The sequence below is a fragment of the Vibrio sp. 2130-1 genome (assembly GCF_033339515.1).
On record NZ_JAWOUT010000009.1, the window covers coordinates 171,770 to 216,697 of the forward strand.

48 protein-coding genes, 1 rRNA gene and 1 riboswitch (1 of these 50 running past the window's edge) are annotated in these 44,928 nt (G+C 46.8%); of the genes, 21 read left to right on the plus strand and 28 right to left on the minus strand.

Annotated elements, in window-relative coordinates; genetic code table 11:
* Window positions 1–880, minus strand: the 5' portion of a protein-coding gene (locus R7Q09_RS15385) for an S-(hydroxymethyl)glutathione dehydrogenase/class III alcohol dehydrogenase (protein ID WP_017821027.1). The gene continues 269 nt to the left of window position 1, outside the view; 880 of the gene's 1,149 nt are visible here — the first part of the coding sequence; it begins with the start codon at window positions 878–880; its stop codon lies off the left edge, out of view.
* A 293-nt stretch (window positions 881–1,173) separates the two neighbouring features.
* Between R7Q09_RS15385 and R7Q09_RS15390 the strand changes: the two genes are divergently transcribed.
* Both R7Q09_RS15390 and R7Q09_RS15395 read left to right on the plus strand, forming a co-directional pair.
* Entirely contained in the window at window positions 1,174–1,980 is an 807-nt protein-coding gene (locus R7Q09_RS15390; RefSeq protein ID WP_318070965.1) for an arylamine N-acetyltransferase, read from the plus strand.
* 80 nt (window positions 1,981–2,060) lie between these two features.
* The gene (locus R7Q09_RS15395) at window positions 2,061–2,933 is read left to right on the plus strand and encodes a LysR family transcriptional regulator (protein WP_017633836.1); all 873 of its coding nucleotides are present in this window, start codon (window positions 2,061–2,063) and stop codon (window positions 2,931–2,933) included.
* 99 nt (window positions 2,934–3,032) lie between these two features.
* On the opposite strand, the gene R7Q09_RS15400 is transcribed toward R7Q09_RS15395, so the two are convergent.
* Complete coding sequence (locus R7Q09_RS15400) at window positions 3,033–3,806, minus strand: siderophore-interacting protein (RefSeq protein WP_213889933.1); 774 nt, start codon at window positions 3,804–3,806, stop codon at window positions 3,033–3,035.
* Between the two features lie 179 nt (window positions 3,807–3,985).
* Window positions 3,986–4,570 carry a LysE family translocator gene (locus tag R7Q09_RS15405; protein WP_213987566.1) on the minus strand — a complete coding sequence of 195 codons (585 nt, stop codon included), beginning with the start codon at window positions 4,568–4,570 and terminating at the stop codon, window positions 3,986–3,988.
* A gap of 114 nt (window positions 4,571–4,684) precedes the next feature.
* Here R7Q09_RS15405 and R7Q09_RS15410 point away from each other — a divergent pair, with 114 nt between their 5' ends.
* Together R7Q09_RS15410 and R7Q09_RS15415 are read left to right on the plus strand one after the other, a co-directional pair.
* Window positions 4,685–5,125 carry an Lrp/AsnC family transcriptional regulator gene (locus tag R7Q09_RS15410; RefSeq protein WP_031780811.1) on the plus strand — a complete coding sequence of 147 codons (441 nt, stop codon included), beginning with the start codon at window positions 4,685–4,687 and terminating at the stop codon, window positions 5,123–5,125.
* Between the two features lie 214 nt (window positions 5,126–5,339).
* On the plus strand, window positions 5,340–6,518 hold the full coding sequence (locus tag R7Q09_RS15415) for a lytic polysaccharide monooxygenase (RefSeq protein ID WP_213867374.1): 1,179 nt from the start codon (window positions 5,340–5,342) through the stop codon (window positions 6,516–6,518).
* Window positions 6,519–6,634: 116 nt separating this feature from the next.
* On the opposite strand, the gene R7Q09_RS15420 is transcribed toward R7Q09_RS15415, so the two are convergent.
* The 3 genes from R7Q09_RS15420 to R7Q09_RS15430 are packed head-to-tail and all read right to left on the minus strand — an operon-like array spanning window position 6,635 to window position 8,265.
* Window positions 6,635–7,255: an HAD-IB family hydrolase gene (locus R7Q09_RS15420; protein WP_171345008.1), complete on the minus strand. Its 621-nt coding sequence runs from the start codon at window positions 7,253–7,255 to the stop codon at window positions 6,635–6,637.
* 38 nt (window positions 7,256–7,293) lie between these two features.
* Entirely contained in the window at window positions 7,294–7,605 is a 312-nt protein-coding gene (locus R7Q09_RS15425) for a cupin domain-containing protein (protein ID WP_005383281.1), read from the minus strand.
* A gap of 9 nt (window positions 7,606–7,614) precedes the next feature.
* Window positions 7,615–8,265, minus strand: coding sequence for a Qnr family pentapeptide repeat protein (locus R7Q09_RS15430; RefSeq protein WP_005383283.1), 651 nt, complete (start codon window positions 8,263–8,265; stop codon window positions 7,615–7,617).
* A gap of 495 nt (window positions 8,266–8,760) precedes the next feature.
* Here R7Q09_RS15430 and ompW point away from each other — a divergent pair, with 495 nt between their 5' ends.
* From ompW to R7Q09_RS15445, 3 genes are all read left to right on the plus strand, one after another.
* Window positions 8,761–9,405, plus strand: coding sequence for an outer membrane protein OmpW (gene ompW, locus R7Q09_RS15435; protein WP_064354457.1), 645 nt, complete (start codon window positions 8,761–8,763; stop codon window positions 9,403–9,405).
* Window positions 9,406–9,619: 214 nt separating this feature from the next.
* A complete protein-coding gene (locus R7Q09_RS15440; RefSeq protein WP_054575254.1) occupies window positions 9,620–10,645 on the plus strand; it encodes an HlyD family secretion protein in 1,026 nt (341 codons plus the stop codon).
* Window positions 10,642–12,132: an MDR family MFS transporter gene (locus R7Q09_RS15445; RefSeq protein ID WP_213961333.1), complete on the plus strand. Its 1,491-nt coding sequence runs from the start codon at window positions 10,642–10,644 to the stop codon at window positions 12,130–12,132. Before R7Q09_RS15440 ends, R7Q09_RS15445 begins: the two co-directional genes overlap by 4 nt.
* A 96-nt stretch (window positions 12,133–12,228) precedes the next feature.
* On the opposite strand, the gene R7Q09_RS15450 is transcribed toward R7Q09_RS15445, so the two are convergent.
* A complete protein-coding gene (locus R7Q09_RS15450) occupies window positions 12,229–12,474 on the minus strand; it encodes a Rho-binding antiterminator (protein WP_005460845.1) in 246 nt (81 codons plus the stop codon).
* A gap of 180 nt (window positions 12,475–12,654) precedes the next feature.
* Between R7Q09_RS15450 and R7Q09_RS15455 the strand changes: the two genes are divergently transcribed.
* Window positions 12,655–13,791, plus strand: a complete 1,137-nt coding sequence (locus R7Q09_RS15455; protein ID WP_213966478.1) for an MBL fold metallo-hydrolase — start codon at window positions 12,655–12,657, stop codon at window positions 13,789–13,791.
* Window positions 13,792–13,868: 77 nt separating this feature from the next.
* Here the strand turns inward: R7Q09_RS15455 and R7Q09_RS15460 are convergent, their stop codons facing one another.
* The 5 genes from R7Q09_RS15460 to R7Q09_RS15480 form a co-directional block, all read right to left on the minus strand.
* On the minus strand, window positions 13,869–14,294 hold the full coding sequence (locus R7Q09_RS15460; protein WP_017634369.1) for a VOC family protein: 426 nt from the start codon (window positions 14,292–14,294) through the stop codon (window positions 13,869–13,871).
* Between the two features lie 174 nt (window positions 14,295–14,468).
* Window positions 14,469–14,954 carry a VOC family protein gene (locus R7Q09_RS15465; protein ID WP_005374344.1) on the minus strand — a complete coding sequence of 162 codons (486 nt, stop codon included), beginning with the start codon at window positions 14,952–14,954 and terminating at the stop codon, window positions 14,469–14,471.
* Window positions 14,955–15,093: 139 nt separating this feature from the next.
* Window positions 15,094–15,423: a DUF4144 domain-containing protein gene (locus R7Q09_RS15470; protein WP_213906615.1), complete on the minus strand. Its 330-nt coding sequence runs from the start codon at window positions 15,421–15,423 to the stop codon at window positions 15,094–15,096.
* 24 nt (window positions 15,424–15,447) lie between these two features.
* The gene (locus R7Q09_RS15475; protein ID WP_017821016.1) at window positions 15,448–15,984 is read right to left on the minus strand and encodes a DUF924 family protein; all 537 of its coding nucleotides are present in this window, start codon (window positions 15,982–15,984) and stop codon (window positions 15,448–15,450) included.
* A gap of 69 nt (window positions 15,985–16,053) precedes the next feature.
* Window positions 16,054–17,901 carry a M3 family metallopeptidase gene (locus R7Q09_RS15480; protein WP_318070966.1) on the minus strand — a complete coding sequence of 616 codons (1,848 nt, stop codon included), beginning with the start codon at window positions 17,899–17,901 and terminating at the stop codon, window positions 16,054–16,056.
* 276 nt (window positions 17,902–18,177) lie between these two features.
* Between R7Q09_RS15480 and R7Q09_RS15485 the strand changes: the two genes are divergently transcribed.
* Window positions 18,178–18,540 (plus strand): hypothetical protein, encoded by a 363-nt coding sequence (locus R7Q09_RS15485; protein ID WP_017634365.1) that lies wholly within the window; start codon window positions 18,178–18,180, stop codon window positions 18,538–18,540.
* 70 nt (window positions 18,541–18,610) lie between these two features.
* On the opposite strand, the gene R7Q09_RS15490 is transcribed toward R7Q09_RS15485, so the two are convergent.
* A complete protein-coding gene (locus R7Q09_RS15490) occupies window positions 18,611–18,784 on the minus strand; it encodes a hypothetical protein (protein ID WP_005374332.1) in 174 nt (57 codons plus the stop codon).
* A gap of 234 nt (window positions 18,785–19,018) precedes the next feature.
* Here R7Q09_RS15490 and R7Q09_RS15495 point away from each other — a divergent pair, with 234 nt between their 5' ends.
* The 3 genes from R7Q09_RS15495 to R7Q09_RS15505 all read left to right on the plus strand — a co-directional run bounded on the left by R7Q09_RS15495 (window position 19,019) and on the right by R7Q09_RS15505 (window position 22,825).
* Window positions 19,019–20,161 (plus strand): sugar diacid recognition domain-containing protein, encoded by a 1,143-nt coding sequence (locus tag R7Q09_RS15495; RefSeq protein WP_005374330.1) that lies wholly within the window; start codon window positions 19,019–19,021, stop codon window positions 20,159–20,161.
* Between the two features lie 158 nt (window positions 20,162–20,319).
* Window positions 20,320–21,672 (plus strand): GntP family permease, encoded by a 1,353-nt coding sequence (locus R7Q09_RS15500; RefSeq protein WP_005383302.1) that lies wholly within the window; start codon window positions 20,320–20,322, stop codon window positions 21,670–21,672.
* Between the two features lie 16 nt (window positions 21,673–21,688).
* Window positions 21,689–22,825: a glycerate kinase gene (locus tag R7Q09_RS15505; protein WP_062730852.1), complete on the plus strand. Its 1,137-nt coding sequence runs from the start codon at window positions 21,689–21,691 to the stop codon at window positions 22,823–22,825.
* A gap of 96 nt (window positions 22,826–22,921) precedes the next feature.
* Here the strand turns inward: R7Q09_RS15505 and R7Q09_RS15510 are convergent, their stop codons facing one another.
* Window positions 22,922–24,358, minus strand: coding sequence for a PLP-dependent aminotransferase family protein (locus R7Q09_RS15510; protein WP_318070967.1), 1,437 nt, complete (start codon window positions 24,356–24,358; stop codon window positions 22,922–22,924).
* A gap of 92 nt (window positions 24,359–24,450) precedes the next feature.
* On the opposite strand from R7Q09_RS15510, the gene R7Q09_RS15515 reads away from it, so the two are divergent.
* The 3 genes from R7Q09_RS15515 to R7Q09_RS15525 all read left to right on the plus strand — a co-directional run bounded on the left by R7Q09_RS15515 (window position 24,451) and on the right by R7Q09_RS15525 (window position 26,448).
* Complete coding sequence (locus R7Q09_RS15515) at window positions 24,451–25,350, plus strand: DMT family transporter (protein WP_318070968.1); 900 nt, start codon at window positions 24,451–24,453, stop codon at window positions 25,348–25,350.
* Window positions 25,351–25,416: 66 nt separating this feature from the next.
* The gene (locus R7Q09_RS15520) at window positions 25,417–25,704 is read left to right on the plus strand and encodes a hypothetical protein (protein ID WP_005374318.1); all 288 of its coding nucleotides are present in this window, start codon (window positions 25,417–25,419) and stop codon (window positions 25,702–25,704) included.
* A gap of 153 nt (window positions 25,705–25,857) precedes the next feature.
* The gene (locus tag R7Q09_RS15525) at window positions 25,858–26,448 is read left to right on the plus strand and encodes a prepilin-type N-terminal cleavage/methylation domain-containing protein (RefSeq protein WP_318070969.1); all 591 of its coding nucleotides are present in this window, start codon (window positions 25,858–25,860) and stop codon (window positions 26,446–26,448) included.
* 37 nt (window positions 26,449–26,485) lie between these two features.
* On the opposite strand, the gene R7Q09_RS15530 is transcribed toward R7Q09_RS15525, so the two are convergent.
* The 5 genes from R7Q09_RS15530 to R7Q09_RS15550 form a co-directional block, all read right to left on the minus strand.
* Window positions 26,486–27,013 carry a GNAT family N-acetyltransferase gene (locus R7Q09_RS15530; RefSeq protein ID WP_064369517.1) on the minus strand — a complete coding sequence of 176 codons (528 nt, stop codon included), beginning with the start codon at window positions 27,011–27,013 and terminating at the stop codon, window positions 26,486–26,488.
* A 33-nt stretch (window positions 27,014–27,046) separates the two neighbouring features.
* Window positions 27,047–27,514, minus strand: coding sequence for an HAD family hydrolase (locus tag R7Q09_RS15535; protein ID WP_213893166.1), 468 nt, complete (start codon window positions 27,512–27,514; stop codon window positions 27,047–27,049).
* A 118-nt stretch (window positions 27,515–27,632) separates the two neighbouring features.
* Window positions 27,633–28,103, minus strand: coding sequence for a GNAT family N-acetyltransferase (locus R7Q09_RS15540; protein ID WP_025768770.1), 471 nt, complete (start codon window positions 28,101–28,103; stop codon window positions 27,633–27,635).
* Window position 28,104: 1 nt separating this feature from the next.
* Complete coding sequence (locus R7Q09_RS15545; protein ID WP_005383319.1) at window positions 28,105–28,836, minus strand: glucose 1-dehydrogenase; 732 nt, start codon at window positions 28,834–28,836, stop codon at window positions 28,105–28,107.
* Window positions 28,837–28,845: 9 nt separating this feature from the next.
* Window positions 28,846–29,361 (minus strand): GNAT family N-acetyltransferase, encoded by a 516-nt coding sequence (locus tag R7Q09_RS15550; RefSeq protein ID WP_318070970.1) that lies wholly within the window; start codon window positions 29,359–29,361, stop codon window positions 28,846–28,848.
* Between the two features lie 270 nt (window positions 29,362–29,631).
* On the opposite strand from R7Q09_RS15550, the gene R7Q09_RS15555 reads away from it, so the two are divergent.
* Together R7Q09_RS15555 and R7Q09_RS15560 are read left to right on the plus strand one after the other, a co-directional pair.
* Window positions 29,632–30,726 carry a NapC/NirT family cytochrome c gene (locus tag R7Q09_RS15555; protein WP_171342378.1) on the plus strand — a complete coding sequence of 365 codons (1,095 nt, stop codon included), beginning with the start codon at window positions 29,632–29,634 and terminating at the stop codon, window positions 30,724–30,726.
* A gap of 22 nt (window positions 30,727–30,748) precedes the next feature.
* Window positions 30,749–33,196, plus strand: a complete 2,448-nt coding sequence (locus R7Q09_RS15560) for a trimethylamine-N-oxide reductase 2 (RefSeq protein ID WP_318070971.1) — start codon at window positions 30,749–30,751, stop codon at window positions 33,194–33,196.
* Between the two features lie 70 nt (window positions 33,197–33,266).
* On the opposite strand, the gene R7Q09_RS15565 is transcribed toward R7Q09_RS15560, so the two are convergent.
* The 8 genes from R7Q09_RS15565 to thiD form a co-directional block, all read right to left on the minus strand.
* Complete coding sequence (locus R7Q09_RS15565) at window positions 33,267–33,992, minus strand: phosphatase PAP2 family protein (RefSeq protein WP_005374297.1); 726 nt, start codon at window positions 33,990–33,992, stop codon at window positions 33,267–33,269.
* Window positions 33,993–34,174: 182 nt separating this feature from the next.
* Window positions 34,175–34,789: a thiamine phosphate synthase gene (gene thiE / locus R7Q09_RS15570; RefSeq protein ID WP_170893879.1), complete on the minus strand. Its 615-nt coding sequence runs from the start codon at window positions 34,787–34,789 to the stop codon at window positions 34,175–34,177.
* A gap of 60 nt (window positions 34,790–34,849) precedes the next feature.
* Window positions 34,850–35,641 carry a hydroxyethylthiazole kinase gene (thiM, locus tag R7Q09_RS15575; protein WP_318070972.1) on the minus strand — a complete coding sequence of 264 codons (792 nt, stop codon included), beginning with the start codon at window positions 35,639–35,641 and terminating at the stop codon, window positions 34,850–34,852.
* Window positions 35,642–35,653: 12 nt separating this feature from the next.
* On the minus strand, window positions 35,654–36,322 hold the full coding sequence (gene tenA / locus R7Q09_RS15580) for a thiaminase II (protein WP_020195160.1): 669 nt from the start codon (window positions 36,320–36,322) through the stop codon (window positions 35,654–35,656).
* A gap of 54 nt (window positions 36,323–36,376) precedes the next feature.
* A complete protein-coding gene (locus R7Q09_RS15585) occupies window positions 36,377–37,327 on the minus strand; it encodes an ABC transporter substrate-binding protein (protein ID WP_086047575.1) in 951 nt (316 codons plus the stop codon).
* Between the two features lie 47 nt (window positions 37,328–37,374).
* Entirely contained in the window at window positions 37,375–38,175 is an 801-nt protein-coding gene (locus R7Q09_RS15590; RefSeq protein WP_050918773.1) for an ABC transporter permease, read from the minus strand.
* A complete protein-coding gene (locus tag R7Q09_RS15595) occupies window positions 38,168–38,923 on the minus strand; it encodes an ABC transporter ATP-binding protein (RefSeq protein WP_318070973.1) in 756 nt (251 codons plus the stop codon). The genes R7Q09_RS15590 and R7Q09_RS15595 overlap by 8 nt, the downstream gene beginning before the upstream one ends.
* On the minus strand, window positions 38,913–39,770 hold the full coding sequence (gene thiD, locus R7Q09_RS15600) for a bifunctional hydroxymethylpyrimidine kinase/phosphomethylpyrimidine kinase (RefSeq protein WP_318070974.1): 858 nt from the start codon (window positions 39,768–39,770) through the stop codon (window positions 38,913–38,915). Before thiD ends, R7Q09_RS15595 begins: the two co-directional genes overlap by 11 nt.
* A gap of 97 nt (window positions 39,771–39,867) precedes the next feature.
* Window positions 39,868–39,975: riboswitch (TPP riboswitch) on the minus strand.
* A gap of 311 nt (window positions 39,976–40,286) precedes the next feature.
* On the opposite strand from thiD, the gene R7Q09_RS15605 reads away from it, so the two are divergent.
* Together R7Q09_RS15605 and R7Q09_RS15610 are read left to right on the plus strand one after the other, a co-directional pair.
* The gene (locus R7Q09_RS15605) at window positions 40,287–41,672 is read left to right on the plus strand and encodes a TldD/PmbA family protein (RefSeq protein ID WP_170889897.1); all 1,386 of its coding nucleotides are present in this window, start codon (window positions 40,287–40,289) and stop codon (window positions 41,670–41,672) included.
* The gene (locus R7Q09_RS15610; RefSeq protein WP_318070975.1) at window positions 41,672–43,015 is read left to right on the plus strand and encodes a TldD/PmbA family protein; all 1,344 of its coding nucleotides are present in this window, start codon (window positions 41,672–41,674) and stop codon (window positions 43,013–43,015) included. The genes R7Q09_RS15605 and R7Q09_RS15610 overlap by 1 nt, the downstream gene beginning before the upstream one ends.
* Window positions 43,016–43,092: 77 nt before the next feature.
* Here the strand turns inward: R7Q09_RS15610 and trmY are convergent, their stop codons facing one another.
* Window positions 43,093–43,692 carry a tRNA (pseudouridine(54)-N(1))-methyltransferase TrmY gene (gene trmY / locus R7Q09_RS15615; RefSeq protein ID WP_017634347.1) on the minus strand — a complete coding sequence of 200 codons (600 nt, stop codon included), beginning with the start codon at window positions 43,690–43,692 and terminating at the stop codon, window positions 43,093–43,095.
* Between the two features lie 160 nt (window positions 43,693–43,852).
* On the opposite strand from trmY, the gene R7Q09_RS15620 reads away from it, so the two are divergent.
* Both R7Q09_RS15620 and R7Q09_RS15625 read left to right on the plus strand, forming a co-directional pair.
* On the plus strand, window positions 43,853–44,377 hold the full coding sequence (locus R7Q09_RS15620) for a DUF3087 domain-containing protein (protein ID WP_047102521.1): 525 nt from the start codon (window positions 43,853–43,855) through the stop codon (window positions 44,375–44,377).
* A 484-nt stretch (window positions 44,378–44,861) separates the two neighbouring features.
* Window positions 44,862–44,928, plus strand: a 16S ribosomal RNA gene (locus R7Q09_RS15625); the annotation flags it as partial.

Sequence of the window (44,928 nt, forward strand, 5' to 3'; positions counted from 1 at the left end):
CACCCCAACCTTTGTGACAGCACTCAAGTGCTTGGCGCATCACGTTTACGTTACCGATACATTCGAATGAGTAGTCAACACCACCGTCTGTCATTTCAACAATCACTTCTTGAATTGGCTTGTCGAATTTTTGTGGGTTGATGCAATCAGTTGCACCAAGTTGTTTCGCTAGGTCGAATTTGCTTTCGTTGATGTCTACACCGATGATGCGGCTGGCACCAGCCATGCGAGCACCGATGATTGCAGAAAGACCGATACCCCCTAGACCAAAGATTGCCACTGTGTCGCCTTTTTCAACTTTAGCTGTGTTTAATACCGCACCCATACCAGTGGTTACGCCACAACCTAGAAGACAAACTTCTTCAAGTGGTGCTTCTTTGTTTACTTTCGCTAGTGAGATTTCTGGAAGAACCGTGTACTCAGAGAAAGTAGAACAACCCATGTAGTGGAAGATAGTTTCGCCGTTGATAGAGAATCGGCTTGTGCCATCTGGCATTAGGCCTTTACCTTGAGTTTCACGAACGGCCTGACATAGGTTCGTTTTGCCAGATTTACAGAACTTACACTCACCACATTCAGCAGTGTAAAGTGGGATAACGTGGTCGCCAACTTCAACGCTTGTTACGCCTTCGCCAACCATTTCAACGATACCGCCACCTTCGTGACCAAGGATTGAAGGGAAGATACCTTCTGGATCGTCACCTGATAGTGTGAATGCGTCAGTGTGACAAACCCCAGTTGCTACGATGCGTACTAGCACTTCGCCGGCTTTTGGAAGTTGTACATCAACTTCTTCCATTTTAAGCGGCTCACCTGCAGCCCAAGCGACCATTGCTTTTGATTTTATGTGAGTTTGACCAGGTTTGATTTCAAGCGACATTGGATGTTTCCTTTATATTTTCAGTATATGGAGTGACGTAATAAGCGTAGTTAAGGTTTGCTTACCGCGCTGCGTCGTTTTGTTGGTGCTCATTTTAGGTGTTTCAGTAAAAATGATAATCCGTCCATTTTGAAAATGATTTTTACATATGCGTAATAATGATAAGGTGAGCGTGTAAAAAGAGTGCGATGCCTTCTTAAAGCGGAAGGGAAATGGAAAAGGTGATTGACCTGAAGTTAGATAGAGGGGCTAAAGTAGAAAACAGTCAAACCATCAGCTAAGTAAGAGTGATTATGAATAAGACGGATCTGAGTGCCTATTTAACCAAGCTAGGCTTGCCTAGTGAATTGCCCGCCGATTTGGAGTCATTGCACAGAGTTCACGTGGCGCAGCATCGTTGCCTGCCGTTTGAGAATTTTGACATCGCATTGCAGCGAGGCGTCTCTGTTGAGATTGAAGATATTATTCAAAAAACCGTGTACCACTCTCGCGGTGGTTACTGCTTTGAATTAAATGGTTTAATGCTTGATGTGCTCAACACTCTTGGGTTTGAAGCACGAAGTTTGCTAGGGCGTGTACATGTGTCTGGTACACCAACAGGTCGTAGTCATCAAATCACGTTAGTGACGTTAGAGGAACAAACATGGATTGTCGATGTGGGTTTTGGCTCCAATACCCCTCGAGCGCCATTGCCATTTATCCTTGACCAAGTGATTCAGACGGATTTACAAACCTTCCGTTTTGTCAAAGATGCTCAGTTTGGTTATTTCCTCCAAGTGCTTTCAACCGATGGAACGGACACGTGGAACAATCTATACAGCTTTGACCTAGAGTTTGTGTTTGCTGGTGACATTGCATGTAGCAACTTCTTTACCTCGACTTCGCCTAATTCGCGTTTTACTAGCGCAAGGGTCGCTGCTAGAGCGACAGAAAGTGGGTTGGTGACGCTGCTTAACTACACACTCAGATGCGCCAATCATGAAGCGCTAACAGAAATAGAGCTAGAGCCAGGTCAAACCTACCTGGATGCGTTGAAAGAATATTTTGGCATTGAGCTTGATGCGCAATACGACGAACTTCGTCCGTTACCTGACGCGTAAAGTTTTCCCGTTTTCAAAGCGTAGCGCGACGAGAACAATGTAATCACTATTTGTCTAGAAGAGGTCGACAGGAATACAGCATGGCGAATTGGGAAGGAGTCAGCGAGTTTGTTGCCGTAGCGGAAACTAACAGCTTTACAGCTGCCGCGGCTAAACTGAAAACGTCAGTGGCACAAATCAGTCGCCGCGTATCGGCACTTGAAGAGCGCCTTGCGGTTAAGTTACTGCATCGCACGACGCGAAAAGTTTCTCTGTCTGAAGCTGGACAGCTTTATTATCAGCAGTGCAAACACTTGGTCGAAGGGCTAGAACTAGCTGAGCTTGCTGTAACGCAAATGCAAACCGAACCGCGAGGTTTGCTGCGTGTGACAGCGCCTGTGACCTATGGGGAAATGAACCTCGCACCGCTCTTGCATCAGTTTTTGGAGAAGTACCCGCGTGTGGACCTCGATTTAGTTCTGACCAATCAAAAACTGGATTTGATAGAGCAAGGGGTAGACGTGGCGATTCGTCTTGGCCGCCTGCAAGATTCCAGCATGATCGCAAAGCGTCTTTCGTCGCGTCAAAATTACGTGTGTGCTAGCCCTATGTATTTGGAGCGATTTGGCGAGCCTCACACATTATCCGAACTGGCTCGACATCAGTGCCTAGTTGGTTCGGTCGATTATTGGCATTTTAAGGAAAATAAACGCGATAAGTCTTTGCGCGTATCGGGGAGGATTAAATGCAATAGTGGTTTTGCGCTAATGGGCGCCGCCAAACGTGGTTTGGGTTTAGTGCAGTTGCCGGACTATTACGTTCAAGAAGCCCTAGATAACGGTGAGCTAGTCGAGGTGCTGACCGATTACCGAGACGACCGTGAAGGCATTTGGGCACTGTATCCACAAAGCCGAAATTTATCGCCCAAAGTGAGGTTGTTGATCGACTTTTTAGCGCAGGAACTAGCGGATTAGAGTTTTCATGAACTTTAATACAACTGAAGTTGCTAAAACGCCCGGTGATGCCGGGCGTTTTTATTAGGATGAGAGCTGGAATCGAAAAGACATGAATCACTATTGGTTGGATTCCGCGTCTTCACGTTTAATCACTTTGTGCCCATCTTCAGACACGCCTTTTTTCCAATAGCTGCTGATGTAGATATTCTCGCGATCGACTTCTTTCTCATTGCGGAAATATTGGCGCAGCGCGCGCATTGAATCGAACTCACACGCACACCATACCGAAGCGTTACCATCTAACCACTCGAGTTCGCGAACGCTATCAGCCAAGGCTTGCCCTTCGGTTAACCAAATCAACTCCATGCCTGCTGGCGCGTGTAGGGGTTGGATGTCGTCTGGAGACATCACGCTGATCACAGCGTAGCCTTTGGCCTCTTCTGGCAGCGTACGAATTTTCGCAGAAAGTGCTGGAAGTGCCGTCATATCGGCAGCCATGAAGAACCAATCCGCCTCAGTATTTAAGTTGGAGATGCTACCTGGCCCAACAATGCTGATCGTGTCGCCTTTTTGCGCGGCCATTGCCCAACGCGCTGCAAATCCGCATTGCAGATCTTGCGTTACGTGTCGGACGAAATCCACTTCGATTGAACTGGTTTCTGGATGAAAGCGTCGAATAGTGTAGGTGCGCATGATTGGTCGGTCGTCTTCTGACAGGATGCTCAGATCCGAGCCACCCATATCGTTAAACAGTAATTTGATGTAACTGCCTTCGCAGTCACGAGGAAAGTGGCTCAGCGCCTCACCTTGCAAGGTAATGCGCTGCATGTTTGGAGTGATGGTTTCTGTGTCTGTGACAACAAGCGTTTTAGGTTGAGGCTTCTTTTTCATTGTTACTTTACTCGATAATTATTCTCTTTCTCATTTAAAGATTATCAAGTTCCCTAACAAGAGGGTAGCGTCTTTAAACAAATTTACACTGTGAATTAACGCCAAAGCCTCAAGAAAAATATTACCTCTATCCTTTCTCTAACCACGTAAAGTGAGTCGTTTTTTAACCATAAATGGACTTATATCATTGGAATCGTAGACAAAAGCAACAGAGCGGCCATGCTGTAGTTGAACCCCTTAATGCGTTTATCGGTGGTCAACCAACGCTGCAATTGCATACCTGCCGCCGTCCAAAATGTCACCGATGGCAAGTTGGCTAAACAGAAGATACCGGCGATAAAAGTCAGTTCGAGCCAAGAACCGCCACTGCTGTATACCGTAATGGCCGTCAACGCCATCGACCAACCTTTTGGGTTCACCCATTGGAATGCCACCGCCCCTAAAAAAGACATTGGGCGAAAATCGTGTTTTGCTTCGGTTTTGTCGCTGGTGGCGATTTTGTACGTCAAGTACAGCAAATAACTCAAGCTCAACACTTTCAAAATGGAGTGTGTAATTGGATATGCGTGGAACAGGCTCATCAAGCCAATGCCCACCAAAACTAGCATGGCACCAAAGCCGAAGGTAATGCCCAACATGTGTGGGATAGTGCGTTTAAAGCCGACATTTGCCCCTGAGGTCATCAACATAATGTTATTGGGACCCGGCGTAAAAGTGGAGACAAAAGCGAACAACGCCAAAGCGCCCAGTTGATGATATTCCATAGATTGTTCCTTGAATCAGTTCTCGATAAGTTGAGAACAACTATAAGTAGAACTGAGGTCAATATTGTGCTTTTATTTGATGATTAGAAACTAAATAAGCAATGAAACATCATGATGGATAGATTTGACGAAAGAATATTGCAAGTGCTCAAACGAGACGGAAGAATCTCCAATGTGGAGCTGTCGGAACGCGTTGGTTTATCTCCGTCTGCAACCTTACGCCGAGTGCAAGATTTAGAGCGTAAAGGCGTGATCAAAGGCTACCGAGCAGTACTGGATAATCAGCAACTTGGCGTGGGTTTTGTCGCTTATGTGTCGATTGGTTTGGCCTCGCACTCTAAGCAGGCACAGCTGGGTTTCGAAGAGCATGTGCGTTTTGTAAACGAGGTGGTGGAATGTCACAACATTACGGGATCTAACGAATATCTCATACGCGTAGAGACGCAAAATCTCGCCGCTTATAAAGCGTTCCATGCTGATGTGTTGGGTGAGTGCGAACACGTCAAGTCGATCACAACCATGGTGGTGATGGACACACCAAAAGACGAGCGATAGCCAAACGAGGGTGACAGTTTTTGTGGCACATGAATTTGAAGTGACTCGAAAGAGTCAGTCGAGTATGAGAATGGTTCACAACAAATGCTGGAAAGCAGATGGCACTCTTACAATTTCCATATTTATTCTCACCTTCTAAATAATCCCATCCTGCTAGTTTTGCTTAAACCGCTTGTGTTTCAGAGCGGCGAGTCAGCAAAATTAAGGATGAACGATGAAATCACATGTAACACTTCCTCTTTTGAGCTTAAGCGCTGTTGCCGCATTGAGCTCATTTAACGTCAACGCCCACGGCTGGGTAGAATTTCCAAGTGCTCGTCAGAATACGTGTTATTTAGACGGTGGTTTTTGGACCAACGAGATCCCTAACCAAGCGTGTAAAGCGGCTTTTGAAGAATCTGGCGCGTATCCGTTTGTGCAGCGTAGCGAAATTGCAGCAAACGTACCAAATTACCGAGATATGGAGCATGTGAAAGCCGTGGTTCGCGACGGTGAGCTATGTTCTGCTGGCGATGCAGCTAAGAAAGGCTTGAACATTCCTTCTCCAAACTGGCAGCGCACCAATGTTACGCCAGATGCAAATAACCAGATTGAATTGGTGTTTTACGGCAAAGCGCCGCACAACCCATCGTACTGGGAATTCTATCTCACCAAGCCAACTTATGATGATTCAAAGCCTCTTACTTGGAGTGATTTAGAGCTTATCGACACCGCAGGTGATGTGTATGTTGATGCGGAAAAACGCTACCGTATTCAGGTGACTTTCCCTGCTGATCGTTCCGGCGATGCGGTGCTTTATACTCGTTGGCAGCGCATTGATGTCGCTGGGGAAGGCTTCTACAACTGTAGTGACATTACGTTAAACGGAACGGGTACGACGCCACCGACTGACCCTGTTGATCCAACCGAACCAGGCAACAATCTGACATCTCTAGGCTACTTTGTTCAGCAAGGTTTTGGGCCAGTAGAGTCTGGCGATACGGTGCGTTTCCGTACGTTTAATGCGACGGGGAATGAAATTGTCGATATTTCACTACCAATCAGCGCAAACAATACGGCGACTTGGGCTGCAGAAATAGCAGATCAATTTAACGCGCAGCAAACGGGCGATTGGTATGTTGGCATTTGGCATCAAGAGATGAACCACTACATGTTCGATAGTAACAACGTGAATGCAAACCAAGTATTAGCGCCAAGTGCAGACTTCAGTTATGCGTTGTCACTGATCAAAGCGGATGTACCGCCACCAGTTGAACCAACCAACTTGTGGGACAAGACGGCCGTTTACAACCAAGGTGATGTGGTGACGCACAACGGCAAAGAATGGACTGCCCAGTGGTGGACGTCTGGTGAGGAACCAGGCACAACAGGCCAATGGGGTGTATGGCGTTAAGCCAGTTATTCGGGCTCTGAACAATAAAACCCTTCTCATGTGAGAAGGGTTTGTTTTTTCAGTCTAAAACGACCACTTTGGTTGAGTGGTTGTCTTGAAAATCAGAGCACATATCGTTATTCGCTTGCTCTCCACTCGCTCCAGTTGAGCATCGCGTAGTCTGCCAGTTTTAGCATCGGAATGTCTTCGTGTGTATCACCGTAGGCATAAACAGACGCAAATTCGTCGAGCGAAAACGTGGCCCTAACGCGCGAGACTTTTCTTTCTAAACTGCAATCACCTTGCTGGTAAAAGCCACTCAGTTTTGGCTGTTCTGAGATCAGTTCACTGCACAGCAAGTGGTAACCGTTCGCTTCACACCAAGGCTTGAGATACGCATTGAGTGATGCCGACACCACTACGATGGTATCGCCTCGGTGTTGATGCCAAGCCAGCCTTTCCATCGCTTCTGGCCGTAAGTACAGCGGGATCACTTCATGGGCAAATTGAGTGCCAATCGCTTCAATTTTCTGCGTTTCTTTCCCTGAAAATGCAATAAAACTGCTGAGAGGGCGCATAACACGAGCGGGTAACACTCCGAGTTTGTACAGCGCATAAAATGGCATGATAGCGACCTTTCCTACTCGTTTGCGCAGGCCATAAGCAGAATAGTGGAGGAAAAGGCTAAACATATCCTCTCGGGTGATGGTGCCATCAAAATCAAACAGTGCCAGTGACGGCTTAGTAGTATCGAGCAAACTCAGCGCCTATTTTTGGGTTTAAGATCGTTTTGTGTTTATTGATAAAACACCGCCAACCAGATGGTTTCTTGCGTTGGGTCAGTCCAGCTCACTTTGTGTTTGGTATGAGCTGGAATCGTAACGTGATCGCCTGCCTCAAGTCGTTGCACTACACCTGATTCAAAAGTCAGCTCTCCAGCTCCTTTAAGAACCAAGACCCATTCATGTTCTTCTTGATCGTACCAGCCACTTTCGGGCGAGGTTTGCCCCGTTGAGACAATGCGTTCTATACGCAGGTTTTTGTGGGTCAGCAGGTCTTCGAACACTTCCTCGTCGAGGTTATTCGGTAAGTCTTTAAACAGGTTCATGGCCTTTCCTTAGAGAATGATCAGTCCAAAAGGCGCAAGCAATTGCTCTTGTTGCCAATCACAAATTTTAACACCAAACAGAGAAACGCGGCGAACATCCAGCCCGTCTAGTTCGACATGAGTCAGATCACATTGCTCAACGTTAAAGGTTCCCCATTGTTCTGGCGAGAATTCGCAGCGAGATAAATCCGAGCCTTTGAGAGTTGCCCCTGCGAGGTTCGCACCGTTCCAACGGTTTTCAAAGAGGTCACATTTTTCTAGTAACACTCGTTCGAAGTTACAGTAGGTGAGGTTGCAGCCAGTAATAAAAGCAGAACAGAAAAACATGGTGTTACTGATGCGATTAGCAAAGTTCGCACCTTGGAAGTTTGCCCCTTTGAGATCGCACTTACGCAGCTCCAAGCCCATACAATTTGCGCCGTTAAACAGGCTCATCGCCAACATACAGTTCGTAAAGCTGGCGTCTTTTAAGTTCGCGAAGCGAAAACTACACCCTTCTAGCGCTTTGGATTCGATAAAGCGACAGTCGATGAACTTAGCATCGCGCAGATCGGCATGGTCGAAACAGCACATATAAAAGTGGCAGTTTTTAAAGGTAGCATTCTGAAAATCGTGATGAGAAAAGTTTTCTCGTTCAAAAATGAGATCGGTTTTTAACATGTCTTCTCCTTAGCTGCGAGCAGACTAGCACTCCAAGTGACTGATTTTCCAGAAAAATAACCTCTTGTATTTCAGTGCTTTACAAACCCCTCAAATCGCGATTTTAAGGGGGCAAACGAGCGTTTTAAGTGGGTTGTTTTTTGAAAATAGAAGACGTAGAGGACGAAAAAAGTTTTTGCTGGCTACGAGCCTTAACGAGAGGATTCGCATTTATGGGTATGCATGGCAACTCACACGCACAGTTTGCATTACAGAATTGTATCCTATTTGCATAATTTGTTGATCAATATGGCGTTTCTCCATACAAAAAACCTATATTTTTCACAAATTGATTTCCATCAAAATAGTAGGGTTTCTATGTGCTAGATTGCGCACAGCTCAAAAAGATATAGATACCCGTGTGCTTCAAGGCGCTGAGTTTACTTGAAATCTCAGATCAGTTAGCAGGCACCCCTTTGGGTACGACATAACGAAGCCCTACGAAAGGAAATAAAAATGAAAAAAACAATCTGCAGTCTAGCAGTGGTTGCTGCACTCGTGTCACCAAGTGTTTTCGCTCATAAACAAGGTGACTTCGTTCTTCGTGTTGGTGCGGCGTCTGTCGTTCCAAACGACAGCAGCGATAAGATTCTTGGTTCTCAAGAAGAATTGAAAGTGGATTCAAATACGCAGCTTGGTTTGACGTTTGGCTACATGTTTACAGACAACATCAGTTTAGAGCTTCTAGCAGCAACACCATTCAGCCACGATATTTCAACAGACTTGTTAGGTCTTGGTGATATCGCGGACACCAAACACCTTCCACCAACGCTTATGGTGCAGTACTACTTTGGCGAGCCACAAAGTAAGTTCCGTCCATACGTGGGTGCAGGTCTCAACTACACCATGTTCTTTGATGAGGGCTTCAATAGCACGGGTAAAGGCGCTGGTCTTTCAGATCTTAAGTTGGATGACTCATTCGGTCTAGCAGCGAATATTGGTGTGGACTACATGATCAACGATCAATGGTTCCTCAACGCTGCTGCGTGGTACGCAAACATTGAAACAGAAGCAACTTACAAAGCAGGTGGAGAGAAGCAAAAAACCGACGTCAAAATTAACCCTTGGGTATTTATGATCAGCGGCGGTTACAAGTTCTAAGAAAAACCAGTAGTTACACGCACATTACTATTATTGGCATGACTTTGGGGGCGGTTACGGGGACTGCCCCTCTTTTTTATCCTCGTTTTGATTGCACATCATTTACTCCACTTAGCAACATGCAAAATTGGATCTTTACCTTGCAGATCATTTTATTGTCGGAAGATCGAAAAGTCCTACACTGATCACATAATTGAACAAGTGGACAATATAAATGAGCGACGACATCGCAAAGCATTCCTCCTCCAGATCTAAGCTGGTAAAAACTCTTTTCTTTACTCTCTGTGTTATCGCATTTGGTGCGATGTATTGGTCTTGGCAGTATTCAGACAGTCACCCAAGCACGGAAGATGCCTACGTTAGGGCAAAAATTTTGTCGGTAGCGCCTCAGGTAAAAGGCCAAGTGGTTTCTGTGGATGTCAAAGACTTCCAATCTATTAACAAAGGTGACCTACTGCTGAAGATAGATTCACGCCCATATTTGTTGGCAGTGAAGCAAGCAAAAGCGGCATACCAATTGGCGGTCCAGCAACATGACGTTGCCGATAAGCAGGTAACTGAAGCCGTTGCGGGCTTAGATGCGGCGCGCTCTAACCTGACAGAAGCGCAAGTGGAGTACAAACGTACGGATTCCTTGGTGAAACGCAAACTGGCGTCGGACCAAGATTTAGATACGGCAAAAAACAAACTAGCCAATGCCCAAGCGAGCCTGGAGCAAGCGCGCGCGACGGTAGAAAAAGCCATTGCGAACCGTGGTGAAGAAGGCGCAGAGGCTGCGGTTGTTCAACAAGCGGGAGCACAGTTAGCGCAAGCAGAGCTGAACTTGAGCTACACCGACATTACGTCACCAGTGGATGGCATTGCCGGTGAGATCAATACGCACGTAGGCTCGGTCGTTAGCGTGGGTCAAACGTTGTTCCCTGTGATTTTAAAAGACAGCTATTGGGTACGCGCGAACTTTAAAGAAACCGATCTTACTCATATTAAACCTGGCATGCATGCGGATGTGGTGATTGATATGTACCCAGACGTGGTGTGGAAAGCAACGGTAGAACAACTATCGCCTGCGAGTGGTACATCGTTCTCCTTGATGCCACCAGAAAACGCAACGGGTAACTGGGTTAAAATCAAACAGCGTTTCCCTGTACGTTTGGCATTAGAAGTACCGGCCGATGCGCCGCAACTTCGCGTGGGTGCGAGCTCAGAAGTCACCATTGATTTGCAAAGTAGCGTGCAATGAGCCACCAAATTACGGCAGACAAACGGGGGATTGCCACCGTCGCCGTGATGCTTTCTGCCATCATGGTGTTAATCGATATGACCGTTGCGAACGTGTCGCTATCGCACATGATGGGCGCGTTGGGCGCAACGGCAGACCAAATTACTTGGGTGCTGACGGGTTACAGCATGGCGGAAGCGATCTTCATTCCGATGACCAGTTTCTGGGTGTCGCGCTTTGGTGAACGCAAAGTCATGCTGGTTGCCGTGGTCGGCTTTGTGATTGCCAGTGCGCTTTGTGGGCAAGCACAGTCTCTTGAAGAGATGGTGCTATTTCGCATTATCCAAGGCGCTTTCGGCGCGTCGGTGATTCCATTGGCGCAGTCGACGTTAGTGCAGATTTATCCGTATGAGCAAAAAGGCAAAGCGATGGCGATTTTCTCCATCGGCATTTTGCTTGGTCCTATTTTGGGCCCAGTTGTGGGTGGTGTGATCACCGACAACATTAACTGGCGCTGGATTTTTTACATCAACTTGCCATTCGGTTTGATCTGTACCTCTTTGATTTATCGCTATATCCACATCGACAACAAATCCAAACCTAACTTTGACTGGTGGATCATCGGTTACATGGCGTTAGGTGTGGGCGCGTTGCAGTTTGTGTTGGATAAAGGGAACGAAGAAGACTGGCTCAACTCACGCATGATCCAGACGGCGATATTGCTCGCAGTAATGGGATTGGTGATGTGGATCTATCGCAGTTGGAAAACCAAAAGTCCAATAGCGCCATTATGGCTACTGAAAGACCGAAACCTTATGGTCTCGTCATTGATGATTGCCGTGGTGTCGATGGCGATGTTTGGTCTGACGACTCAACAACCAATGCTGTTGGAAAGCTTGCTGGATTATCCGGTCTCAACCACTGGCTTATTAATGGCACCTCGTGGGTTGGCGTCAGCGGCGATGTTGATTTTGGTGATTAAGCTCAATCCGCAATTCGATCCCAGAATCAAAATAGTCTTTGGCTTGAGCTGCATCGGGATTGGTAGCTATTTGATGACGCAGTACTCACTGCAGATCGATACATTTTGGATTGTGATGCCGAGTATGATTCAGGGGATGGGGCTTGGTTTAACCTTCTCGACGCTATCCACCTTGGCGTATTTAACGATTCCGAAAGAGCAATCTGTTGCGGCGGCGAGTATTTACAATCTGTTCCGTACCATTGGTAGCTCGTTTGGTATTTCTATCGCCACCACGTTCCAATATCGTGATAGTCAGCAGCAATGGCATGCGCTGGGAGAGGGTATTAATCCTTATAATCCTAACTTGCATGACTGGGCGGCCAATCAGGGGCTTTCTATTACCGACCCGGTTGCGTTAGACCAATACCAACAGATGTTGCAGCAGCAATCGCAAATGGTCGCCTTTGTGCACACCTTCCAGCTTGTGGGAGTGATGTTCGTGATCATGATGCCGATGCTGGGTTTCATTCGGTCGCGTGAATAACATGAAGTTCCGGTGAATCGTGTCAGAGAACGCCTCTCAAGTTGTATTTGCTTGAGAGGTGTTTTTTATTGGACGGTGTCAATGAAAGACGGACGTTTACTCAAACGTCACTTCATCAAAATGCGGATTGGCTTTGAGCGCGCGCATTGCGACTAATTGTTCAGTCGGGAAAGCGGTGTGCTCACCATCCATATCTAAAAACAAGCACTCTTGTCGCTGCATGTCGTAGCCTGTGTCGAACGCGTTGCCCTGATGAGTTTCACCATTTTTTAGTGTGATCTCGATAGGGAGCTTAAACATACAGGCGATTTCAATAAAATCGTATTGGCTGCAAGTCACCATAGTTTTCTCCTTTCAAACCGACGCAGTATTCAGAAGGTTTGAGAACCGTATCCTTAAATAGAAGACGTTTGATTGAAACTGAATCTTCATCTTACACCTCATTTTGGTCACGAAATAGACATACACGCACGTTTTAATAAACCTACTGTTGAGCGTTCGCAAGCGAGACAAAACTACGATATGTCTGAGACGATACTTAAGCGCACATACCTAACGAGTGAACAAAAGACACAAAAGCCAAGTTCACTGATTCCGCCTCAAACCTACCATGCGCAGTTGGCGCACCGTGTTCACCACTCGCCTCAATTTGAAAACGGCCGCGTTAAAAACGAGATGCCAAATGTGCCTAGTCCGCAATCATTTTGGCAGGTGTGTTGGAGTTATCTTGGTGGTAGAACACCGTTGAGTCCTAACGAACATCTGCCACATTCCCCAATTCAACCTACGCAGTTTGCGCAGCGAAGTGAATCGATGCGCCTTACTTGGCTGGGCCATTCCACTATGCTGGTGGAGGTCGATGGCATTCGAATTCTGACCGATCCGGTATTTGATTACGCTTCTCCGTTCATCGCAAAAGCGTGGTTTGAACGCAATATTCCCAATACCCATGCCAGAGATTGTTTGCCGATTCCTGAAATCATCGTGATTTCTCACGATCATTACGACCATTTAGAAGCATCGACCATACGTTTCTACGCCGATAAACCCGTGACGTTTTATGTACCCTTAGGGGTTGGCAAGCATCTGATAAAGTGGGGCGTTTGCGCAGACAACATCGTGGAATTCGATTGGTGGGATAGGGTGCACTATGCTGGAATCGAATTGATTTGTACGCCTGCTAACCATAATTCGGGTCGTACTTATTTCGATAAAAACGCGACCCTGTGGGCTTCTTGGGTCATCAAAGGCAAAGAAGAGACGCTCTATTTTAGTGGTGATTCAGCTTACGATTCGCACTTTTCCGAGATCGCACAGCGATGTGGACCAATCGACATTGCTTGTTTGGAAGTGGCTGCCGATGTGAAAGGCCAAGGTTATCCGGTCGAAAACTGGGGGCACATGCAGGCTCATCATACCGTGCAAGCGTTTCACGATTTAAATGCGAAAAAACTGTTGCCAGTACATTGGGCTACATACGAGCTATTTACTCACCGCTGGGACGAACCGATTTTAGATTTGCTTGCCCATTGTCAAAAAGAACACATAACGCTGCTGACGCCAATGCCGGGGGAGAGTTTTTACGTTCATCAAGAACATATAAATAAACAGTGGTGGCGAGAAAAAGAAATATGTGAGCCAGCTAGAATTTTGACTTAATAATATGATCTTACTTCAATAATTATTTTAGAAATTAACCTTGTTATTTTCAGAATATAACAAGGTTTTTTACTCGCTTACTCATCAATCACTTGAGGTTTTAACTCGACGACATTTCCTTCCGGATCATGTATATAGAGTGATCTACCGAACCCTTGTGCGCCATACCGCTTCGCAAACTCTTCGGTTTCAATGCCGCGCGCACGCAGATATTCCAGTAATTCATCCTCGGAAAAAGGCGCCAATTGCAGACAAAAATGGTCAATATTACGACCATTTTGAACTGGTGGCTTACCGCCGAGTTGGCCCAATTCGCTGTCTACCGTCACTACATCAATCAATGCGTTACCTGCCCTAAGTTGAGTTAAACCAAGTTCCGTTACTTCGCGTTCGACAGGGCAGCCCAAAATGTCTCGATAGAAATGCAACATAGCATCGAGGTTACAGGTCCTTAAAACAACATGATCAAGCGCTTTGATGGCGATTGGATTTTTGGTGGGCATGCTTCACTCCTTTTTGCATTGTGTTGAGGTAAGTATAAAGTGACCTTAAAAGTGGTGAGAGAAATGATCAAATTCCAGATGTTTTTTTGCTAGAGCGAGTGCAGAAACACTGCAACTCAAAGCAAACAAAAAAGGCTAGCGTATTGCTAGCCTTTTGGAATATGGATGGGGCTATTACTCGTAATCAGAAGCGTAAGTTTCTTCGTAAGTGTGTGAGTAAAGCTCGAATAGGTTGCCGAATGGGTCTTCTAGGTAAACCATTTTCGCAGGCTTATTATCGTCTTCTGGGTGGTAACGCATGATGTCCATGCGAACTTTGCCACCTAGTGCTTCGGTGCGTTTGATAGCACCTTCAAAATCGTCTGTCTGCAAACAGAAATGGAAGATACCGATGCGAGAAAAATCCACTTCATGGCGCTCTTGACGCTCTTTCATTTCGAATAACTCAAGGCCGATGCCATCACTTGTCACAAGGTGCGCAATGTTGAAGCCTTTAAAGCCTTCCCCAAAGACCGCAATACACATTCTGCCAATTGCCGTTTCGCGTTCTTCAATTACTTTCGTGTTGCCCATAACGACTTTTAGACCTAGCGCTTGCGTGTAAAACTCAACCGCTTTGTCCATATCTCCGACCATAATACCGACATGATTCATTTTCATTTGTTTGCTCCCAACATGTGTGTTTGAACGTTGTCTTGTTTCGATGTGGGAGAGTATATGGTGTGATGTTGATTACATGAAATTATCATAAATTATAAAAATGATAATTTTATTTAATGCTATGCATGTTGGGATTGAGTTAGTGAGCTAAGGCCTCAACAGCTTGCCTCACCGAGGTGAAATGAATCTTGATAATGCACCGTTGCGCGAGGCTGAATTCATGCGATTGGATTAATGACGTAACCTCTTCTACGGACAGCGTTCGTTCTTTTGGGTGTAAAAGAGTGGTGTTCGAACCATTGTTTTTCAATTCGAACGTTTTGCCATTTGAGTCAATAACGTAATCATCTTGCCCAAAAATGAGGGCTTCGCATTCAGAGTCTAAGTCGGACTGGGAATGCGTATAGATCAGCTCATCGTCGCCGTCTAGTTTTAGCAAGCATGGCCAGCATACTGCGTGGTCTCTCATGGTTAACTCATTATTCATTGTTATTTAGAAACTTGACCCAGGTTGTTGCAAAAACGCTAACTCTTCGGGAGTGCTCTTTCTTCCCAGTATCGCATTGCGATGAGGATAGCGCCCAAACTGGTCGATGATGGCTTTGTGTTTTAGCTCAAAATCGTAGTTATTTTCAAGCCCTGATGCGCGAAACAATTTTTCAGCTTGGACATGAATGAGGCGAGATTCGCTGTGCATAAACGGCATGTACAAAAAGCTTAGCTGCTCAGGCGCTAATTCTTTGTCGTAACCTAACCGAATTGCCTCTTGAGCCAATGCTAATGCGAGTGGGTCTTGTGCAAACGCTTTTGGGGTGTTGCGATACACATTACGTGAAAACTGGTCGAGGACGATGATTTCGGCCAATCGTCCTTGTGCGCTGTTACGCCAATTAAACAGTTCACAACGAGCCGCTTGTTCTAATACCGAGGCAAATCGCGATGCAATACACTTGTCCAGTTCTGGGTTGTTTTCAAACCAATTTTGGGGCGATAGCTCCTCGAACCAAAATTTGATGACTTCTTGGTACATGGATCTTCCTTCTTATTGCATTAGCTAAAGAATAAAAAGCCAGAAGGCGAGCTCCTGGCTTTCTGCGTGTTATCGACCGTAAGTCTCTACGATGTAATGTTCAAAATCGTCACACATTTGTTCGTCAGAGATGGTGTTGCTTGCCAGCTCTTTACTGCCGTCGACGACTTTAATCGCGGCGTTCAGTGAAGCGACTGGTACTCGCTCTCGCGTCGCAAGTGAGTCGATTTTCTTCTGCTGCACTTCCCATGCCTGTTCTGGCGACAGGTTACACACGTCTGCAAGGTATTTGGCATTGAAGCCTTCGCCAGTCAGGCTGACAATGGTTTCGTTGTGCGACAAGTGATTGCCTGCGTGCCAGTAGTGTTTTGCCAGCAGTGGGCCAATTTCTGGGTTATCCGTCAGGTAACCAAACTTCTCAAGGAAGTATGCACGGGTCTGATACACCGCCATGTGCGCGAGTAGATAACCTTGATACGCACAAGCTGCTTCGTCGGATAGCAAATGTGGAATCGCCATCAGTGGGCGAGGGCTGCATTCCAAACCAAGGATCTGTTTTTCACAATCGCGAGCGAGCTTAGTGATGCGCTCTGGCGTTAACTCGTCATCGCTCAATTGATACAACGCGCGCTCAAAATATGGCACAACCAAGATGCTACGTTCTTCATAAGCTTTGAATGGCTGACGGCTGTTGATCATTGCTTGAATAATCTCATCAGGAACAGAATTCCCTTCATCATCCAGTGCGTACTGTTTTAGCCAATCGGCATCGGTTAACAGGCTATCACAGAACATCGACTGAGTTTCTGCATAAGCCATTGACGTCGGCGAAAACTCCTGCGAGAAACAAGGCGCGTTCATTTTTACGTTCGCAAAGTGTGCTGCGTGGCCGCCTTCGTGGAACAGCGTGTTAATGCCATCGTAGCCACTGCCCACTTGGTCTGGTTTGGCATTACTGGTGAAGTTCACCTGCGCTGCGACCCATTCGCCTTGATTATAGAAAGAAGGGATAGGGCCGTGGCAGAACCCGTTCGGGTACTTACCTTTGCGATCTAGTAAATCCAGCGTTAGCGTCGCGCTAGAGTAATCAATATTTAGGCGACCAAATGATTCTACCCAGCGTCTCAGAGATTTTGAGAACGGCACGTATGGGTCAAGGTCACGCATAACGTTACCCGCGAATGAGTAAACAAAGTTGTAGCCTGCTAGTGCGCTTGCGCCTTTCTCTTTCGCCAAGTTTTCTAAGCTGTTTAGGTGCGCATCTCGCGTGCGTTGTTCGAAATCTTCCAAAATCTCGAATAGCTGCTCAGTGCTCATCTTTTCCGTTTTTTGCACGGAGTAATCAAAGAAAGTCGCATAACCCAGTGAGCGAGCGAACTGGTTGCGCAGTTTGATCAGTTCAATAAAGCCGTTTTGCAGTAGCCATTGTTCAAGGTTCAGCAACGCTTGATGAGCCGATTGGCGAACTTCTTCATGATTGCTGGTGCGAATGGTTGAGCTTAATACTGGAAGTGAACCTTCTACTTGCTCGCCGTTCTCATCGGTAAATGTTTGTACGTGGTTCTGTTTTTTCTCGAAGAGCTCAGCTTCAAAGGCAATGAGCTGATTTTTCAACGCTTGTGCTTTTTCGCCCTCGATAGCGTGAGATTCAAACATCGCCAGCCAACCAGATAGACCCGTAATGGTTTGTTGTTTCTCTTGTGGGTCGGTAATTGAGTCCGCGGCTTCAAGCTGTTGTTTGATGGCAGTAATTTGCTCGGCGTTGCTTAAAAAGCTTGTCCATGCCGTTTGTGCTTGCGTCGAGCCATCATGGTCATCGCTGATCCCCATGTAAGTTTCCCAAAAGAAATCTTCTTTGGTGCGGTGAATCGCAAGGTAACGTTGATTGAGGTCGTTGAGATAATCCGTTGCGGTCATTTTGATCCTTCAAATGGTTTCGTTATGTAGACAGTTGATTATTGCACGCTTGGCCGCGAGAAAGGAACGCTAATCTCATTTGTCGATTTTGCATCGCGTAAAGGTGATTTTACTATTTGTTTACATTTGGGTGGGTTAATAGGAGTTCTGAGCTTGCAGTGTTAAGACTGGTATGGAGTTTACAGTTTATTAAGTAATTAATCTGCGGTGCGCTATCGATGATCCTTATCAGGTGTAATAAGATTTCCATATCGTGGCGATACATTTGGAAACGATATGATAAATAAGACAAAAGTTACGTTATTGGCGGTAGGTACGATTTTAGTTGGATGTTCCACAGTCGCGCCACCAAGAAATGATGCGGTTGAAAGCATTCAACAAAAATGTTCTGTGATTTTAAGCAATGATGTTGCGGGCGACCAGCGCTGGCAGACGTACAACGGCTTGCTTGTAGAATATGCCGTGCATGGCGTTAAGAGTCAGGCACAACTGGAACGTTTTGAAGCGTTTGTGCAGAGAGTGCAAGATGATGAGTCTGGACAGTTAGTTACAGAGTTGATTGAGGTCACCGACTGGGGATGCTCAAACGGCAATTATCTAGAAGAGATGAGCTTGTTTATTCAAGAAGTTCAAAAGTAAAAAACCGAGCGTTAAGTCGCTCGGTTTTTCTGTTTGTGGAACGCTTTTGTGCGCTGGCTCGTCAGGACGTTTACTCCTCTGGATACTCGCCCATACCTTGCGTTTTACCTTCCGCTTTCCAATGCTCTCCAGGAGCAAATGCTTCATCGCATAAATCTACGGTGTAGCCCATTTCTGTGATTTCCTTCAAAGTGAGGTTATCAGCAATATTTGCAACTTCCCCCGATTTATTCCGTAACTCCATGTTGATCTCTCCTCTGTAGGTAGACGAGTGGCATCAATGCACAGTGAAGAATGCATTGGTAACCTTTGTTCTAAGTATATAACCCTCTGCTAAAAATGAAGGCTTAATCCTCTTTTTAAGTGTGGTTAATTGGATAATGCTTTGAGCTGCTTCCGTTATTTAGAACCGCAGCATCGCGATAGTTTGCCATTTGTGATTTATTGAGTGATTAAACGGTCAATTTGGAAACTCGAAATGGTGATTCTCGACCACGCTTTAGCACAACAAATTGTTGATCGAACCATGTCCATCATTGGTCACAATGTGAATGTGATGAACTCGGCAGGCATCATCATTGGCAGTGGCGACCCTAAACGTGTTGGGCAAGTGCATGATGGCGCGGTACTGGCGCTGAATCATGGCGATTCGCTAGAGCTTAATGAGCAGCAATGTTTGACGTTGCAGGGTGTCAAACCCGGTATCAATATGTTGTTGAAATTACATGGCGACGTGGTTGGTATTGTTGGTGTCACAGGCGAGCCGGAGAAAATCCGAGATTTTGCCAAACTGGTTAAAATGACCGCTGAATTGACAATCGAGCAAGCCGCGCTGGTGGAAAAATTTCAGTGGGACAGACGTCATCGCGAAGAGTTTATTCTGGCTTGGATCAATGGCAAATTGACCGATGAAGAGCTGAAAGATTGGGCGATGCGTCTTTCTATCGATGTTACTCAACCACGGGTGGCAACGGTGATTGAAGTCTCGACGCCGTCGGCCTCAAAAAGCATGAAGAGTGTGCGCAATATTGTTGAACTGCTTGAATACCCAGAGCGTAACAATCTAGTTGCGATTGTCTCGGTGAATGAAATTGTGGTGTTGAAACCGTGTCATTCCGCCAAGCAGTGGGACAGCCAAGTTGAAAGTGAGCGCATTGATAAGTTGATGTCGCGTTTAAGCGATCACGATTCGCATACGTTTCACATTGCGCTAGGACAGCTGTTTAATGAGCCTAAAGATGTCGCGTTGTCATACCAAAGCGCGAAGCAGGTATTAGCCATTGGCAAGCAGTTCTACCCAGAGAAACGTAAGTACCTGTTCGATGAACTTCGTTTGCCTGTTTTGTTAGCGCCGTTGGCGGATATTTGGCAAGGTGAACAAATTATTGATGGTGTGAAACGGTTGAAAGAGAAAGACAAATCTGGGCAATTATTGAAAACCCTAGATGCACTTTTTGAATGCAATGGCAATGTAACAGAATGCTCTAAAATGCTGTTTATTCACCGGAACACTCTGCGCTATCGGTTAGAGAAAATCACCGAGATAACAGGGCTACCAACTACCAATTTTGTGGGGTTAGCGGAGCTTTATATTGCGACTCGGCTCTCAAAAATGTCGTGATATTGTGCATCTGCACAATACGCGTTATTTTTTGACCACATCATTTGTCACTCCGCCTAAAGGAATTCGAAAGCAAACGATTAATAATTCATGCATCCCTACATGTTGAGTGAGCCAACACGGACTCGCTCAGCAAAATAAGAATAAATGGAGTTATCATGAACCTTATATTAATCCTGCTCGGGGTGATCGCATTTATTGTGCTCACGACCACCAAATTCAAATTACATCCCTTTTTAGCGCTGATCATCGCGGCGTTCCTTGCGGCATTTGCTTACGGCTTACCGGCAGATAGCATTGCCAAAACCATTGCTTCTGGCTTTGGCGGCATCCTTGGTTACATTGGTTTGGTTATCGTTTTAGGTACCATCATCGGTGTTATTTTGGAAAAAAGTGGTGCAGCGATCACTATGGCCGATACGGTCATCAAAGTGTTGGGTGAGCGTTTCCCAACATTGACCATGAGTATCATCGGTTACATCGTTTCTGTTCCGGTATTTTGTGATTCAGGCTTTGTCATTCTGAACTCGCTCAAAGAATCACTCGCGAAGCGTTTAAAAACCTCAAGCGTTGCGATGAGTGTGGCGTTGGCAACTGGCCTATATGCAACGCACACATTTGTGCCGCCAACTCCTGGACCGATTGCCGCTGCGGGTAACTTAGGCCTGGAATCTAACCTTGGTTTAGTGATTGGTGTGGGTGTGTTTGTTGCAGCGGTTGCGGCGTTAGCGGGTATGTTGTGGGCGAACCGATTCCAACATGTTGAACCAGATGGCATTGAAGCCGTAGAAGAAATTCAGCAAGACTGGCAAGCACTCAAAGCGTCTTACGGCAAATTGCCAACGGCGAGCCAAGCATTCGCTCCTATTTTTGTTCCTATCTTATTGATCTGTTTTGGCTCTATCGCGAAATTCCCAAGCCTACCGCTGGGCGAAGGTTTTGTGTTTGATGTTCTGATTTTCTTAGGACAGCCACTAACGGCATTAGTGATTGGCCTGTTCCTTTCTGTTCGCCTACTCAAATCAGACAACAAGATTGAAGAATTTGGCGAGCGAATCAGCCAAGGTATTACGGCTGCTGCGCCTATTCTTTTGATTACCGGTGCGGGTGGTGCTTTTGGCGCGGTATTAAAAGCAACGCCGCTAGGTGAATACTTAGGTACGACGCTATCGGCGCTGGGCGTGGGTATTTTCATGCCATTTATCGTTGCGGCTGCGCTAAAGTCGGCGCAAGGTTCATCAACGGTTGCATTGGTGACCACATCGGCTTTGGTTGCGCCTATGCTTACGCAATTGGGGCTCGATTCAGAAATGGGCCGCGTATTAACGGTGATGGCGATCGGTGCTGGTGCGATGACGGTTTCTCATGCAAACGACAGTTTCTTCTGGGTAGTTTCGCAGTTTAGCCGCATGTCGGTGGGCTTAGCGTACCGCGCGCAAACCATGGCTACGCTCGTTCAAGGTGTCACGGCAATGGCATTGGTGTACATTTTGAGCCTCGTTCTCTTATAAGTCTCTGGAAATACGTATGAAAGTGGTAATTGCACCTGATTCATTTAAAGAAAGCTTAACCGCCAAACAAGTGAGCGAGGCGATCAAAACGGGTCTTGCTCGCGTATGGCATGATGCTGAGTTTGTTACGGTTCCGGTCGCAGACGGTGGCGAAGGCACGGTTCAATCTTTGATAGATGCAACTCAAGGCGAACAAGTCTTCACAACAGTGACTGCGCCATTAGGGAATGATGTTGAAGCGTTTTATGGCATCCTCGGCGAAGGCGAAACTGCGGTTATTGAAATGGCGGAGGCCAGTGGGCTACACCTTGTGCCGAGTGACGCTCGCGACCCAAAACTGACCAGTAGCATTGGTACCGGACAGCTGATCAAACACGCGCTAGACAGAGGCATTCAACGTTTAATCATTGGTTTGGGCGGCAGCGCTACCAATGATGGTGGCGTGGGCATGTTGACCGCGTTGGGGGTGGCGTTTCTTGATGAATCTGGTCATGCAATTACCCCAAATGGAGGCGGGTTAGCGGCGCTTGCGTCCATCGATATTTCTGGTCTTGACCCTCGTTTAGCAACTTGCGAAGTGTTGGTAGCGTGCGATGTTGATAACCCACTCTGTGGTGACAAAGGCGCGTCGGCTATCTTTGGCCCGCAAAAGGGAGCGACCGTATCAGACGTCACTCTGCTCGATAACGCATTGCGCAAGTTTGGCGAGTTGACGGAACAAGCGACGGGTAAGCATGTACTGACTCGTGAAGGGGCGGGTGCTGCTGGTGGTATGGGCGCGGCCTTGCTCGGGTACACGCCAGCACGTTTGCAACCGGGAATTGAGATTGTGCTTGAAACGGTCAAACTTGCTCAGCATGTTGCGGATGCGGATATCGTATTTACAGGCGAGGGTCGAATCGATCATCAAACCGCACATGGCAAAACGCCGATGGGCGTTGCTCAGGTCGCCAAGCAGTGTAATTTACCAGTCATTGCATTAGCAGGCTGTGTGGGCGACAACTATCAGGCGGTTTATGAGTGCGGCATTGATGCGGTGTTTGCTTGTGTACCAAGGGCGATGAGCTTACCTGAGGCCATGAAAGAGGCCGACGTCAACGTTGCTAACTTAGCCGAAAACGTCGCGAGAATGTGGCAAATTAAGTCGCACTGAGGGCGATAACGATACGAGAAAACTCCACCTTTGCGTGGAGTTTTTTGTTGTTACGTGTTTGCGTGTGTAGGCATAAGTTCATTTAGCAAGAGCGAGTTAACAGGCATGCTTTGCTATCAATTTTGCCAGTGTTTGCATCGCTTGACTCCAATCGGTTTCATGACCAAAGTTTGCCACGCTGAGGCGTACGCAATGCCGATATTGCCCTTGAGTGCCAAATACAGTACCGGGAAGTAGGCTGATTCTGTGCTTATTGCACGCTTGATACAACGCATAGCTGTCCGTGTCTTCGGGCAGTCGTAACCAAAGCAAGAACGAACCTTGCACGGCGTTGATCTGGTATCGATTTTTTAGAGATTCGTGCTCATCTAAGTATTGATGAAGCATCTGGATAAATCGGCGCATGTTGTTTTGATACACCCGTCCCATTCGCGCAGTATGCGTTCGATACTTGCCTGACGTTAGAAACGTTGCCACGGCGGATTGCATCAGGTTCAAACTGCCCATGTTCTCACACAGTAGATATTGCTCAATTTGATCTCGATATCGCCCCGCCAACATCCAACCAATTCTCAAACGCGAATCGAGCGTTTTGGATAACGAATTTACGTAAATTACGCGTTGCTTGTCATCGAGCAATCTCAAGCTTGGCAACGGCTTATCATAACTTAACCCGCCAAACACATCGTCTTCGATAATAGGAATATTGCCGGACGCCAATAGTAATTGTTGACGCTTTTCTAGCTGCATCATGGCACCAGTTGGATTGGTGAAGTTTGGCGTTACGATGATCGCTTTTATGTCCCATGTCGCCATTGCTTTTGCTAAGGCTTCGGGGCACATACCGTCGCGTGGGCAACTCGGAATTTCCACCACTTTGAGGCCGAGTGATTCTAGCATCAATAAGTTGCCAAAATAGCAAGGGGACTCCACCGCGACGATATCGCCTTTTTGTGTCGTTGCGCGCAGCGCTAGGCTAATGGCTTGTTGCGCGCCGTGCGTCACCATGATCTCATCCAACTTGGCTGGCGTGCCCAAATCTTGTGTGATTTTCGCTAGTTGTTTGATTAAGAGGTGATCACCGGGTGGTAATTGGTAATGGCTCGGTACATGCGTTTGCTGGCGGCTGTGGCGGCCGATCTCGGCGTACAAGCTTTTGATCGCGGGGGAGTCAATGTTTGGGTGGGCAGAACCGGTAGGCAAACGCTCTTGGTATTCAGGATAAGTAAGGATTTCTTTGCAGATCGAGAGCAAATCCACGCGAGTCGGATCCGGAATTGAGCGATAGGTCGGCAAAGCGACTTTCACTCGATAACCCGATTTGGGAACCGAGTACACCAAGTTTTGCGCTTCCAACTCTTGATACGCACGAATCACGGTGTTTTTGCTGACGCTTAATTCTTGGCTCAACGAGCGAATGGAGGGCAGTCGATCATCCGCTTGATAAACGCCACCATTGATGGCTTGTTTGAGGTGTTTTTCCACCACGAGGTACTTATTCCCTTCACCGCTTCCCAATAAATCTGTACCCATAAAAACACTTCCATCTGTCACTTTTTGAAAACACTGTACCTAATTACATTAGCAGCATCTCAAAACATAAAACAAGCGTGAGTGAGGCGAACATGTTAATCCGAGCCATCCCTTTTGTATTTGTCATCCTTTGGGCTTCTGGATTTGTTGGTGCGCGTTTTGGTTTGCAATATGCTGAGCCAGCGACACTACTTTCTATCCGTATGGCATTCAATGTCCTACTGTTCTTGGTTCTTGTGGCGGTATTGCGTAGAAGGTTGCCGACAGGGAAAGATTTTTGGCACAGCTGCGTAGTCGGGGCGTTGATCCACGGTTTCTATCTGGGCGGTACTTATTTCGCTATCGCCTTGGGTATGCCTGCGGGGTTGAGTTCGTTGCTGGTGGGCATTCAGCCGATTTTAACCGCGGCTTTGTTGGTGGCGTTTGTTCGTGAGGAATTTAAACCCTCGCAATGGCTGGGTTTGGCTCTTGGTTTTGTCGGTATTGCTATGGTGTTGATGGGCAAAATGGAGTGGCAATCCGAGCAGCACAAAGTGTTGGCCATTGGTTTGTGTTTATTGGCTTTGGTTGGTATCACGCTAGGGACGCTGTATCAGAAAAAACATTGCCAACAAGTGGATATGGTTGGTGGTGCGACAGTGCAATATTTGGCCGCGCTCATCATGTTTCTGCCTGTTGCGATGCAGTTTGAAACCATGCAAGTGCAATGGGAACTGGAGTTTATTTTGACCGTGTTGTGGTTGGTCGTCGTGCTCTCTTGTGTGGCGATTCTATTGTTGCTGTACATGGTGAGAAATGGGGCGTCTTCGAGTGTGGCGTCTGTGTTTTACCTAGTGCCGCCAACGACGGCGATTCAGGCTTGGCTCGCGTTTGGAGAGTCATTTGATTGGATGGGGATTTCTGGTTTCGTACTGGCAGCTACGGCGGTGTATTTGGTGGTTAAAAAGCCGGATCTGACGATAAAGAAATCGATTCAAACAGAATATACCTAAATTGGGTAGGGACATTTTCGTACCAGTGGGTACAATCTGCTTCATCTTAATCCGTGGAGCAGAATGATGAAGGTAAAGCCAGATCGAATGACCGCCATGCGTAGTATCATCGAGCAAGTAAAAGCGGAACTACCAATTTATGAACCAGAAACGTTTGTATGTGGACCAGAAGGGCAGTGCATTGGCTGTCCGAAGAAATTGTTGGAAATGGTCGATTCAGAAGTCACTTATTGGGAGTCAGCCATGGAGCGCGGCATTGTTCCGCAGTTCGATGAGATTCGTCGTTTTGGCAAAATGTGCACGAATGTTCGTCGTGGTCTGGTGCGAAATAATGTGCCTTTACTCAGTAACTAGAGAGTAAAAACCGTCTAATATCTGACACATAGCGTCGTTTTGTTACACGGCTATTTGGCTGCTGTTCTCAAGTTTGCGTGGTGTTTGTCTCTTCTTACCCCTTAAGCCTTTAATCGTAAGAAATTGGCGATATATTGGCTCGGTCTCACATGGATGTGGGGCTATTGTCTTGGGCTAGTTGAGATAAGAAACGTGAAATCAAAGGGATTTACGCTGATGGAAATCACCATAGTGCTTACCACTTTGGCTTTCATCGCATTAGCTGCTTTACCAGTACTACTCGATATTCATCGCCAAGCATACGCTGCGATGCTGCACAGTTCTCAGTCTTCTTTGGGTACGGCTCTCAAATTCTTCCATGCTCAATCAGTGATTGATAACGCTTACGGCCAAGAGCACGTTCACTACATTGACCGACATGTCAAAACACGCAAAGGCATGCCAGAAGCGAGTGCCGATAGTATTCGAGCTTTGTTAGAAATCGATCTACCAGCCAGAGGTTATTCGAAAATTGACGTGCCGTGCAAAGGCAGTGATTTTTGCATCATCGGTCAGCAGCACCCAAACAGTGCTCATTTTGTCGCTATTCCTGATTATCAGTTCTTAGATAAATCGGGTGTTGATCGCGTGGTGTACATTTGGCCGCAAGGTTACACACTGGCAGAAGACGCATGCTATTTCTACTACGTGAATCAAGCCTCTAACGATTCAATTGTTCGAGGGCATGTGACGCAAGGGTGTTAACCCCGAATAAGTGTTGCGAACAACGGTTATCGTGACTCTACAAATCTGGGCTTTTCGAGCGGCTTTGCGCTTTATACAATATCATTTTTTGACTCATCAAGACTTTACCATTTGGCAAGGTCACTTCCCCAAGTTCTCCCTGATGTTCAAATCCAAACCGTTCATACAAAGCAATCGCTGGTGTGTTGGTTGTGTATACGTAGAGTGCGATTTGGTCGTAACCAAATTCCCAACCACGTGCGATCGCGACTGCCAATAGTTTCCGCCCCAATCCTTTGCCTCGGTAGTTTTTGTCGATGTGAATACCAAGAATACCGACGCGAAGGCGTTGCTCTCTTTCGTAACCGCACATCTCAGCTGGGTAGATTTCAACACTACCGATAAGTTTTTGGCGGTCAAACGCGACAAACTGAGGGATGGACTCGTTTTCCACACGTTGCAGGATTCTGCGAAGCGTTGCGTTATCGGGTGCAGGAGAAATCAAAAATTCCCCTTCGGAGTACACTCGATTCCACAGCGCGGTGAAGCGCGCGATATCGCTCACCTTGATGGATCTGATTTGCATTCATCTTCCTTGATTAGTGCAGGTTAGTAACGGTTAGGGGATAAGCTCAGATAAACAACGAATTTGGTTAGGAATGGCTTCGGCTGGTGCATCAGCGCCCGTTGGGTTAAACCAAATTGTGTTTACGCCCGCTTTCATCGCAGGGTAAATATCTTTGTGAGGTAAATCGCCAACCATGGTTATTCCACTCACGTTAACCCCTAACTGTTTTGCGGTGGCGAGATAAAACTCAGGTTGGTTTTTAGCGATGCCGAGGTTGGCAAAACAAAAATAGCCATTTAAGTATTGGTCTAAGTCGACGCGAACAAATGCACGCTGAACCTCTTCCATGTTGGAATCAGATGCACTGGTCGCAATGTAGATGGGATGATTTTGGGAAAGTATTGCCAGTGTTTCTCTGGCTTGAGGGACTGCTTCTACGTGTTCCCAATCGCACATTTTTCCTTGTGCCTCAGGGAAATCTACCATCAAGGTGTTCCCCCAATCGAAAAGATAAATCATGTTCGAATCTCCTTATCCGCACATCATATCGTCTTTTTCTAAAATTAGGGGGTAAATTGCATCGATAAATACGATTTAGGTGGGTTTAGTCGTGAAAAGCGCTTAATTGTCGTTATCGTTACAAATGTTTCAGCATAATGCGTGAGTTAGTTTTAAAACCTTGATTATCGTAAAAGCGCTGTGCTGGCTGATTGAATTCCATCACTTCCAATCGAATTTGTGTGGCATTGGCGTCGCGCGCCCATTGCTCACAGGCTAGGAGCAGTTGGCGGCCGATTCCTTGCTGCTTTTGCGCTTCATCGACAACAATTGTTCCCACGCGACAAATTGGGTCTTTGATCAGAAAACTGACGGTGTCGTTTTGGGTGATCATCGCGGTTAAGAAGCCGAGAATTTGCTGTTCGCGTTCGGCAATCAAAAAGAGTCGCTCTTTGTTCTCTAGTGCTTGTGCAAGAAATTCGCGGTCAGCTTCTGAAGGCGCAACAAAGGCTTCTGGCGCATTCGCAAAATGCAGTGAATTAATTTGAAAATTAAGCTGAAAAATTTCGTCTAAATCATCGGGAATCGCTTGTCGGATATGGACTTGCATTCTATCTGCCCCCTGCAATATCGATAAATGATCCTGTGACATAAGAGGCTTCGTCACTTAATAGCCAAGCGATCGCATTTGCCACTTCTTCTACCGTGCCACCGCGTTTAAGAGGAATTTGAGGGCTGAGTCTATCTACTCGGTTTGGTTCTCCGCCGTCGGCATGCATATCAGTGTAAATGAAACCAGGTCGAACGCCATTGACGCGAATATTGCGCTCTGCCAACTCTAGCGAGAGCCCTTTCGTTAAAGTATCCATCGCGCCTTTTGATGTGGCGTAATCGACATACTCAAATGGCGCGCCTGAGCGCGACGCTCCAGAGGAGACATTCACAATTGCACCGCCTGCACTGAATCGCTTCGCCGCTTCTCGACAGCAGAGAAAACAGCTATTCACATTGGTGTTCATTACTTTCTGAAAGCGTTCCAAGCTGATTTCTGACAAAGGCGATTGAGTAAATAGGATGCCAACGTTGTTGACCAAGTGCGTCACTGCACCAAATTCACGTTCTGTTTCATCGAACAAGGAGAGCACTTGCTTCTCATCGGCTACGTCTGCGGCGATGGCAATCGCTTTGCCACCGTTTGCTTGTATTTCTGCCACAACTTGGTCGGCGGCCTCTTGCTGAGTGCGGTAATTAACGCAAACGCGATAGCCTTGCTCGGCCAGCTTTTTCGCCGCTGCGGCTCCAATGCCTCGGCTTGCGCCGGTAATGATGACTACTTTATTCAAAATACGTCCTTATTTTTGTAGTGAGTAGATTTTATCGGCGTAGGGTTTGCCACCAATTTGGTATGAGTCTGGAATGACCTCAATGAGTTCGAAACCACATTTTATCAGGACACGCTCTGACGCAATATTGCCTTCAGTGACCGTCGCGGAAAAGTGGTTGATGTTATGTGTCGAGGTTGCCCAGTATAGAAGCGCTTGAAGAGTTTCTGTTCCAAACTGTTGGCCATGAAATTCCGGCAAAAGTAAGTAACCTACCTCTGCCTTACCGTTTTCAATAGCAAAGCCAGTGATGCCGATGGGTTGCTCAGATTGCCTATCGAGTATTACAAGGCAAAGCCAATGCTGACAATTTGGGGTCCATGGTAATAATCGCGAAGCAAATTTTTCTCTTATTTCTGTTTCGCTGGGACGATCGAAACAGAGCGCAATAACCTCTTGTTCGGAGAGTAATCGTTGAAAGAGTTCCCAGTCACTGGCTTTGATGGGTCTTAATTGGCTTCTGTGCGTCTCGATGTAAACTGACATGCGTGTCCTTACTGCATCAATGTGGAGATTCAGTCTCTCATCCTCTTATCTGTTTAATCAAATAGTTGCATTCATAAAAGTGATTTATGTGGTGAATAGTTGGCTGGGTAATGGATTATTGCCATATATTCATCTTTGAGATGCAAATAACAAAATTTCATACTTGAGGCATACAGAGCAACACGGAAATGATGTGGATCAAGAGAGGACTACCCATAAAGTAGTAATTTGCGACCTATAATTACATTTTATTTGGAAGTGTTGCTAATTATGTCAATAAAAAAACGATATGTTGCACTGCTGGTTGCTGCCGGCATTGGTGTGGGCTGGTTAACTTTGGGGGGGAGTGCGGCAGTAATGCATTACACCTCAGATACTGAATTTTGTCTCTCGTGCCACTCTATGGAAACCCCTTACAAAGAGTACCAAGGCTCAGTGCACTTCAGTAATGCGAAAGGCATTCGCGCGGAATGTTCTGACTGTCATATTCCTCAAGAACCAATGGATTACCTGATCACCAAAATTCGCGCGTCGAAAGACATCTACCATGAATTTGTGACAGGTAAGATCGACACGCCAGAGAAATATGAAGCACATCGTAAAGACATGGCTGAAACGGTATGGGCTCAGTTCCGTGAAAATGATTCAGCGACGTGTCGTTCGTGTCATGATTTCGATGCAATGGAAGAGTTTGAGCAATCACGTGATGCGGCGAAGATGCACGCTTACGCGAAAGCAAACGATCAAACGTGTATCGATTGTCATAAAGGTGTGGCGCACTTTGCACCAGAAGCAGAGCTAGACAGCAAGGCATTTGAAACGTTGATGAGCTTCACCACAAAAACATCACCTGGTGCCAAAGTCGTTTACCCTGTGACTGAAATCGCAATGGGTGAGATGGGTAAAATTAACCCAACGACGAAGTTGGAAGTAATCAGCTCTGAAGGCGACAACCGCACTGTTAAGTTGAAGGCATTCCAAATGAAAGGCGCAGAGCAAGTGCTTTACATGGGAGAAGGTCAACGTGCCATCGTTGCAACGCTAACAGAGCAAGGCCAACAAGCGCTTGAAACTGGTGAATTTGAGGCAGATGTTTACGGCAACGAATGGCGCGCGGTTTCTCTAACTGGCGCTATTGATTCTCCAGTTGTTGACACGCTTGAACCCGTATGGTCATACGCAGAAGAGTTGGACAACGTTTACTGTGCAACTTGTCACGCGAAAATTCCTTCAAATCACTTCACAGTGAATGCATGGGGACCGGTAGCGAAAAGTATGGGTGATCGAACTGATATTTCAGCCGAGAACCTAGAAATTCTAACCAAGTTCTTCCAGCACCACGCGAAAGATGTGGTTGGTCACTAACGATAAATAGAAGGATAAGATTATGACTAATATGACCCGTCGCGGATTTCTAAAAGGCACTGGTATGGCGGCTGGTGCAATGGCATTCACTTCATTTGCACCTATGTCTGTTGCGTCTTCAAACCAGCGTGGCAAGGGCATTTTGACAGCGGGCCGCATGGGCCCAATGTTATGTGAAGTGAAAGATGGTAAGTTGGTTTCGACTACTAATGCTCTTCCACAAACTGTACCAAATAGTCTACAAACTACTGGGCCTGACCAAGTGCATACCAAGGCGCGTGTGAAGTACCCAATGGTACGTAAAGGCTACTTGGCAAACCCATCGTCGCCAGAAGGTGTGCGCGGTAGTGATGAGTTTGTGCGTGTGTCTTGGGATGAAGCTTACAAGCTGATACACGAGCAGCACATGCGCATTCGTAAAGAATATGGCCCGGCTTCTGTGTTTGCTGGTTCTTACGGCTGGCGTTCAAGTGGCGTGCTGCACAAAGCACAAACCTTGCTGCAACGTTACATGAGCATGGCGGGTGGCTATTCAGGCCACTTGGGTGACTACTCAACGGGTGCTGCGCAGGTCATCATGCCGCACGTTGTGGGCTCTATCGAAGTATACGAGCAGCAAACCACGTACCCAGTGGTACTAGAGTACAGCGATGTGGTTGTGCTTTGGGGCTTAAACCCGATCAACACTCTAAAAATCGCGTGGAGCTCAACAGACTGTGCTGGTCTTGAGTTCTTCCATCAGTTGAAAAAGTCAGGCAAGACGGTTATCGCTATTGACCCTATTCGTTCTGAAACCATCGAGTTCTTTGGTGAGAATGCGGAGTGGATTGCTCCTCACCCAATGACCGACGTGGCAATGATGATGGGTATCGCACACACCTTGGTGAAACAAGGTAAGCACGATAAAGCCTTCCTCGATAAATACACCGCAGGTTACGACAAGTTTGAAGCGTACCTGATGGGCGAAGAAGACGGCGTAGAAAAATCAGCAGAATGGGCATCACAAATCTGTGGCGTACCTGCGAAGCAACTTGAGCTACTGGCTGACATCTTCAGTAAAAACCGCACCATGCTGATGGCGGGTTGGGGCATGCAGCGCCAACAATACGGTGAGCAGCGTCACTGGATGCTGGTTACACTGGCAACGATGTTGGGTCAAATCGGTTTACCGGGCGGTGGTTTTGGTTTCTCTTATCACTACTCAAACGGTGGTAACCCTGCTCGTGATGCTGGCGTACTTCCTGCGATTTCGGCATCACTGGGTGGTGGCTCTTCTGCGGGGAACGACTGGGCAGTGTCTGGCGCGGTGCAAAGCTTCCCTGTGGCGCGTATTGTCGAGGCGTTGGAAAACCCAGGTCAATCCTACCATCATAACGGTCATGAACTGACGTTCCCGGACATCAAGATGATTTGGTGGGCAGGTGGTGCGAACTTTACTCACCACCAAGACACCAACCGTTTGATTAAAGCGTGGCAAAAGCCTGAGCTGATCGTAATTTCAGAGCCTTACTGGACGGCGGCTGCGAAGCACGCGGACATCGTTCTGCCAATCACCACATCGTTCGAGCGTAACGACTTAACGATGACGGGTGACTACAGTAACCAACACTTGGTGCCAATGAAGCAAGTGGTTGAGCCGCAAGGTGAAGCGCGTAATGACTTCGATGTATTCGCGGACATGGCAGAGATGCTAGCTCCGGGTGGCCGTGACGTATACACCGAAGGCAAAACTGAAATGGAATGGCTGTACGGCTTCTACAAGGCGGCGCAACAAGGTGGCCGTGGCTCTCGCGTAGCAATGCCGAACTTCAGCAAGTTCTGGGAAGATAACCAACTGATCGAGATGAAGTGGAACGAGAAGAACGCACAGTTTGTTCGTTACGCAGATTTCCGTGAAGACCCGATCATGAATCCACTCGGTACACCAAGTGGTAAGATCGAAATCTTCTCGAAAACCATTGAAGGTTACCAGTTGGAAGACTGTCCTCCACACCCAACGTGGATGGCACCAACCGAGTACACCGGCAATGCAAAAGATGGCGAGTTGCAGCTAATGACCGCGCACGCCGCGCATCGTCTACACAGCCAGTTTAACTACGCGAAGATTCGCGAAGAGTACGCAATTGCAAACCGTGAACCTATTTGGATTCACCCTGAAGATGCGAAAGCGCGTGGTATTAAAACGGGCGATCTAGTTCGTGCGTTTAACAACCGTGGCCAAGTATTGGTTGGTGCAGAAGTGACTGACCGAATCAAGCAAGGCTCAGTATGTATTCATGAAGGCGGTTGGCCGGATTTGGATCCGAAAACCGGCATTTGTAAGAACGGCGGTTGTAACGTGTTAACGTTGGATATTCCGACCTCTCGACTTGCAAACGGCTGTGCGGCGAACTCGGCACTGGTTCGTATTGAAAAATACACTGGCCCAGAATTAGAACTAACAGCGTTTGAACCACCAAGAAATGGTTAGAAAAAAGTAGCGCTTTAAAGCAAGAAGCCAGCGAATCGCTGGCTTCTTTTTTATCTAGTAATCGTTCACATTAGCGCGAAGCAAGAGAAACAAACGGCATCTGTTTCTTAATCTGAAATGTCGGGAGTAAAGTAAATACAATCGCGACAAACAAGACTGAGCCTATTAAATCTTCAGGGCGATGCATACCCAGCCATAAGCGGCTATATGCGACGCTCATTCCCCACATCCATAATGACAGTGCAGAGATATAGCACTTGTTCTGTAAGAACAACCCGCCAAAGAAAGCCAAACAAATCGAAACGAAAATCGTATGGCCGGATGGGAAAGAATAGTCTTTTTCGCCTTGCCAATGGCGCGTTCGCCAATCACTGACGTGTTCAGAAATCTGGTTAATTACGTTGGCTTGCTGCTTTGTATCCAACTGATAAAACGCGTCTGGGTGCTCAATCAATTGTTCTGCTGCGAGCAATTCCGTGTAGGGACGCGGGCTTTCTGTCATCAGTTTTAGCCCCGTTTTGCTGGCAAAACCAATCACCAGTAACAACCCTAACATTGAGAGTTTTTGTATCCACTCAATGCGACTTGGTTTAAAGCGAAATAAAGAAAGCAGTAGCAGTGTTAACGTAATTAAAAAGCCTTTGCTACCAGCAGAATCTGTGAGCAAAGTAAAAGTAATACCCAGACTTTCAGGCACTTGTGAAGTGAGATTGTGATAAGAGCCAAACAGCGACATTGGGATGATGCCAAGAACAAACAAGGCGAGCATCATCAATCCATATTTTTTGGTTTTCATTGAGAGCGTTTTGTTTTTATTGAGGGTTATTCAACCACGTTAAAATAAGGGGCTTATCTTACGTTATCTGGCGTGAAAAACTTATCAACGCTCTGTCAATTTGACGAGAGAATGAAGGTTGAGTGATGAATTGATGACATTTATCCGGAGGGTAAAGGCGCTCATCCTTAAGCGTTGGGGTCTTAATCCATCAGAGAAAGTAAGTACTCTGCTGCTTTGGTTGGGTTTTCTGCATGACAAATGGCAGAAACCAAAGCCAAACCATGTACACCTGTCGCACTCAGGGCAGGAATGTTGGTTTCGTTGATGCCACCAATCGCGACGATTGGTAAGGACGTGGTGTTCAACGCCATCTTCAAACCATCAATACCCCAGTGTTTTTTGGTGTTGGTTTTGGTCGGCGTAGCGAAGATGGCACTCAAGCCGATGTAATCAATGGGCAGAGAATCCGCCTCTGCCAGCTGCTCTTCAGTCTCAATCGATAAGCCGAGAATCTTGTTTGGGCCAATCAATTGACGAGCGATCTCTGCTGGCATGTCTGACTGCCCGAGGTGAACACCATCGGCATCGACGGCAAGGGCAACATCAACACGATCATTGATGATTAATGGGACGCCAGTGCCTTCAAGGATAGTCTTTATGGCTTGAGCTCGTTCGATAAACGCACGCACATCGCCGTGTTTTTCGCGGACTTGTACCATGGTCACGCCACCTTTCACGGCTTTTCTCACAACACGCTTTAGTGTGGCTAAATCTTGTTGGTCGTCGGTGACCAAATATAAACGATAGGCGTTCATTGTGTTTCCTTTGGGCCTCTCCTAGATGGAATGAGAGGCCGGTATTTATTAGAGCAAAGCTTAGCTCACTTGCAGTTTTAGGCGTTTTGCTAGCGTTTCTTCATCCAACTGGTAAAGCTCATCCAACAAGTTCATTTGCAGGCTGCCTGGACCACGAGCTTGTTCCGATGCAATCTCGCCAACAACGCCCAGTACCGCCGCCGCAGCAAGTCCGGAGTGATCACCAACAGCAGCGAAAGCACCCGTCAGTGCCGTTAGTGTACAGCCCATTCCGGTTACGTAAGGCATCATCTCGTGACCATTATTCAACTGGACGGTTTGCTCTTTCGTGACGATGTAATCAGTCTCGCCAGAAATCACTACACTTGCACCATACTCTGCGACTAAGAAGTTGGCTGCGCCAAGTGCTGCGTCGCTGCTGTCTAACGCATCAACGCCTTTGCTTTGTGCTTGCTCGCCAGCGAGAGCGATGATTTCTGAAGCGTTACCACGAATGATGAGTTTGTCTGCAAGGCGTGCGATTTCACGTGATGTCTCTGTACGTAGTGAGCTTGCTCCGCAACCGACAGGGTCGAGTACAACGATTTTACCATTGGCATTGGCTTGCTCTACGGCATAGCTCATACGTGGTGTCCAAACGCTGTCTAGGGTACCAATGTTGATAACCAGTGAACCCGCGAACGACATCATCTCTGCCATTTCCTGCTTGGAGTGCGCCATGATTGGAGAAGCGCCGATAGCTAATAGCGCGTTTGCCGTGTTGTTCATCACCACGTAGTTAGTGATGTTGACGACTAAAGGCTTTTGCTGGCGTACTGCGGTTAATGCTTGGGTGATTTGTTCAATTAACATGAGACTCTCCGATTAATCTTGCTGAGCGTTCAGACCTTGTTGCCAGAATGCTACTTCCATACGCGTTGCGGTTTTGAATACCTGAATCAGGTTTTGACCGCGCTGGCTGTTGATATCAATTTCTGCTAGCAACTGATTAAAGTGTTCTGCCCCTTTTGCGACACCAGATTGGAATTCCTCACCACCGTAGAGGTTGATCCAACTTGCATATGGGTTGCCTTCGATTACTGTCTTTTCATCTTCAATCAGCATCTTACCGATTACGGCATAACCGATGGAGCATGGCGCTAGTGCCGCGTATAGATCAACAAGATCGCCCGTCATGCCAGCATCCAATACGTAGCGGGTGTAAGCCACAGTGCCGAAATCTTCTGGCTCGTTTTCTAGGTCGGATTCCGTCAGCCCCCATTGCTCACAGTAAGTCACGTGATGGGCGATTTCAGAATCTAGCAATGCATGTACGCTTGGGAGCGCGCGGCGCATGTCATCCAAAGTACGCGCTTTGTAGATCGCTAATGCGTAAGCTCGTGCGTACTGTTTTAGGAAAAGAAAATCCTGCTTTAGGTAATGCAGAAAACAAGGCTGAGCCAGAGTGCCCTGCGCCAATTGCTGCACGAAAGCATGCTCGGTGTATTCTTGCCAATCTTGGCGGCAAGCGTCGATCAAATCTTGGTATTTCATTATGGGTATCTCGTTATCAAAAGACCCTAGGCTTAGATCCTAAGGTCAGTAGAATTAGTCAAAATTCGGTACGTAATCTTTCGCTTTTGGCAGTGTTTCGATGATTTTTTGTGAATACATAAACTCGGCGTAATCATCGTAGCGTTTCAGATCTACTGCAGATGGACGAAGAGCGAAACGAGTTAGTGTGTCGTTCCAAGCGCGTTGGTTAAGCTCGTTGTTGAGTGTGTCTGGTGAATAAGCCACAAACTCTTTCCACGACTCTTTTGGATGGTTAACGATGTAAGTGGTCGCTTGCTCTAGTGCTTTGTTGAATGCCTTGATGGCTTCTTTGTCGTAGGTTTTTGCATTGGCTACGAAGACTAACTCGTCATACGCTGGTACTCCGTGTTCTTCAGGGAAGAAGGCTTTAGCTTTATAACCTTCTAGTGCCAGTTGGTTGGTTTCGAAGTTACGTAGACCGCCCCAAATCGCATCCACTTTGCCAGACGCAAGAGACGAAGACAGCGCCCAACCTACGTTGATGATTTGTACGTCAGAAAACTTCACGTTCTCTTGCGCAAGCATGGTGCCGATTGTCGCTTCTTCGTTGCCGGCGATCGCAATACCGATCTTCTTGCCTTTTAAGTCGCCAAGGTTTTCATTCTTACCGTTGTCCAACACCATCAGCGTGTTGAGTGGCGTAGCAATCAAAGTCGCAGAGCGGATTAGTGGCAAACCAGCCGCGACATCGATGGTCAGGCTTGGTTGGTAAGAGATCGCCATGTCGACTTTACCCGCCGCGACCAACTTAGGTGGTGTGCTTGGATCAGCAGGCTCTTGAATGTTGACCTTCAAACCTTGTTCTTTGAAGTAACCACGCTCTTTGGCAATCACGATAGGACCATGATTTGGGTTGACGAACCAATCCAACATCAGTGTCATCTCTTTTTCAGCAGCAAGCACGTTGGTTGATACCACTGAAGCGAGTAGAGCAGCAGCGCTCATAAGTTTGTTTTTATTCACGGGGTTCTTCCTTTTCTTTCCCAATTTTCTTTGGTTATTTTCTGTAATTACTTACTTTCCCAAGGGATGGCTTTTTTCAATAATTTATCGGTGATGAAGTAGAGTGCGATAGACAGCACGGCGAGGATAAACAGCGCCGCAAACATCTCATCAATGATCATGCGAGCGTTGGCTTGGAGCATCAGATAACCCAAGCCTTCACTTGAACCTACCCACTCACCGACCACTGCTCCAATCGGCGCAATAACGACGGCAACACGAATACCTGAAGCTAAAGTTGGTAGTGCGGCTGGCAATTGAATATGACGAAGTAACTGCCATTTAGAGGCGCCCATGGTCTTGGCAAGGTCGAGGTAACCTGTTGGTGTATTGCGCAAACCGTCATAGCAACATGTCGTGACGGGGAAAAAGATGATGATTGCCGCCATGACTACTTTTGATGCAATGCCGTAACCCAGCCAAAGCATGAGCACTGGCGCGATGGCGAACACAGGGATCGCTTGGCTAGCAATCAGAATGGGCAGTAACCAGCGCTTGAGCGGCTCGAACATCAGCATTTGCAATGCGAACAGCAAACCCATCGATAATCCAAGCGCCAAGCCAAGTAAGATCTCTTGCGCGGTAACCCAAGTATGTTTGAGCAAGACATCGTAACGAGTGACCAATCTATCCAGCACTTCAATTGGTGAAGGTAAGATGAAGCTTGGCATGTCGAATACCACAACAACCAACTGCCACAATCCCAAGATCACCGCTGTGCTAATGACCAAGCGCAGAGCCGGATGGGTCACGCGTTCTTTTTTACTAATGCGTGCCGAAACGGAGTTGTACTGAGTCATATCACTCATAGTCTTTCTCCAATTGATCCAAAATCGCTTGTTGTAGCGCCGCGCACTCTCCATCGAGAGCTCGGGGCGGCTTGGAGTCTGGAACGACCAAGTGCTGAGCTTGCGCAGGTGTGCCTTGCAACACATAGAGTTGGTGAGCTAATCGCACCGCTTCTTGTGGGTCGTGGGTAATCAGAACAACCGTCTTATCTTTCAGTAATTCGGCAGACAAGGTTTGCAACTTATGACGAGTAACCGCGTCCAGTGCAGAGAAAGGCTCATCCATCAGAACTAGAGGCTTGTCTTGCATCAGAGTGCGAGCAAGGGCAACGCGCTGTCTCATGCCCCCAGAGAGCTGAGCAGGCTTAGCATCAGCGTAATCGGCGAGTCCTACTTGGTTTAGTAAAGTCAGTGCGCGTTGTTTATTTTGCTCTGGTGCTTGTTCTTGAGAAAACCGAGTGCTGAGGCAGACGTTGTCTAACACATTTAGCCATGGTAGCAACAAGTCTTGTTGTGCCATGTAGGCAATACGTTCGTGCAAGGCAATGCCATCCGTGGTGGTTAATTCACCATGCCATTCGACTTTGTCGTCTAACAACCCAGCTAGATAACGAAGGATCGTCGTTTTCCCGCAGCCACTTCGTCCGAGTAATACCGTCCATATACCGACGGGAATGGTCATGTTCATTCCTGCTAAAGTCGGTGTTTGGCTATCTTTGTATCGCAGGCTAGCATCGGAAAGCTGAATGCCAATCGCGTTAGCGAACATAAGTATGACCCGCAAAAAAGTGGTTCACAGGGCCGTGACCTTTACCGACATCCAATTCATCAGCGTGCGCGATAGCTTGGCTGATGTACTGCTTACCAAGGTGCACCGCTTTGTGCAGATTGTTGCCTTGTCCAAGATAAGACGCGATAGCAGAAGACAGCGTGCAGCCTGTGCCATGGGTGTTTTTGGTTGGAAAGCGTTTAGCGCTGATTAACTCGGCACTGTCTTGCATGATAAGCAGATCGTTGCTGTTTTCATTTTCTTCAAGGTGACCGCCTTTGAGCAGAATAGCTTTGGCTCCAAGCGCACGAAGCTCGGTAATCATATCGTTCATTTCAGACTCTGATTGAGGCACTGGCTTACCCGTCAATGCTGCGCCTTCGGGTAGGTTAGGGGTAATGATGTCTGCGAGCGGAATCAATTCTTCTTTTAAAGTGCTGATTGCTGACTGCTCTAGTAATAGATCGCCGCTGGTGGCCACCATTACAGGGTCAATCACGAGGTGTTTTGGCTGGTATTGTTTAATTTTGTCAGCAACGACTTTGATGATGTTGGAATCGGCCAGCATGCCCACTTTGACTGCAACGATGTTGAGGTCGGTAAATACTGCATCAAGTTGGCTCTCTACATGGTCGAGAGGAATGGGGAAAATCGCAGAAACGCCTTGGGTATTTTGCGAAGTAATCGCCGTGATTACCGAGCAAGCAAAACTGCCGGTTGCGGACATCGCTTTGATGTCGGCTTGAATACCTGCGCCGCCGCCACTGTCTGAGCCCGCGATGGTCAATACGATAGGGGTAGGCAAGGCTGGCGTGTGATGTGAATGAGGTTGTGATTGCTGCGTCATGGTCGCTCCTACTACAAGACGTATAGGAACTGACTTTGACCGTTGCAGATAGATCGATTTTTCGATCGCTATCGCTTACCTAAGAGGGGCGACGAAAGGCAAAGTGTGCATAGTTCCCTACGTCAGTGCTAACTGAATCAGGTTCAACGGGTCTCGAATTTCGATCTCAGCCAACACTTGTCGTGTGGCCCCCCGACTATTTCGTTCGGATGATAGCAGGACCATTGCGGAAGGGATACGTTTTTTGAGCGTAATTATAATGAGTATTCAATTATGCGAGGTGAGTGATAAAGTAAGCACCTAAATGGTTTGCTGGGTGGAATTTACTAGTGCAACGCTCTGGTGAATGAGCAGAACCTGGAATATTTAATAAATAATCGTGGTCTCGTTAAGCAAGGATTAGCACAAAACAAGGTTAAAAAACTGTTAAAATTTAACGTGTTGCCAATTTAACTTTGTTGAACTTTTTCACAGTTAATTAGGATGGCTAAGACGATCATCGAGCAAGGAGACTTCATGCTTAATTCTGTAACAGCGAAGTCAGTGATCGATCATGCGCTCTTTTTGGGGGCTGATTTCGCTGAACTATTCGTTGAACATCACCAAACCAACACTGTCCAGATCGCATCTGGTGAAGTGGATAAGGTTAACTCGGGTATCGATTTTGGTATCGGTATTCGTCTTTTTTTCGGTCATAAGGTGCTTTACGGTTACACCAACAGCACAGATGAAGCCGAACTAAAGCGCGTAACCTCGCTGCTTGCTGCAAAAGACAAGCGTGAGCAAATCGCGTCAGCGGGTTCTTTGAATTTGAACCGCTACCCAATCCAACATGGTTGCCGCATGCCACTAAGTAAGGATGCTAACCTAGATTCAAAAATCGCGTTTCTATTGAAAGTTGACCAAGCCGCACGTGCTGAGAGTGAGCATATCAGCCAGTTTATTGGCAGCGTGCTTCAGCGCGAACAGCAAGTGTCTATCTTCAATTCAGAAGGTCTACACGTTGACGATACTCGTCACTACATCAGAGTTGCTGGTAATACTGTCGCTCAAAAAGGTAATGAGCAGTCTTCTGGTATGGAAGGTCCTGGTGCTCTTGCTGGCTGGGAGTTCAGTGAACAGCTTGATGCGAAAGAGCTAGGTCAAACTATCGCGCAACAAGCGTTGGTAAAACTTGGCGCTGATGCTTGTCCATCGGGTGAAATGCCAGTGGTAATTGGTAACGGCTTTGGCGGCGTTATCTTCCATGAAGCGTGTGGTCACTTGCTAGAAACCACTTCGGTTGCGAAGAAAGCATCAGTATTCCACGACAAGATGGGCGAAATGGTTGCTCACACCGCGGTGAATGCAGTCGATGATGGCACCATGACCAACGAATGGGGCTCGATTCATGTTGATGACGAAGGCATGAAGACTCAGCGCACCCAATTGATCAAAGACGGTAAGCTAACCAGCTTTATGGTCGATAAAATGGGTGGCATGAAGACAGGTTATGAGCCTACGGGTTCTGGTCGTCGTCAAAACTACAAGTTCGCACCAACCTCGCGCATGCGTAACACCTTTATCGAAGAGGGCGAGCATTCACTTAATGACATGCTGGCAGGCATCGAACGTGGTATCTATGCGAAGAAGATGGGCGGTGGCTCTGTTCAACCGGGTACGGGGGAGTTTAACTTTGCTGTTCGTGAAGCCTACCTCATTGAAAATGGCAAAATCACCAAGCCTCTGAAAACAGCAACGCTGATCAGCACGGGTCCAAAAGTGTTGAAAGAAATCAGCATGGTCGGCAAAGACATGGCACTTGCGCCGGGCATGTGTGGTTCCGTGAGTGGTTCAGTGCCAACAACAGTCGGTCAGCCAACGCTGAAAGTCGATAACATTCTGGTAGGAGGCGGTAACTAATGAGCCAAGAACAACAACTTCTTAATGCGGTTGATTACGTCCTATCAGAAGCAAAACGCCAAGGTGCAGAAGCGGACGTCATTGTAAACCGCAACAGCAGCTTTTCTCTGAAAGCGAACCAAGGAAAGCTGGATGAGTACAAAGTAAGCTCAAGCCAAGTTCTGGGTGTTCGTGTTGTGAAAGATGCGCGCGTTGCAACAAGCTATTCTGAGTCGTTAGAGCAACCAAGCTTAGATTTGATGCTGACCAACGCACTGCAAAGCGCTCGCTTTTCCAAGCAAGATGAACATCAGACTATTAGCTGCGTGAACAGCCAAATCGCGACTGATGTTGCTGAGATTGCGCAAGAAGATACAACTTCTGTTGACGAAAAAATCGAACTGTCTCTCGCACTTGAGCAAGGTGTAGTAGCTCTGCCTCACGCCTCTAGCGCACCTTACAATGGTTACAGCGATGGCGAAACACAACTGATCATTGCCAATACTCAAGGCACATTGTGTCAACACTTCGAGCGCTCGTTCACTTGTTACGCGTATACCTTGTTTGAAAAAGACGGCAAACAGTCAATGGCGGGTAGAATGTCACTGGGTCGCCGTTTTTATGAGTTGAATCCAGCTTACTGTATCGAAGGTGGCTACAACCTTGCTCGCGATCTTCTTGAAGGCGCACCGGTTGCTACGGGTAACTACCCTGCTATCTTCCACATCAATGCGCTAGCAAGTTTATTCGGTGCTTTCGGCAGTGCTTTCTCTGGCGTAAGCGCGATGAAAGGCATTACGCCACTGGGTGACAAGCTTGGTCAACGTGTTGCGAGTGATTTGATTACCTTTACTGATACGGCTTACATGCCAAATGGTATGGCAATCGCGAGTTTTGATAGTGAAGGCTTCGCTACTCAAGATAATGTCATGATTGCTAATGGTGAGTTGAAAACCTTGCTACACAACAGCCAGACCGCAAGTTACTTGGGCGCAGTCTCGACAGCAAGTGCCGCTCGCGGTGCAAAATCGAGCCTAGACGTATCAGCGAATCACAAAGTGATTGCGACGGGTAACAGCAGTGCGTCAGAAGTAAAAGCGGGTGAGTACCTAGAGTTAGTCGAACTTCAAGGTGTCCATTCTGGTGCGGATGCAGTGAGTGGTGATTTCTCATTTGGCGCGAGTGGTTTCTTGTGCCGTGATGGTAAGCGCATTCAACCAGTTCGTGGGATCACGGTAGCGGGTAACTTCTACAATATGCTGCAAGAAGTTGAGGCAGTAGGTGATACTCAGCTAATTAACGATAGCCGAACTTTCTTCTCGCCAGACGTTCGTTTTGCTCGTTTGAGCATTGGTGGTAAGTAAACTTAGCATTACTATAGAAACAATAAGAGGACTCAATAGAGTCCTCTTTCATTATCTAGCAACGTGTGCGCGAATAACTAGAATTCGCGTATGTCCAACTCATTGTGGATCAATACTACACACTGAGAAGCGAAAAGCATCTTAGGACCTAAGCTGATCTTCTCTGTGCCAAGGCGCTTTAAGCTGTTGAACGACTTCTTCGGCATCGGTATATGGTCAGTTAGCAAGAAACATGGGTTTTCACCAATTTCTGCATCACGAACAAATTCGCCTTTCTTATCCAGCATATATAGTTGGTGATCTTCTGCCAGTTCTTGTACTAGGCGTTCAAAGCTCACTGTACGAACGGTAATACCAGGTTCGACTTCACGAAGTTGCTCTTTACCCATACCAACCGAAGCATCCAAAGCGCGAGCCACTGCTGCAATCAAGGTTGACTCATGGAAGCCGCCAATGTTGGTGATGTCGTTGGAGCGAATAGTAATGGTGCGTGAGAAATCTTTTGTGCTTTCTAAAACCAAGTGAACAACCACATCTTCACGGTGTGATTGAGCAACGAACATCGTGTTCATCATGGTATGAGCAAGAATCTCTGTATGCGCTTCATTACCAACACCTTCTAACAGTGCTTTGCTGGTGGTTGGCGCCGCGCGAGCTCGTAAAACAAAAGAGCGCATGAATTTAGCCTCTATATAGGAAGAGTGAATGCGCGGAAGTATATACCCAAGCAGGGAAGGGATGCGAGTTTAATAGCAAATGTGAACTTACTTACAAAGCTTCGATTGTGGAGCTGGGTGTGCTGGTTAGAATAGGAGGCAACCCTGTTAGGAGTGGTATATGGAAATCAAACAGATAAATAAAGACATTTATAAAAAGAAAGTAAACCTTGTGATTGGCGGTTTTGTTGCGTTGCTCGCAATCTCCTCTCTTGCCTTTAGTACCTTGTTGATTGTTTTGTTTGGCAACACTGAAGTCGTACCAGAACAATCAACGGGCAATTTCCATTGGAATTTGATTGGTGTCGTTCTCGCAGTTGCAACTTCCCTCTCTTTATTGAATCAAATTAAAACTCGACCATACATGGAAGAAGTGCTGTACGTTTGGAAACTCAAGCAACTGCACAACAAAATCTTTCGTAAACTAAAAAGCATTAAAGCAGCCGCGAGCAATGACAATGTAAAAGCGCTCACTACGCTTAAGTTCTATTACACCACGCAACGCCAAGTGTTTGAGTTAGACAACAACACACTGACGATGAGCAGTGTAAATAAAGAATTGGAGGCTATCGAGCAAATCGAAGCGGCGCAATCACTGGATCTTGATATCACCAGCTTTAAAGAGAGCTGGGTAGACACATACTGATTGCCTATTTGCTACTTGAAGTTAACAACTGAGTGCTAAAATTAAGCGTTTGAGTGAGATTTAATCACTCGATGCTTTTTTTTAAGTTTTTTTCTAAAAAGGGGTTGCCAAGAAAAATCATCTCCCTATAATGCGCCTCCGTTGTCAGGGCAAAGCGGAAACGCAAAAGCAATTGGCAATAAGGAAAAAGAAAGCTTCTAAAAATTAATTTTAAAAAGTGTTTGACACTGAAAGTTAATTCCTTAGAATACGCCTCCGCTTCGATAGCAAAGCTTACGAAGCAAGCTCTTTAACAATATAGACCTATCAATCTGTGTGGGCACTCGTTGATGATAATCCAATTAGAAGCTTCGGCTTCAAATTAGGTTTCAATGAAACGAAGTGACCATTGAATCGAAAGATTCAGCACAGTCAATTCAAACATTACTTCTGCTATTTATTAGCGAAAGGAATGTTCAGTATTCATTGAGCCGAACAAAATCTTAAATTGAAGAGTTTGATCATGGCTCAGATTGAACGCTGGCGGCAGGCCTAACACATGCAAGTCGAGC

Bases quoted from the DNA above. Each gene is read 5' to 3' on its own strand.
- R7Q09_RS15590 (WP_050918773.1), bottom strand. From the start codon at position 38,175: ATGAGTGATATGACTCAGTACAACTCCGTTTCGGCACGCATTAGTAAA.
- R7Q09_RS15530 (WP_064369517.1), bottom strand. From the start codon at position 27,013: ATGCAAATCAGATCCATCAAGGTGAGCGATATCGCGCGCTTCACCGCG.
- R7Q09_RS15440 (WP_054575254.1), top strand. From the start codon at position 9,620: ATGAGCGACGACATCGCAAAGCATTCCTCCTCCAGATCTAAGCTGGTA.
- thiD (WP_318070974.1), bottom strand. From the start codon at position 39,770: ATGACGCAGCAATCACAACCTCATTCACATCACACGCCAGCCTTGCCT.
- R7Q09_RS15465 (WP_005374344.1), bottom strand. From the start codon at position 14,954: ATGAAAATGAATCATGTCGGTATTATGGTCGGAGATATGGACAAAGCG.
- R7Q09_RS15410 (WP_031780811.1), top strand. From the start codon at position 4,685: ATGGATAGATTTGACGAAAGAATATTGCAAGTGCTCAAACGAGACGGA.
- R7Q09_RS15480 (WP_318070966.1), bottom strand. From the start codon at position 17,901: ATGACCGCAACGGATTATCTCAACGACCTCAATCAACGTTACCTTGCG.
- R7Q09_RS15610 (WP_318070975.1), top strand. From the start codon at position 41,672: ATGAGCCAAGAACAACAACTTCTTAATGCGGTTGATTACGTCCTATCA.
- R7Q09_RS15445 (WP_213961333.1), top strand. From the start codon at position 10,642: ATGAGCCACCAAATTACGGCAGACAAACGGGGGATTGCCACCGTCGCC.
- R7Q09_RS15535 (WP_213893166.1), bottom strand. From the start codon at position 27,514: ATGATTTATCTTTTCGATTGGGGGAACACCTTGATGGTAGATTTCCCT.
- R7Q09_RS15490 (WP_005374332.1), bottom strand. From the start codon at position 18,784: ATGGAGTTACGGAATAAATCGGGGGAAGTTGCAAATATTGCTGATAAC.
- R7Q09_RS15605 (WP_170889897.1), top strand. From the start codon at position 40,287: ATGCTTAATTCTGTAACAGCGAAGTCAGTGATCGATCATGCGCTCTTT.
- R7Q09_RS15495 (WP_005374330.1), top strand. From the start codon at position 19,019: ATGGTGATTCTCGACCACGCTTTAGCACAACAAATTGTTGATCGAACC.
- tenA (WP_020195160.1), bottom strand. From the start codon at position 36,322: ATGAAATACCAAGATTTGATCGACGCTTGCCGCCAAGATTGGCAAGAA.
- R7Q09_RS15470 (WP_213906615.1), bottom strand. From the start codon at position 15,423: ATGAGAGACCACGCAGTATGCTGGCCATGCTTGCTAAAACTAGACGGC.
- R7Q09_RS15415 (WP_213867374.1), top strand. From the start codon at position 5,340: ATGAAATCACATGTAACACTTCCTCTTTTGAGCTTAAGCGCTGTTGCC.
- R7Q09_RS15400 (WP_213889933.1), bottom strand. From the start codon at position 3,806: ATGAAAAAGAAGCCTCAACCTAAAACGCTTGTTGTCACAGACACAGAA.
- R7Q09_RS15405 (WP_213987566.1), bottom strand. From the start codon at position 4,570: ATGGAATATCATCAACTGGGCGCTTTGGCGTTGTTCGCTTTTGTCTCC.
- R7Q09_RS15485 (WP_017634365.1), top strand. From the start codon at position 18,178: ATGATAAATAAGACAAAAGTTACGTTATTGGCGGTAGGTACGATTTTA.
- R7Q09_RS15515 (WP_318070968.1), top strand. From the start codon at position 24,451: ATGTTAATCCGAGCCATCCCTTTTGTATTTGTCATCCTTTGGGCTTCT.
- R7Q09_RS15525 (WP_318070969.1), top strand. From the start codon at position 25,858: ATGTGGGGCTATTGTCTTGGGCTAGTTGAGATAAGAAACGTGAAATCA.
- R7Q09_RS15390 (WP_318070965.1), top strand. From the start codon at position 1,174: ATGAATAAGACGGATCTGAGTGCCTATTTAACCAAGCTAGGCTTGCCT.
- R7Q09_RS15540 (WP_025768770.1), bottom strand. From the start codon at position 28,103: ATGCAAGTCCATATCCGACAAGCGATTCCCGATGATTTAGACGAAATT.
- R7Q09_RS15395 (WP_017633836.1), top strand. From the start codon at position 2,061: ATGGCGAATTGGGAAGGAGTCAGCGAGTTTGTTGCCGTAGCGGAAACT.
- thiM (WP_318070972.1), bottom strand. From the start codon at position 35,641: ATGTTAATTGAACAAATCACCCAAGCATTAACCGCAGTACGCCAGCAA.
- R7Q09_RS15500 (WP_005383302.1), top strand. From the start codon at position 20,320: ATGAACCTTATATTAATCCTGCTCGGGGTGATCGCATTTATTGTGCTC.
- R7Q09_RS15555 (WP_171342378.1), top strand. From the start codon at position 29,632: ATGTCAATAAAAAAACGATATGTTGCACTGCTGGTTGCTGCCGGCATT.
- R7Q09_RS15430 (WP_005383283.1), bottom strand. From the start codon at position 8,265: ATGTTAAAAACCGATCTCATTTTTGAACGAGAAAACTTTTCTCATCAC.
- R7Q09_RS15510 (WP_318070967.1), bottom strand. From the start codon at position 24,358: ATGGGTACAGATTTATTGGGAAGCGGTGAAGGGAATAAGTACCTCGTG.
- ompW (WP_064354457.1), top strand. From the start codon at position 8,761: ATGAAAAAAACAATCTGCAGTCTAGCAGTGGTTGCTGCACTCGTGTCA.
- R7Q09_RS15450 (WP_005460845.1), bottom strand. From the start codon at position 12,474: ATGGTGACTTGCAGCCAATACGATTTTATTGAAATCGCCTGTATGTTT.
- R7Q09_RS15565 (WP_005374297.1), bottom strand. From the start codon at position 33,992: ATGAAAACCAAAAAATATGGATTGATGATGCTCGCCTTGTTTGTTCTT.
- R7Q09_RS15560 (WP_318070971.1), top strand. From the start codon at position 30,749: ATGACTAATATGACCCGTCGCGGATTTCTAAAAGGCACTGGTATGGCG.
- R7Q09_RS15425 (WP_005383281.1), bottom strand. From the start codon at position 7,605: ATGAACCTGTTTAAAGACTTACCGAATAACCTCGACGAGGAAGTGTTC.
- R7Q09_RS15620 (WP_047102521.1), top strand. From the start codon at position 43,853: ATGGAAATCAAACAGATAAATAAAGACATTTATAAAAAGAAAGTAAAC.
- trmY (WP_017634347.1), bottom strand. From the start codon at position 43,692: ATGCGCTCTTTTGTTTTACGAGCTCGCGCGGCGCCAACCACCAGCAAA.
- R7Q09_RS15595 (WP_318070973.1), bottom strand. From the start codon at position 38,923: ATGTTCGCTAACGCGATTGGCATTCAGCTTTCCGATGCTAGCCTGCGA.
- R7Q09_RS15550 (WP_318070970.1), bottom strand. From the start codon at position 29,361: ATGTCAGTTTACATCGAGACGCACAGAAGCCAATTAAGACCCATCAAA.
- R7Q09_RS15520 (WP_005374318.1), top strand. From the start codon at position 25,417: ATGAAGGTAAAGCCAGATCGAATGACCGCCATGCGTAGTATCATCGAG.
- R7Q09_RS15505 (WP_062730852.1), top strand. From the start codon at position 21,689: ATGAAAGTGGTAATTGCACCTGATTCATTTAAAGAAAGCTTAACCGCC.
- R7Q09_RS15475 (WP_017821016.1), bottom strand. From the start codon at position 15,984: ATGTACCAAGAAGTCATCAAATTTTGGTTCGAGGAGCTATCGCCCCAA.
- R7Q09_RS15455 (WP_213966478.1), top strand. From the start codon at position 12,655: ATGTCTGAGACGATACTTAAGCGCACATACCTAACGAGTGAACAAAAG.
- R7Q09_RS15460 (WP_017634369.1), bottom strand. From the start codon at position 14,294: ATGCCCACCAAAAATCCAATCGCCATCAAAGCGCTTGATCATGTTGTT.
- thiE (WP_170893879.1), bottom strand. From the start codon at position 34,789: ATGAACGCCTATCGTTTATATTTGGTCACCGACGACCAACAAGATTTA.